General features: G+C 60.3%; 52 protein-coding genes, 1 tRNA gene and 8 pseudogenes (2 of these 61 running past the window's edge). 33 read left to right on the top strand and 28 right to left on the bottom strand.

The annotated features are described in order from the left end of the window. A protein-coding gene (locus tag ACTORR_RS04530; protein WP_054886817.1) for an arginyltransferase crosses the window boundary here: on the bottom strand, window positions 1-451 show its 5' portion. The gene continues 257 nt to the left of window position 1, outside the view; 451 of the gene's 708 nt are visible here — the first part of the coding sequence; it begins with the start codon at window positions 449-451; the stop codon falls past the left edge of the window. Between the two features lie 56 nt (window positions 452-507). Beyond that, entirely contained in the window at window positions 508-1,188 is a 681-nt protein-coding gene (gene aat / locus ACTORR_RS04525) for a leucyl/phenylalanyl-tRNA--protein transferase (RefSeq protein ID WP_054886816.1), read from the bottom strand. Window positions 1,189-1,550: 362 nt separating this feature from the next. Between aat and ACTORR_RS04520 the strand changes: the two genes are divergently transcribed. The 6 genes from ACTORR_RS04520 to cysG all read left to right on the top strand — a co-directional run bounded on the left by ACTORR_RS04520 (window position 1,551) and on the right by cysG (window position 9,183). Further along, window positions 1,551-4,085, top strand: a complete 2,535-nt coding sequence (locus tag ACTORR_RS04520) for a DNA translocase FtsK (RefSeq protein ID WP_313430582.1) — start codon at window positions 1,551-1,553, stop codon at window positions 4,083-4,085. 62 nt (window positions 4,086-4,147) lie between these two features. Beyond that, window positions 4,148-4,771 (top strand): outer membrane lipoprotein chaperone LolA, encoded by a 624-nt coding sequence (gene lolA, locus ACTORR_RS04515; RefSeq protein WP_054886814.1) that lies wholly within the window; start codon window positions 4,148-4,150, stop codon window positions 4,769-4,771. 12 nt (window positions 4,772-4,783) lie between these two features. Then, entirely contained in the window at window positions 4,784-6,109 is a 1,326-nt protein-coding gene (locus ACTORR_RS04510) for a replication-associated recombination protein A (protein ID WP_054886813.1), read from the top strand. Next, a complete protein-coding gene (gene crcB, locus ACTORR_RS04505) occupies window positions 6,106-6,480 on the top strand; it encodes a fluoride efflux transporter CrcB (protein WP_054886812.1) in 375 nt (124 codons plus the stop codon). The genes ACTORR_RS04510 and crcB overlap by 4 nt, the downstream gene beginning before the upstream one ends. Before the next feature lie 30 nt (window positions 6,481-6,510). Continuing rightward, entirely contained in the window at window positions 6,511-7,791 is a 1,281-nt protein-coding gene (gene serS, locus ACTORR_RS04500; RefSeq protein WP_054886811.1) for a serine--tRNA ligase, read from the top strand. Next, entirely contained in the window at window positions 7,792-9,183 is a 1,392-nt protein-coding gene (cysG, locus tag ACTORR_RS04495; RefSeq protein ID WP_099815922.1) for a siroheme synthase CysG, read from the top strand. A 118-nt stretch (window positions 9,184-9,301) separates the two neighbouring features. On the opposite strand, the gene ACTORR_RS04490 is transcribed toward cysG, so the two are convergent. The 8 genes from ACTORR_RS04490 to ACTORR_RS04455 form a co-directional block, all read right to left on the bottom strand. Next, window positions 9,302-10,261, bottom strand: coding sequence for a glutathione S-transferase family protein (locus ACTORR_RS04490; RefSeq protein ID WP_054886809.1), 960 nt, complete (start codon window positions 10,259-10,261; stop codon window positions 9,302-9,304). Window positions 10,262-10,354: 93 nt separating this feature from the next. Beyond that, window positions 10,355-11,359: a glycosyl transferase family protein gene (locus ACTORR_RS04485; protein ID WP_313365373.1), complete on the bottom strand. Its 1,005-nt coding sequence runs from the start codon at window positions 11,357-11,359 to the stop codon at window positions 10,355-10,357. Next, window positions 11,356-11,691, bottom strand: coding sequence for a TusE/DsrC/DsvC family sulfur relay protein (locus ACTORR_RS04480; RefSeq protein ID WP_054886807.1), 336 nt, complete (start codon window positions 11,689-11,691; stop codon window positions 11,356-11,358). Before ACTORR_RS04480 ends, ACTORR_RS04485 begins: the two co-directional genes overlap by 4 nt. Further along, on the bottom strand, window positions 11,688-11,984 hold the full coding sequence (gene tusB / locus ACTORR_RS04475) for a sulfurtransferase complex subunit TusB (protein WP_054886806.1): 297 nt from the start codon (window positions 11,982-11,984) through the stop codon (window positions 11,688-11,690). Before tusB ends, ACTORR_RS04480 begins: the two co-directional genes overlap by 4 nt. Continuing rightward, the gene (gene tusC, locus ACTORR_RS04470) at window positions 11,984-12,343 is read right to left on the bottom strand and encodes a sulfurtransferase complex subunit TusC (RefSeq protein WP_054886805.1); all 360 of its coding nucleotides are present in this window, start codon (window positions 12,341-12,343) and stop codon (window positions 11,984-11,986) included. The genes tusB and tusC overlap by 1 nt, the downstream gene beginning before the upstream one ends. A gap of 1 nt (window position 12,344) precedes the next feature. Then, on the bottom strand, window positions 12,345-12,737 hold the full coding sequence (tusD, locus tag ACTORR_RS04465; protein ID WP_054886804.1) for a sulfurtransferase complex subunit TusD: 393 nt from the start codon (window positions 12,735-12,737) through the stop codon (window positions 12,345-12,347). Window positions 12,738-12,824: 87 nt separating this feature from the next. Continuing rightward, window positions 12,825-14,204 (bottom strand): nucleobase:cation symporter-2 family protein, encoded by a 1,380-nt coding sequence (locus ACTORR_RS04460; protein ID WP_313365375.1) that lies wholly within the window; start codon window positions 14,202-14,204, stop codon window positions 12,825-12,827. Between the two features lie 197 nt (window positions 14,205-14,401). Continuing rightward, entirely contained in the window at window positions 14,402-15,073 is a 672-nt protein-coding gene (locus tag ACTORR_RS04455) for a Bax inhibitor-1/YccA family protein (RefSeq protein ID WP_027919754.1), read from the bottom strand. A 252-nt stretch (window positions 15,074-15,325) separates the two neighbouring features. Between ACTORR_RS04455 and ACTORR_RS04450 the strand changes: the two genes are divergently transcribed. Further along, a tRNA-Ser gene (locus ACTORR_RS04450) sits at window positions 15,326-15,415 on the top strand. Window positions 15,416-15,832: 417 nt separating this feature from the next. Here the strand turns inward: ACTORR_RS04450 and ACTORR_RS04445 are convergent. The 3 genes and pseudogenes from ACTORR_RS04445 to ACTORR_RS04435 all read right to left on the bottom strand — a co-directional run bounded on the left by ACTORR_RS04445 (window position 15,833) and on the right by ACTORR_RS04435 (window position 19,493). After that, a pseudogene (locus ACTORR_RS04445) lies at window positions 15,833-16,689 on the bottom strand (IS5 family transposase). Between the two features lie 479 nt (window positions 16,690-17,168). Next, complete coding sequence (locus ACTORR_RS04440; RefSeq protein ID WP_313364739.1) at window positions 17,169-18,455, bottom strand: CitMHS family transporter; 1,287 nt, start codon at window positions 18,453-18,455, stop codon at window positions 17,169-17,171. Window positions 18,456-18,560: 105 nt separating this feature from the next. Then, a complete protein-coding gene (locus tag ACTORR_RS04435) occupies window positions 18,561-19,493 on the bottom strand; it encodes an SMP-30/gluconolactonase/LRE family protein (protein ID WP_313364740.1) in 933 nt (310 codons plus the stop codon). A 390-nt stretch (window positions 19,494-19,883) separates the two neighbouring features. On the opposite strand from ACTORR_RS04435, the gene ACTORR_RS04430 reads away from it, so the two are divergent. The 8 genes and pseudogenes from ACTORR_RS04430 to ACTORR_RS04395 all read left to right on the top strand — a co-directional run bounded on the left by ACTORR_RS04430 (window position 19,884) and on the right by ACTORR_RS04395 (window position 26,412). Further along, on the top strand, window positions 19,884-20,825 hold the full coding sequence (locus tag ACTORR_RS04430; RefSeq protein ID WP_313364741.1) for a hydroxymethylglutaryl-CoA lyase: 942 nt from the start codon (window positions 19,884-19,886) through the stop codon (window positions 20,823-20,825). Next, window positions 20,822-22,024, top strand: a complete 1,203-nt coding sequence (locus ACTORR_RS04425) for a CaiB/BaiF CoA transferase family protein (RefSeq protein WP_313364742.1) — start codon at window positions 20,822-20,824, stop codon at window positions 22,022-22,024. The genes ACTORR_RS04430 and ACTORR_RS04425 overlap by 4 nt, the downstream gene beginning before the upstream one ends. A 178-nt stretch (window positions 22,025-22,202) precedes the next feature. Next, on the top strand, window positions 22,203-23,522 hold the full coding sequence (locus ACTORR_RS04420) for an MFS transporter (protein WP_313364743.1): 1,320 nt from the start codon (window positions 22,203-22,205) through the stop codon (window positions 23,520-23,522). 136 nt (window positions 23,523-23,658) lie between these two features. Continuing rightward, a pseudogene (locus ACTORR_RS04415) lies at window positions 23,659-23,862 on the top strand (helix-turn-helix domain-containing protein); the annotation flags it as partial. Window positions 23,863-23,916: 54 nt separating this feature from the next. After that, on the top strand, window positions 23,917-24,444 hold the full coding sequence (locus ACTORR_RS04410) for an IclR family transcriptional regulator (protein ID WP_313364753.1): 528 nt from the start codon (window positions 23,917-23,919) through the stop codon (window positions 24,442-24,444). Between the two features lie 142 nt (window positions 24,445-24,586). Beyond that, window positions 24,587-24,792 (top strand): annotated as a pseudogene (locus tag ACTORR_RS04405) (hypothetical protein). Window positions 24,793-24,961: 169 nt separating this feature from the next. Continuing rightward, window positions 24,962-25,171, top strand: a pseudogene (locus ACTORR_RS04400) (hypothetical protein). A gap of 72 nt (window positions 25,172-25,243) precedes the next feature. Continuing rightward, window positions 25,244-26,412 (top strand): IS3 family transposase gene (locus ACTORR_RS04395; RefSeq protein ID WP_441343407.1). Its coding sequence is split into 2 segments (ribosomal slippage): window positions 25,244-25,505 and window positions 25,505-26,412, totalling 1,170 coding nucleotides; the frame shifts between segments, so codons are not numbered across the junction. A 9-nt stretch (window positions 26,413-26,421) separates the two neighbouring features. Here the strand turns inward: ACTORR_RS04395 and ACTORR_RS04390 are convergent. Together ACTORR_RS04390 and ACTORR_RS04385 are read right to left on the bottom strand one after the other, a co-directional pair. Then, window positions 26,422-26,898 (bottom strand): SH3 domain-containing protein, encoded by a 477-nt coding sequence (locus ACTORR_RS04390; protein WP_441344117.1) that lies wholly within the window; start codon window positions 26,896-26,898, stop codon window positions 26,422-26,424. A gap of 321 nt (window positions 26,899-27,219) precedes the next feature. Further along, a complete protein-coding gene (locus ACTORR_RS04385; protein WP_441343560.1) occupies window positions 27,220-27,552 on the bottom strand; it encodes a DUF7693 family protein in 333 nt (110 codons plus the stop codon). A gap of 294 nt (window positions 27,553-27,846) precedes the next feature. Between ACTORR_RS04385 and ACTORR_RS04380 the strand changes: the two genes are divergently transcribed. The 7 genes and pseudogenes from ACTORR_RS04380 (at window position 27,847) to ACTORR_RS04350 (ending at window position 32,839) form a co-directional block, all read left to right on the top strand. Then, window positions 27,847-28,173, top strand: a complete 327-nt coding sequence (locus ACTORR_RS04380) for a hypothetical protein (protein WP_441343559.1) — start codon at window positions 27,847-27,849, stop codon at window positions 28,171-28,173. Window positions 28,174-29,289: 1,116 nt separating this feature from the next. After that, window positions 29,290-29,532 (top strand): thiol-disulfide oxidoreductase DCC family protein, encoded by a 243-nt coding sequence (locus ACTORR_RS04375; RefSeq protein ID WP_441343557.1) that lies wholly within the window; start codon window positions 29,290-29,292, stop codon window positions 29,530-29,532. Window positions 29,533-29,576: 44 nt separating this feature from the next. Further along, the gene (gene tnpB, locus ACTORR_RS04370) at window positions 29,577-29,936 is read left to right on the top strand and encodes an IS66 family insertion sequence element accessory protein TnpB (RefSeq protein ID WP_060767566.1); all 360 of its coding nucleotides are present in this window, start codon (window positions 29,577-29,579) and stop codon (window positions 29,934-29,936) included. 18 nt (window positions 29,937-29,954) lie between these two features. Continuing rightward, window positions 29,955-31,535 (top strand): IS66 family transposase, encoded by a 1,581-nt coding sequence (gene tnpC, locus ACTORR_RS04365; RefSeq protein ID WP_060767565.1) that lies wholly within the window; start codon window positions 29,955-29,957, stop codon window positions 31,533-31,535. Between the two features lie 52 nt (window positions 31,536-31,587). Continuing rightward, a pseudogene (locus ACTORR_RS04360) lies at window positions 31,588-31,800 on the top strand (DUF393 domain-containing protein); the annotation flags it as partial. After that, on the top strand, window positions 31,785-32,345 hold the full coding sequence (folE, locus tag ACTORR_RS04355; protein ID WP_313364746.1) for a GTP cyclohydrolase I FolE: 561 nt from the start codon (window positions 31,785-31,787) through the stop codon (window positions 32,343-32,345). The pseudogene ACTORR_RS04360 and the gene folE, both read left to right, overlap by 16 nt. A 35-nt stretch (window positions 32,346-32,380) precedes the next feature. Continuing rightward, window positions 32,381-32,839, top strand: coding sequence for a DUF3429 domain-containing protein (locus ACTORR_RS04350; RefSeq protein WP_099813355.1), 459 nt, complete (start codon window positions 32,381-32,383; stop codon window positions 32,837-32,839). Between the two features lie 310 nt (window positions 32,840-33,149). Here the strand turns inward: ACTORR_RS04350 and ACTORR_RS04345 are convergent, their stop codons facing one another. Further along, window positions 33,150-33,842 (bottom strand): DUF421 domain-containing protein, encoded by a 693-nt coding sequence (locus ACTORR_RS04345; protein WP_262109774.1) that lies wholly within the window; start codon window positions 33,840-33,842, stop codon window positions 33,150-33,152. Window positions 33,843-34,330: 488 nt separating this feature from the next. Here ACTORR_RS04345 and ACTORR_RS04340 point away from each other — a divergent pair, with 488 nt between their 5' ends. From ACTORR_RS04340 to ACTORR_RS04320, 5 genes are all read left to right on the top strand, one after another. Then, the gene (locus ACTORR_RS04340; protein WP_054885168.1) at window positions 34,331-34,924 is read left to right on the top strand and encodes a hypothetical protein; all 594 of its coding nucleotides are present in this window, start codon (window positions 34,331-34,333) and stop codon (window positions 34,922-34,924) included. After that, window positions 34,924-35,349: a phage holin family protein gene (locus tag ACTORR_RS04335; protein ID WP_099813361.1), complete on the top strand. Its 426-nt coding sequence runs from the start codon at window positions 34,924-34,926 to the stop codon at window positions 35,347-35,349. The genes ACTORR_RS04340 and ACTORR_RS04335 overlap by 1 nt, the downstream gene beginning before the upstream one ends. Next, entirely contained in the window at window positions 35,346-36,152 is an 807-nt protein-coding gene (locus tag ACTORR_RS04330; RefSeq protein ID WP_313364747.1) for a DUF3618 domain-containing protein, read from the top strand. The genes ACTORR_RS04335 and ACTORR_RS04330 overlap by 4 nt, the downstream gene beginning before the upstream one ends. A gap of 95 nt (window positions 36,153-36,247) precedes the next feature. Continuing rightward, window positions 36,248-36,973 (top strand): DUF72 domain-containing protein, encoded by a 726-nt coding sequence (locus tag ACTORR_RS04325; protein ID WP_313364748.1) that lies wholly within the window; start codon window positions 36,248-36,250, stop codon window positions 36,971-36,973. Between the two features lie 78 nt (window positions 36,974-37,051). After that, window positions 37,052-37,561: a hypothetical protein gene (locus tag ACTORR_RS04320; protein WP_262109780.1), complete on the top strand. Its 510-nt coding sequence runs from the start codon at window positions 37,052-37,054 to the stop codon at window positions 37,559-37,561. A 22-nt stretch (window positions 37,562-37,583) separates the two neighbouring features. Here the strand turns inward: ACTORR_RS04320 and ACTORR_RS04315 are convergent, their stop codons facing one another. The 4 genes from ACTORR_RS04315 to ACTORR_RS04300 all read right to left on the bottom strand — a co-directional run bounded on the left by ACTORR_RS04315 (window position 37,584) and on the right by ACTORR_RS04300 (window position 41,487). Continuing rightward, complete coding sequence (locus ACTORR_RS04315; RefSeq protein WP_054885163.1) at window positions 37,584-38,801, bottom strand: amidohydrolase family protein; 1,218 nt, start codon at window positions 38,799-38,801, stop codon at window positions 37,584-37,586. Window positions 38,802-38,928: 127 nt separating this feature from the next. Beyond that, window positions 38,929-39,114, bottom strand: coding sequence for a hypothetical protein (locus tag ACTORR_RS04310; protein ID WP_054885162.1), 186 nt, complete (start codon window positions 39,112-39,114; stop codon window positions 38,929-38,931). 335 nt (window positions 39,115-39,449) lie between these two features. Beyond that, the gene (locus ACTORR_RS04305; RefSeq protein WP_099813367.1) at window positions 39,450-40,223 is read right to left on the bottom strand and encodes an AraC family transcriptional regulator; all 774 of its coding nucleotides are present in this window, start codon (window positions 40,221-40,223) and stop codon (window positions 39,450-39,452) included. Window positions 40,224-40,254: 31 nt separating this feature from the next. Then, window positions 40,255-41,487, bottom strand: a complete 1,233-nt coding sequence (locus tag ACTORR_RS04300; protein WP_099813369.1) for an MFS transporter — start codon at window positions 41,485-41,487, stop codon at window positions 40,255-40,257. A gap of 245 nt (window positions 41,488-41,732) precedes the next feature. On the opposite strand from ACTORR_RS04300, the pseudogene ACTORR_RS04295 reads away from it, so the two are divergent. Together ACTORR_RS04295 and ACTORR_RS04290 are read left to right on the top strand one after the other, a co-directional pair. Beyond that, window positions 41,733-41,894, top strand: a pseudogene (locus ACTORR_RS04295) (winged helix-turn-helix domain-containing protein); the annotation flags it as partial. Next, window positions 41,891-42,708 (top strand): annotated as a pseudogene (locus tag ACTORR_RS04290) (sensor histidine kinase). The pseudogenes ACTORR_RS04295 and ACTORR_RS04290, both read left to right, overlap by 4 nt. Before the next feature lie 94 nt (window positions 42,709-42,802). On the opposite strand, the gene ACTORR_RS04285 reads toward ACTORR_RS04290, so the two are convergent. Both ACTORR_RS04285 and ACTORR_RS04280 read right to left on the bottom strand, forming a co-directional pair. Next, complete coding sequence (locus ACTORR_RS04285; protein ID WP_054885156.1) at window positions 42,803-43,534, bottom strand: zeta toxin family protein; 732 nt, start codon at window positions 43,532-43,534, stop codon at window positions 42,803-42,805. Continuing rightward, on the bottom strand, window positions 43,531-43,800 hold the full coding sequence (locus tag ACTORR_RS04280; protein ID WP_054885155.1) for a hypothetical protein: 270 nt from the start codon (window positions 43,798-43,800) through the stop codon (window positions 43,531-43,533). The genes ACTORR_RS04285 and ACTORR_RS04280 overlap by 4 nt, the downstream gene beginning before the upstream one ends. A gap of 231 nt (window positions 43,801-44,031) precedes the next feature. On the opposite strand from ACTORR_RS04280, the pseudogene ACTORR_RS04275 reads away from it, so the two are divergent. Next, window positions 44,032-44,376: pseudogene (locus tag ACTORR_RS04275) on the top strand (sn-glycerol-3-phosphate transporter); the annotation flags it as partial. Between the two features lie 41 nt (window positions 44,377-44,417). Here the strand turns inward: ACTORR_RS04275 and ACTORR_RS04270 are convergent. The 5 genes from ACTORR_RS04270 to ACTORR_RS04250 all read right to left on the bottom strand — a co-directional run bounded on the left by ACTORR_RS04270 (window position 44,418) and on the right by ACTORR_RS04250 (window position 50,426). After that, window positions 44,418-45,587 carry an MFS transporter gene (locus tag ACTORR_RS04270; protein WP_313364751.1) on the bottom strand — a complete coding sequence of 390 codons (1,170 nt, stop codon included), beginning with the start codon at window positions 45,585-45,587 and terminating at the stop codon, window positions 44,418-44,420. A gap of 63 nt (window positions 45,588-45,650) precedes the next feature. Further along, window positions 45,651-46,454: a 2,5-didehydrogluconate reductase DkgB gene (gene dkgB, locus ACTORR_RS04265; protein WP_099813373.1), complete on the bottom strand. Its 804-nt coding sequence runs from the start codon at window positions 46,452-46,454 to the stop codon at window positions 45,651-45,653. A 141-nt stretch (window positions 46,455-46,595) separates the two neighbouring features. Then, window positions 46,596-48,170: a hypothetical protein gene (locus tag ACTORR_RS04260; RefSeq protein ID WP_441343555.1), complete on the bottom strand. Its 1,575-nt coding sequence runs from the start codon at window positions 48,168-48,170 to the stop codon at window positions 46,596-46,598. Window positions 48,171-48,295: 125 nt separating this feature from the next. Then, entirely contained in the window at window positions 48,296-48,790 is a 495-nt protein-coding gene (locus tag ACTORR_RS04255) for a DUF934 domain-containing protein (protein WP_054885151.1), read from the bottom strand. Next, window positions 48,774-50,426 carry a nitrite/sulfite reductase gene (locus ACTORR_RS04250; protein WP_313365010.1) on the bottom strand — a complete coding sequence of 551 codons (1,653 nt, stop codon included), beginning with the start codon at window positions 50,424-50,426 and terminating at the stop codon, window positions 48,774-48,776. The genes ACTORR_RS04255 and ACTORR_RS04250 overlap by 17 nt, the downstream gene beginning before the upstream one ends. 214 nt (window positions 50,427-50,640) lie before the next feature. Here ACTORR_RS04250 and ACTORR_RS04245 point away from each other — a divergent pair, with 214 nt between their 5' ends. After that, window positions 50,641-51,717, top strand: coding sequence for an ABC transporter substrate-binding protein (locus tag ACTORR_RS04245; protein ID WP_099813375.1), 1,077 nt, complete (start codon window positions 50,641-50,643; stop codon window positions 51,715-51,717). A 278-nt stretch (window positions 51,718-51,995) separates the two neighbouring features. Here ACTORR_RS04245 and ACTORR_RS04240 read toward each other — a convergent pair whose 3' ends face one another. Further along, window positions 51,996-52,214, bottom strand: a complete 219-nt coding sequence (locus ACTORR_RS04240; RefSeq protein WP_054885148.1) for a DUF2970 domain-containing protein — start codon at window positions 52,212-52,214, stop codon at window positions 51,996-51,998. A 179-nt stretch (window positions 52,215-52,393) separates the two neighbouring features. On the opposite strand from ACTORR_RS04240, the gene pssA reads away from it, so the two are divergent. Beyond that, on the top strand, window positions 52,394-53,722 hold the full coding sequence (pssA, locus tag ACTORR_RS04235; protein WP_262109792.1) for a CDP-diacylglycerol--serine O-phosphatidyltransferase: 1,329 nt from the start codon (window positions 52,394-52,396) through the stop codon (window positions 53,720-53,722). A 79-nt stretch (window positions 53,723-53,801) separates the two neighbouring features. Beyond that, a protein-coding gene (locus ACTORR_RS04230) for a bifunctional diguanylate cyclase/phosphodiesterase (RefSeq protein ID WP_313365011.1) crosses the window boundary here: on the top strand, window positions 53,802-54,752 show its start. The gene runs 1,596 nt beyond the window's last position; 951 of the gene's 2,547 nt are visible here — the first part of the coding sequence; the start codon lies at window positions 53,802-53,804; its stop codon lies beyond the right edge, outside the window.

The following is a 54,752-nucleotide window of genomic DNA, read 5'->3' as shown; positions in this document are numbered from 1 at the left end:
CTTCGAGGCGGAACTCGTAGAACCAGCAGAACGGCAGGTCGCGGACCAGGAAGGTGGAAAACTGGTCGCGACTCGGCGGGTACATGTCGCCATCGGCGTGACGGGTCTCGATGTAGCGCCGGTACAGGTCGAAATATTCTTCCTTGAACGCCGGGCGCGCCGCCGTCACGGTCAGGTCGGCATTACGCTTGAGGATGCGCCGCTGCTGGCGGTTGGGGATGAAGCGCGCGGCGGGGATGCGCGCTGGCACGCAGGCATTGCAGTTCTGGCAATGCGGGCGGTACAGGTGGTCACCGCTGCGGCGAAAGCCCATTTCCGACAGATCGGCATACACATGCACGTCCATCGGCTGGCTGGGGTCGAGGAACAGCGTGGTGGCCTGTTCGTCCGGCAGGTAGCTGCAGGAGTGGGGTTGAGTGGCATAGAACTTCAACCGCGCCAACTCTGTCATGATCAACCCCCTCGGTGAGACTTTGCTTTAAGTGTAAGCCAGCTGGCAAAACTCGCCTAGCAAACCCAGGTAGCACTGTTGGGCTGATCGAGGTGGCGCGCCAGGTAGTCGGCGAAGCGGCTGCGGCTGATGGCCCGGGCGCCCAGGCTATGCAGGTGGTTGGTGGGCATCTGGCAGTCGATCAGCACGAAGCCGGCCTGGCGCAGGTGTTCGACCAGCGTCACGAAGCCGACCTTGGAGGCATTGTCGGCGCGGCTGAACATCGACTCGCCGAAGAACAGTTGGCCGATGGCCAGGCCATACAGGCCGCCGACCAGCACGCCGTCTGCGCGCACTTCTACCGAATGGGCAATACCGCGCCGGTGCAGTTCGCAGTAGGCATTGCGCATGGTGTCGGTGATCCAGGTGCCGTCGGCGTAGTCGCGCGGGGCAGCGCAGGCGGCAATCACCGCCGGGAAGTCGGTGTCGAAGCTGACCTGGTAGCGGCCCTGGCGCATCAGTTTGGCCAGCGAGCGCGAGACGTGCAGCTCGTCAGGGAACAGCACCGTGCGCGGGTCAGGTGACCACCAGAGAATCGGCTGGCCGTCCTGATACCAGGGGAAGCAGCCATGCCGGTAGGCCTGCTCCAGGCGCTCGGGGCTCAGGTCGCCGCCAGCGGCAAGCAAACCGTTGGGGTCGTGCAGGGCCTTTTCCAGGGGTGGGAAGGTCAGCGAGTCGCGGGTTAGCCAGGTGAGCATGGTCTATCGTGCGGTGGGGGAGGGGAGAGGGCAGCATGGCTTGCAGGGCTTGCGGGGTCAATGCTGGCAGGCTCAGCAGTTATTGGCTGGCAGCAGAATAGGCAATTTCCTACACATTCATGAAGGCATAGGCACCATCCGCTACATTTGCTGTCACACCTGTGCAAAAACACAGCATAAGCCTTTGTCACAGAAGGCAATGCATGCTCAAATTGCACCTATACGAAAGTCGCCCCCACTCGAGCTCCATACGGCGTGCCGTCATGGCGGCTGGCGGGCAGTAATGTTAAAAGTAGTGGTTCATTGGCCAGACACCGGCCGATCACTACTGGACGCGCAGCACGCGCAGGAATAGACGCGTTTTGAAGAAATCCACCGCAACTCCAGCTCCTTTGCCTGTGCCCCTGTGGCGGCAGCAGCTGCATTACCGCCTCAAGGAAGGTGCGTTGATCGCTGTCGGCGCCCTGTGCCTGTACCTGTGGATGGCACTGCTGACCTACGACACGTCGGACCCGGGCTTCAGCCATACCAGCAACATCGACCAGGTGCAGAATGCCGCCGGGCGTGCCGGCGCGTACTTTGCCGACATCCTGTTCATGGTGCTCGGCTACTTCGCCTATATCTTCCCGTTGCTGCTGGCGATCAAGACCTGGCAGATCTTCCGCGAACGGCACCAGCCGTGGCAATGGAGCGGCTGGCTGTTCTCCTGGCGGCTGATCGGCCTGGTGTTCCTGGTGCTGTCGGGCGCGGCGCTGGCGCATATCCATTTCCACCCGCCGGCGAGCCTGCCGTTTTCCGCGGGCGGTGCGCTGGGCGAAAGCCTCGGCGACCTGGCGCGCAACCTGCTGAACGTGCAGGGCAGCACCCTGATGTTCATTGCCCTGTTCCTGTTCGGCCTGACCGTGTTCACCGACCTGTCATGGTTCAAGGTGATGGACATGACCGGCAAGATCACCCTCGACCTGTTCGAACTGGTTCAGGGCGCGGCCAGCCGCTGGTGGGAGGCACGCAACGAGCGCAAGCGCCTGGAGGCGCAACTGCGTGAAGTGGACGACCCGGTGTTCGATCTGGGGTCGAAGGCCAGCGACAAGCGTGAACCAGCCAAACCGGCGCTGCGCGAGCGCATCTTCAAGCGTGAGGAAACGCCGGCCCAGCCCGTCGAGCCGCGTGAACCGACCCTTTCCCGTGAACCGACACTCGCCCGCGAGCCTGTGGTGCCTCGCGAACCAACCCTCGCCCGCGAACCTGTCGTGCCGCGTGAGCCCGTGGTCTCCCGCGAGCAGCCAGCAGCGGCCCCGACCATTGTGCCCCCGGCCGCGGCAAGGGCGCCGGAGCCGAGCAAGCGGGTCATGAAGGAAAAACAGGCGCCGCTGTTCGTCGACAGCGCCGTAGAGGGGACCCTGCCGTCGATTTCCATCCTCGACCCGGCCGAACAGAAGAAGATCGAGTACTCGCCAGAGTCCCTGGCCGGTGTCGGCCAGTTGCTGGAAATCAAGCTCAAGGAGTTCGGCGTGGAAGTCTCGGTGGACTCCATCCACCCAGGCCCGGTGATTACCCGTTACGAAATCCAGCCGGCCGCTGGCGTGAAAGTCAGCCGCATTGCCAACCTGGCCAAGGACCTGGCGCGTTCCCTGGCGGTGACCAGCGTGCGGGTGGTCGAGGTCATCCCCGGCAAGACCACCGTGGGTATCGAGATCCCCAACGAAAACCGGCAGATGGTGCGCTTCTCGGAAGTGCTCGCGACGCCGCAGTACGACGAGCAGAAATCGCCGGTCACCCTGGCTCTGGGCCACGACATCGGCGGCAAGCCGGTGATCACCGACCTGGCCAAGATGCCGCACCTGCTGGTGGCCGGTACTACCGGTTCCGGTAAGTCGGTGGGTGTCAACGCGATGATCCTGTCGATCCTGTTCAAGTCCAGCCCGGAAGACGCGCGGCTGATCATGATCGACCCGAAAATGCTCGAGCTGTCGATCTACGAGGGCATCCCGCACCTGCTGTGCCCGGTGGTCACCGACATGAAGGACGCCGCCAACGCCCTGCGCTGGAGCGTGGCCGAGATGGAGCGGCGTTACAAGCTGATGGCGGCCATGGGCGTGCGTAACCTGGCCGGCTTCAACCGCAAGATCAAGGACGCCCAGGAAGCTGGCGAGATCATCCATGACCCGCTGTACCGCCGCGAGAGCATGGACGACGAGCCGCCAGCGCTGAAGACCCTGCCGACCATCGTCGTGGTGGTCGACGAATTTGCCGACATGATGATGATCGTCGGCAAGAAGGTCGAAGAGCTGATCGCCCGTATCGCCCAGAAGGCACGGGCTGCCGGTATCCACCTGATCCTCGCCACCCAGCGCCCGTCGGTGGATGTGATCACCGGCCTGATCAAGGCCAACATCCCGACCCGCATGGCGTTCCAGGTGTCGAGCAAGATCGACTCGCGGACCATCATCGACCAGGGCGGCGCCGAACAGTTGCTTGGCCACGGTGACATGCTGTACATGCCGCCGGGCACCAGCCTGCCCATCCGTGTGCACGGTGCGTTCGTCTCCGACGATGAAGTGCACCGCACGGTCGAGGCGTGGAAGCTGCGTGGCGCGCCGGACTACAACGATGACATCCTCAATGGCGTCGAAGAGGCCGGTAGCGGCTTCGATGGCGGCGGCGGCGGCGGTGGGGGCGATGGTGACGATGCCGAAACCGATGCCCTGTATGATGAGGCCGTGCAGTTCGTGCTGGAAAGCCGCCGCGCTTCCATCTCGGCCGTACAGCGCAAGCTCAAGATCGGCTACAACCGCGCCGCGCGGATGATCGAGTCGATGGAGATGGCCGGCGTGGTCACCCCGATGAACAGCAACGGCTCGCGGGAAGTGATTGCCCCGGGTGGCCCGCGCGACTGATGAACACCTTGCCGGGCGCCAACGGTGGCGCCCGGCCTTTTCAATGCTCAATGAGGATTCCCATGCGCGCGATTCGCATGCTGTTGGTTTCTGCCCTGACCCTGGGCTCGGTTACTGCTTATGCCGGTGAGCAAGATGTACAACGCCTGACCCAGTTGCTGGAAAAATCCCAGACCATCGAGGCCAACTTCTCCCAGCTGACCCTCGACGCGGGCGGTACCAGCCTGCAGGAAACGTCCGGCAAGATGACTGTGAAGCGCCCGGGCCTGTTCTACTGGCACACCAATGCGCCGCAGGAGCAGGTAGTGGTGTCCGACGGCAAGAACGTCACCTTGTGGGACCCGGACCTGGAGCAGGCGACCATCAAGAAGCTCGACCAGCGCCTGAACCAGACCCCGGCACTGCTGCTGTCCGGTGACGTGTCGAAGATCAGCCAGAGCTTCGACATCACCTCCAAGGAGCAGGGCGACGTGATGGACTTCACCCTCAAGCCAAAGACCAAGGACACCCTGTTCGACTCGCTGCGCGTGTCGTTCCGCAAAGGCTTGATCAACGACATGCAGCTGATCGACAGCGTCGGCCAGCGCACCAACATCCTGTTCAATGGCGTCAAGGCCAACCAGGCGGTGCCGGACAACCAGTTCAGGTTCGACATCCCCAAAGGCGCCGACGTCATCAAGGAGTAAGCAGAGCTCGCCATGGACCTGTTTCGAAGCGAACCCGTCGCCCAGCCTCTGGCGGCCCGCCTGCGCCCGTCCAACCTGGACGAATACGTCGGCCAGGAGCACCTGCTGGCGCGCGGCAAACCGCTGCGCGAGGCGCTGGAGCAGGGTGCGCTGCACTCGATGATCTTCTGGGGGCCGCCGGGGGTGGGCAAGACCACCCTGGCGCGGCTGCTGGCGCATTTCTGCGATGCGCACTTCGAAACGGTCTCGGCGGTGTTGGCGGGGGTAAAGGAGATCCGCCAGGCCGTCGAAGTGGCCAAGCAGCAGGCCGGCCAGTATGGCCGACGCACCATTCTGTTCGTCGACGAAGTGCACCGTTTCAACAAGTCCCAGCAGGATGCCTTTCTGCCCTACGTCGAAGACGGCACGCTACTGTTCATCGGTGCTACCACCGAGAATCCCTCGTTCGAACTGAACAACGCCCTGCTGTCGCGGGCGCGGGTCTACGTGCTCAAGAGCCTGGACGAAGCGGCGCTGCGCAAGCTGGTCAACCGTGCGCTGACGGAAGAGCGCGGGCTGGGCAAGCGCAACCTGCGCGTCGGTGACGACGCCTTCAAGATGCTCATGGCTGCCGCCGATGGCGATGGCCGGCGCATGCTCAACTTCCTGGAGAACGCTGCCGACCTTGCCGAAGATGGCAGCGAGATCGACGTCGAGATGCTGCAAAGCCTGCTCGGCGACAGCCGGCGGCGTTTCGACAAGGGCGGCGAGGCGTTCTACGACCAGATTTCCGCGCTGCACAAGTCGGTGCGCGGCTCCAACCCCGATGGCGCCCTGTACTGGTTCGCGCGCATGCTCGACGGCGGTTGCGACCCGCTGTACATCGCCCGTCGCGTCGTGCGCATGGCCAGCGAGGACATCGGCAACGCCGACCCGCGGGCCCTGAGCCTGTGCCTGGCCGCCTGGGACGTGCAGGAACGCCTGGGCAGCCCGGAAGGCGAGCTGGCGGTGGCCCAGGCCATCACCTACATCGCCTGCGCGCCGAAGAGCAATGCCGTCTACGTGGGCTTCAAGACCGCGTTGCGCGAGGCGGCCGAACATGGCTCGCTGGAGGTGCCGCTGCACCTGCGCAACGCGCCGACCAAGCTGATGAAACAATTGGGCTATGGCGAAGAATACCGCTACGCCCACGACGAGCCCGATGCCTATGCCGCTGGTGAGGATTACTTCCCCGAGGCGCTTGAGCCACGCCAGTACTACCAGCCCGTGCCGCGAGGCCTGGAGCTGAAGATCGGCGAGAAACTGCGCCACCTGGCCGAGCTTGACCGCAACAGCCCCCGCCAGCGGAGAAAACCATGATTGCCCTGATCGCTGCAGTCAGCGCCGGTGGTATTGCCGGGACCTTGCTACGCTTCGCCACCGCCAATTGGGTCGCGGCCAACTGGCCACGGCACTTCTATCTCGGTACGCTGGCGGTCAACCTGGCGGGTTGCCTGCTGATCGGCCTGCTTTACGGCCTGTTCCTGCACAAACCGCTGGCGCCGGTCGAACTGCGCGCCGGCCTGATCGTCGGCTTCCTCGGTGGCCTGACGACCTTTTCTTCCTTCTCGCTCGATACCGTGCGCCTGATCGAAAGTGGGCAAGTGCCCCTCGCCTTGGGCTATACCAGTATCAGCGTGGTGGGCGGGCTCCTGGCCACCTGGGCCGGCCTGTCCCTGACCCGATTCTGAACCAACACTTATCCATAACGAGAGAACGATATGCTCGATTCCAAACTGTTACGCGGCCAACTTCAGGAAGTGGCGGATCGCCTGGCCTCCCGTGGCTTCAGCCTGGATGTCGCGCGCATCGAATCACTGGAAGAGCGCCGCAAGGCGGTGCAGACCCGCACCGAGCAGCTGCAAGCCGAGCGTAACGCCCGTTCCAAGTCGATCGGCCAGGCCAAGGCCAAGGGCGAGGACATTGCCCCGCTGATGGCGGACGTCGAGCGCATGGCCAATGAACTGGCCGCTGGCAAGGTAGAGCTGGATGCTATCCAGGCCGAACTGGACAGCATCCTGCTGACCATCCCCAACCTGCCGGACGCCAGCGTACCGGTCGGTGCCAGCGAGGACGACAACGTAGAAGTGCGCCGCTGGGGTACGCCGACCGCCTTCGATTTCGAGATCAAGGACCACGTCGCCTTGGGTGAAGTCAGCGGTGGCCTGGACTTCGAAGCCGCGGCCAAGCTGTCTGGCGCGCGCTTTGCCGTGCTGCGCGGGCCGATTGCCCGCCTGCACCGCGCCCTGGCGCAGTTCATGATCAACCTGCACACCGGCGAGCACGGCTACGAGGAACACTACACCCCGTACCTGGTGCAGGCCCCGGCCCTGCAGGGCACTGGCCAGTTGCCGAAGTTCGAGGAAGACCTGTTCAAGATCACCCGCGAAGGCGAAGCTGACTTCTACCTGATCCCGACCGCCGAAGTGTCGCTGACCAACCTCGTTGCCGGCCAGATCCTCGACGCCAAGCAGTTGCCCTTGAAACTGGTTGCCCACACCCCTTGCTTCCGCAGTGAAGCCGGTGCGTCGGGCCGTGACACCCGTGGCATGATCCGCCAACACCAGTTCGACAAGGTCGAGATGGTTCAGGTCGTCGAACCGTCCAAGTCGATGGAAGCCCTGGAAAGCCTGACCGCCAACGCCGAGCGCGTCCTGCAGCTGCTGCAGCTGCCCTACCGCGTGCTGGCCCTGTGCACCGGCGACATGGGCTTTGGCGCTGTGAAGACCTACGACCTGGAAGTGTGGGTGCCGAGCCAGGACAAGTACCGCGAGATCAGCTCGTGCTCCAACTGCGGTGACTTCCAGGCACGCCGCATGCAGGCTCGCTGGCGCAATCCGGAAACCGGCAAGCCAGAGCTGGTGCATACCCTCAACGGTTCTGGACTGGCCGTAGGCCGTACCCTGGTCGCGGTGCTGGAAAACTACCAGCAGGCCGACGGTTCGATCCGCGTACCGGACGTGCTGAAGCCGTACATGGGCGGCGTCGAGGTTATCCGCTAAATGGATTACCTGCCGCTGTTCCACAAGCTGCAGGGCGGCCGGGTGCTGGTCGTCGGCGGCGGTGAGATCGCCTTGCGCAAGGCGCGCCTGCTGGCTGATGCCGGCGCCGCGCTGCGCGTGGTGGCGCCGGACATCGACGGTCAGCTGGCCGCGTTGGCCCGGGAAGGTGGCGGTGAGGTGCTGGTGCGTGGCTATCAGGCGGCCGACCTGGTCGGTTGCCGACTGGTGATCGCGGCCACCGACGACCCTGGGCTCAACGCCCAGGTGTCGGCGGACGCACAGGCGCTGAGCCTGCCGGTCAACGTGGTGGATGCGCCGGCCCTGTGCACGGTGATCTTCCCGGCCATCGTCGACCGTTCCCCGTTGGTGATCGCGGTGTCCAGTGGCGGTGACGCCCCGGTGTTGGCGCGCTTGATTCGCGCCAAGCTGGAGGCCTGGATTCCGTCGGCTTATGGTGAGCTGGCCGGGCTGGCAGCGCGCTTCCGGCACAAGGTCAAATCCCTGTACCCGGATGTCAATCAGCGCCGAGGCTTCTGGGAAACCGTGTTCCAGGGGCCGATTGCCGAACGCCAGCTGGCCGGACAGGGCGCCGAGGCCGAGCGCCTGTTGCAGGCGATGGTCGAAGGTGCCCCGGTGCAGCAGGGCGGTGAGGTGTATCTGGTGGGGGCGGGGCCGGGCGATCCGGACTTGCTGACCTTCCGTGCCTTGCGCCTGATGCAGCAGGCCGACGTGGTGCTGTACGACCGCCTGGTGGCACCCGCGATCATCGAGATGTGCCGGCGTGATGCCGAGCGTATCTACGTTGGCAAGCGCCGCGCCGACCATGCCGTGCCGCAGGACCAGATCAACCGCCTGCTGGTCGACCTCGCCCAGCAGGGCAAGCGTGTGTTGCGCCTCAAGGGCGGCGACCCGTTCATCTTCGGCCGCGGTGGCGAAGAGATCGAAGAGCTGGCCGAGCACGGCATTCCGTTCCAGGTGGTACCGGGGATTACCGCGGCCAGTGGTTGCTCCGCCTATGGCGGCATTCCGCTGACTCACCGTGACTATGCCCAGTCGGTGCGTTTCGTCACCGGGCACCTCAAGGATGGCACCAGCAACCTGCCGTGGGATGACCTGGTGGCGCCGGCCCAGACCCTGGTGTTTTACATGGGGCTGGTGGGGTTGCCGACCATCTGTGCCGAGCTGATTCGCCATGGGCGGGCGGCGAGCACGCCGGCGGCACTGGTGCAGCAGGGCACTACGCGCAATCAGCGGGTGTTCACCGGTACCTTGGCGGATTTGCCGGAGCTGGTGGCTCGGCATGAAGTGCATGCGCCGACCCTGGTGATTGTCGGGGAAGTGGTGCAGTTGCGCGACAAGCTGGCCTGGTTCGAAGGTTCGCAACACAGCTGAAATCGTTGGGGCCGCTCTGCGGCCCTTTCGCGACACAAGGCCGCTCCTACAGGAAACGCGTATCCCCTGTAGGAGCGGCCTTGTGTCGCGAAAGGGCTGCAAAGCAGCCCCAGCGATCTCAACCCTGGTAGATCCCTTTCCCCACCAACCGCTCCCGATCATGGGGCAGGTTGAAGTCCTGCAACGGCCCCTTGGGCACGATGCCGTTCGGGTTGATGGTCTTGTGGCTCATGTAGTAATGCTTCTGGATATGTTCCATATCCACCGTCCCAGCCACGCCCGGCCACTGGTACAGCTCGCGTAGCCAGTTGGACAGGTTGTGGTAGTCGCTCAACCGCCGCAGGTTGCACTTGAAGTGCCCGTGGTACACCGCATCGAAACGCACCAAGGTCGTGAACAGGCGCACATCGGCCTCGGTCAGGTACTCGCCAGCGAGGTAGCGATTGCGGCCCAGCAGCGCTTCCAGATGATCCAGCTCGTTGAATACCTCATCGAACGCCGCCTCGTAGGCATCCTGCGTGGTGGCGAAGCCTGCGCGGTACACGCCGTTGTTCACCGCCGGGTAGATGCGTTCGTTCAACGCCTCGATGGTCGGGCGCAGTGGCTCCGGGTATAGGTCCAAGGTATTGCCGGTCAGCTCGTTGAACGCGCTGTTGAAGATGCGGATGATCTCCGACGACTCGTTGTTGACGATGCGTTTCTCTTGCTTGTCCCACAGCACGGGCACGGTCACGCGGCCGGTGTAGTGCGGGTCGTCCTGGGTGTAGCGCTGGTGCAGATACTGCAGGGCATCGAGGTGGTCGCCAGTGGAGCCTTGCTGCTGGTCGAAGGTCCAGCCATGGTCCTGCATCAACCAACTGACCACCGACACGTCGATCAGCGGCTCAAGGCCTTTGAGGGCGCGGAAGATCAGGGTGCGGTGGGCCCATGGGCAGGCCAGTGAAACGTACAGGTGATAACGGCCGGCTTCTGGCGCGGGCAGTTGATTGCGGCGCTGGGCGTTTTCCCGTTTGAAGGTGCCGTCCTTGCCGTTTTCGTACCACTGGTCATGCCAGCGACCGTCGATCAAAAGGCCCATGGTGAGCTCCTCGGAAACAAAGTTGTTTGTCGTTGGAGCCCAGTCTAGGGCAAATCGTTCGAATAACTAGCGCAAAGACCGCACACTTATAATCTATTTATTCGATTGGTTGCGAGCGGCCCAGTAACCACGTGCGGTGGCGAAAGCCTGTTCGCGCTCCTGGCCCAGACCACGCAGCGCCAGGGCCATGGTCGCCACCACGGCCATTTCGCCGTAGCTGTCCTCGGCTTCGCCACGCCACACCGCCAGTAGCTGCTCGGGCTGCAGGCTCGGTGGTTTTACATGGCGGCGTTCGCTTAGCGCCGGCCATTCCTCGTCCCAGGCTTCGCCTGCACTGGTGCCGTAGAGGTGGCTAATGACATCCGGGTTGACCTCGATCTCGCCGCCATCACCCTTGATCACTACGGCATGGTCGCCGAGCAGGCGGCTGGCTTCACGGTGCACCGCCTGGTAACCAGGGTGGAAGATGCTCTGCAGGCCGCAGCGCGCAGCCAGTGGATTCAGCACCCGCGCCAGGGAATGGATGGGCGAGCGCAGGCCCAGCGTGTTGCGCAGATCGATCATCCGCTGCAGCTGTGGCGCCCAATCATGCAGCGGAGCGAAGGCCAGGCGATGCTGGTCGAGGGCCTGGCTGACCGCTGCCCAGTCGCGGCAAAGCGGGATCTCCAGCAGCGCCAGCAGCTGTTCGGTGTACAGGCGCCCGGCGGTATGTGCGCCGCCGCCGTGCATGAGGATGCGCACACCGTTGGCAGCCAGGCACTTGGCGCTCAGCAGGTACCAGGGCAGATGGCGCTTCTTGCCGGCGTAGGTCGGCCAGTCGATATCCACGGCGATACGCGGCACTTGCAGGTGCGCACGCAGGGCTTCGGTGAAGCCGGCGAGTTCTTCTGCGCTCTCTTCCTTGTGCCGCAGCAACATCAGGAAGGCACCGAGCTGGGTATCTTCGACCTTGCCTTCGAGCAGCAGGGTCATGGCGGCGTGGGCTTCCTCGCGGGTCAGGCCGCGGGCGCCGCGTTTGCCTTTGCCAAGGATGCGCACGAATTCGGCGAACGGGTGTTCGGCCGGTGTTTCCAGGGTCAGCGGGCGGGCGTCGGTCATATGCAATTGGTTGGCTTGGGCAGGCCCGCCAGCTTGGCGGCGAGTTTGGCGGGGGTGCCATTGAACAGGCGGTTTAAGTGCGGGCTGTTGCCTTTTTCCGTGCCCAGCTTGAGCGCGGCGTACTTGATCAGTGGGCGGGTGGCCGGCGACAGCTGGTATTCGTCGTAGAACTGGCGCAGCAGTTCGAGGATTTCCCAGTGGTCGGCGGTCAGGGCGATGCTTTCGCGCTCGGCCAGGGCTTCGGCGACGGGGCGCGACCAGTCTTGCAGGTCGACCAGGAAGCCATCCTTGTCCAGGGCGATGGCGCGATCGCCAACATTCAGCGTACTCATAGCCAGCTGTTGACCTTGTCGTAGTGCAGTGACAGCTCGACGAAGGCCTGGTAATTCACGGCCTCGGCCAGCGCGCTACTGATGCCACGGGCCAGCAGGTCTTCGTCGAGGGCGAACAGGCGCCGTGCCAGGTTGGCAGCTTGCAGTTGGCGCTGGCTGTCACTGCCGTCGCGCAGCGCATAGACCGCATCGCCGCACAGCAGCACGCCATCGTCAGCGCCCAGCAGGCGCAGGCAGCTGTCCAGGCGCTCGTCGCCGAACGGGGAGTGGGATAACACGTGCAGGGTTGGCATCAGAGCGTCACCACTTGGTCGAAACGGGCAATCAGGGCCTGCAGGGCTGCGTTGTCCAGCACCTCCACCGGCAGCTCCAGGCCGTCGGCGGCAAGGCCACGCCGCGCCAGGCTGTGCTGGCAGGCAAACAGCTCTTCGACGCCAAACATCGGCAGCGCCTGCAGGTTGGCGGCGAGGTTCTTCTGCTCCACGGCGGCAGGTTGCTGACCGGGTGCCAACTGGAACACGCCGTCATCGAGGAACAGCATGGCCAGCGGCAGATCGAAGGCGCCGCCGGCCAGGGCGATGTCCAGTGCTTCGCGGGCAGCCGGGCCGTTCCAGGGTGCCTGGCGGCTGATGATCAACATGGATTTGGCCATTTCAGTCGCCTCCGAAACAGACCAGGCGGTCGGCATTTTGAGCGGCTTCGTGCAGCTGGCCGAGGCCAGACAACTCCCACGGCTTGGGCAGGTTGACCGCCGGGCGTTGGTAGCGGTTGGCTTCGGCGTCATCGAGCACGCCGCGGCGCAGCGCGGCGGCGATGCACACCACTGCATCGAGGCGTTTTACTTCGATGAAGGTCCGCCATTGGGCGGCGATGTCCTGTTCATCCTGGGGTGCGACCACGTTGGCCGAGGCACTGTGTACCCCGTCCTGATAGAAGAACAGCCGGGCAATCTCATGCCCGCCAGCCAGCACTGCCTCGGCGAAGCGCAAGGCGCGGCGCGAAGAGGGCGCATGGGCCGGGGAAAAAACCGCGATAGCGAATTTCATGGATAACTCGTGCAAAGGAATGCCGCCATGATAAAGCAAAAAGCCCGCGCAAGTGGGCGCGGGCTTTGTCGGCGGGGCAGGTGCGGATCAGGCGTTTTCCTTGCTTTCCGGCAGGAACCAGTTGAGCACCAGGGCGCAGATGCCCCCTGTGGCCACACCCGACTCCAGCACATTGCGGATGGCAGCAGGCATGTGCGCGAGGAACTCCGGCACCTGCGCCACGCCCAGGCCCAGTGCCAGCGACACGGCGATGATCAGCAGGGCGCGACGGTCCAGGCGAGTACTGGCCAGAATATTGATGCCCGACGCGGCCACCGCGCCGAACATGACCATGGCCGCACCACCCAGCACTGGCTCAGGCACTGCCTGAATCACCCCGGCCACGCTCGGAAACAGCCCCAGCAGCACCAGCATCACGGCAATCCAGATACCGATATGGCGGCTGGCAATGCCGGTCAGCTGAATCACGCCGTTGTTCTGGGCAAAAATCGAGCTGGGGAAGGTGTTGAACAGGCCAGCCAGCAGCGAGTTGGCGCCGTTGACCAGCACCCCGCCCTTGATGCGCGACATCCACAGCGGGCCTTCGACCGGTTGGCGCGAAACCTTGCTGGTGGCGGTGACATCACCGATGGCTTCCAGCGAAGTCACCAGGTAGATCACCAGCATCGGGATGAACAACGCCCAGGAGAAGCCCAGGCCGAAATGCAGCGGCATCGGCACCTGGAACAGCGCGGCTTCGTGCATGCCGGTGAAGTCCAGGCGTCCGAGGTAACCGGCCAGGGCATAGCCGACTGCCAGGGCAATGACGATCGCGCAGCTGCGCATCCATATCACCGGGATGCGGTTGAGGATCACGATCACCGCCAGCACAGCACCCGACAGCATCAGGTTTTCGCCGTTGGCGAAGGTGCCATTGGCCATGGCGCCGAAACCGCCACCCATGCTGATAAGGCCGACCTTGATCAGGGTCAGGCCGATCATCAGCACCACGATGCCGGTCACCAGTGGGGTGATCAGGCGTTTGACGAACGGCAGGATCCGCGACACGCCCATTTCGACGAACGAGCCGGCAATCACTACGCCGAAGATCGCCGCCATCACGCTTTCCACCGGCGTACCTTGCTTGACCATCAGCGCGCCGCCGGCAATCAGTGGCCCAACGAAGTTGAAACTGGTGCCCTGCACGATCAGCAGCCCGGCACCGAACGGGCCGAAGCGCTTGCACTGGACGAAAGTGGCGATACCGGAGATCACCAGCGACATGGAGACGATGAGGTTGGTATCGCGAGCCGAAACACCCAGCGCCTGGCAGATCAGCAGGCCAGGGGTCACGATCGGCACGATGATCGCCAGCAGATGTTGCAGGGCTGCCAGCAGGCCGATCAACAGCCGTGGCTTGTCCTCAAGGCCAAGTACCAGTTCGTTTGCAGGCGCCGCCGCGCCTAGGCTGTGTTCGTGTGAGCTCATCAGTGAAGCTGCCCCGGTAGAAAAAAGGAGCGCATTCTACGGGCAGAAGTGCGATTGCGGTAGGGGAATGCACGATGGCGGCATGATCGCCGACCATTAACTGGATTTATTGACTTTTAAGTCAATGTCCAAGCCCGCAACATTTCCAGCGCGCAAAGAAAAGCCCGCCGAAGCGGGCTTTCCCAAGCAGCAATCAATCAGTCATCACGACCCATGATGCCAAACAGCTGCAGCAAGCTGATGAACAGGTTGTAGATCGACACATACAGGCTGATGGTCGCCATGATGTAGTTCCGCTCACCGCCATGAATGATCGCGCTGGTCTGGAACAGAATGCAGACCGACGAGAACAGCACGAAGCCGGCACTGATTGCAAGTTGCAGGCCGCTGATCTGGAAGAAGAAGCTCGCGACCACGGCACCCAGCAGCACAAAGAAACCAGCGGTAATGAAACCGCTGAGGAAGCTCATGTCCTTGCGGGTGATCAGCACGTACGCCGACAGGCCACCAAACACCAGCGCAGTCATGGCAAACGCCGAGCTGACCACTTCAGCGCCACCGGCCATGCCCAGGTACCGGTTGAGGATCGGGCCGAGAATGAAGCCCATGAAGCCGGTGAGGGCGAAGGTGGAAACCAGGCCCCAGACCGAATCACGCAGTTTGGCAGTGAGGAAGAACAGCCCGTAGAAGCCTATGAGCACGACGAACACATTCGGGTAACCGACGCGCATCTGCTGAGCTACGAAGGCCATGACACCGCTGAAGGCGAGGGTGAGTGCCAGCAGGCTGTAGGTGTTGCGCAGGACCTTGCTGACCTCCTGCTGCTCGGCTTGCTGGCCGTGGTGTACGGCATAATCCTGTTCGCGCATGGCGACACTCCTTATGAATCCATGGTTTTGGACGTTCAGATGCAAGCAGTCTAACAGACGCTCCGCAAGCCGCGACACAGAGAGTTTGACAGCTTGTTTCATTACGGTATTATGGCGGCCGCAAAACGAGCTGGAAGCGTGGCCGAGTGGTTTAAGGCAACGGTCTTGAAACCGTCGATGGGCAACTATCCTAGAGTTCTTATCTCAGGTAGTCCCCAGATGCACACTTCAGGATACCCTCAGAATTGCATCGGGGAATTGGCAGAGTGGTTGAATGCACCGGTCTTGAAAACCGGCGAACGTGAGAGCGTTCCCAGGGTTCGAATCCCTGGTTCCCCGCCAAACACAAGCGAATCAAGGGCCAGAGAGATCTGAGCCCTTTTTTTGTGCCTATTTTTACCCTTCCTCCCTTGGCGCAAGCGTCCCTTGTCCAAGCATGCACGTGAGTCAACTGCTCTCGGATGCACACTAATGCATACCTCTGACCCCGAGAGTCCTATCAGAATCCCAACTGCACACTTGCTATCCGCCCGAACTGATAGAAAAGACGCATAGCAGTGCTTAGGGGGATCCTGCTAAGTGTGAAATTCCAACCCTCAGTGCGACCCTGGATCCCTCGGAACCTATGAAAACCTTGGGCAGCGTCATCCAACAAGCTGCCCAATCCAGCATGTTTTGACTTCGGATTTTTTCTAAGCAGGTCAGTCACGACACGAAGTCGGGTCGAAATCTACTCAATACTCGGGCTCGACATTCGTCCTAGGCTCTGTACGAAAAGAGATGTCGCAAACACCGCATGGAGCAAGCCAGTGAGACCATGGCGGCATAACTTTTCGCGAGCTTGTCGGAGCGGGTCACGATCCGGCGGTTCTCTTTCAGCCAGCCGAACATGCGCTCGATGATGTTGCGCTGTCGGTATTTGGGCCGGTCAAACAGTCTTGGTAAGCCAGGCTTGGGCTTGCGCTTCATCGAGCGCAGCGGGATGACGGGTTGTATTCGATATTGATCGCAGTAGCGGCGTAGCGCTTCTGCGTCGTAGCCCTTGTCGGCAAGCAGCCATTTGCAGCGCTTGCGCGGGCGGCCACGTTGGCTCGATGGGATGCTGACCTCATCCAACAGCGGTTGTGCGTAGCTGATGTCACTGGCTTGACCGCCAGAGAGGAGAAAACGCAGCGGTGCTCCGTTGGCGTCGCATAGCATGTGGATTTTGGTTGTCAGGCCACCGCGACTGCGGCCTAGAGCATGATCGGCAGGCTCGTCAGGCCCCCTTTTTTCCCGGCGCCAGATGAGGCTCGGGTTGCGCGTACTGCGGTTGAGTCGATCATCCAGGTTTGCAGATCGATCAAGCCCTGCTCATTCAATCGCAGGTGCAGACGTTTGAGCATCTGCTCGAAAGTCCCTTGGTTTCGCCAGCCCCGAAACCGTTGATACACCGTTGACCATGGGCCGAAGCGCTCTGGCATATCTCGCCATGCAGCACCTGAGCAGAGCACTCACAGCACGCCATCGAGCATCAGCCGGTCGCTCAGTCGGGGCCGGCCTCGGCCATGGGTTTCGATGAAGAGATCGGAGACCACATCCCAGGCCTCGTCCGTGAGTTCGTAGCGCCTTGCCATCACAGAATTCCTTTCCGTTAATGGCGCGTGACTCTACAAAATCTCAGCGCTAAAGGAGCGACGATTAGGTTTCTCGGGATTTCGTACAGAGCCTAGGAAGCCGTCAGCGAGTGCGGGAGTGGCAAGATTGCCAAGGCTGAGAAAGGTGCAGATCGGGATTACGTTATGTGCCTTCATGATTACTCCTGGCGTTTACTGCGCACACAGGAGATGGGCACGCAGAAACAGCCAAATTGTTTTTGTTGGTTGGAGTGACGCGTTATTTCTGCTGGGTTACCGGGGAGGGACACGTCACCAAGGTTCGCTTACGCCCAGCGTTTGTGGCACTGAGCAGCTCACCCAAAATGGTCAAACGACCGGTTTACGTCCCGAGCTTCTTGTAAAGGGCCGGAGTCGCAATCTGGCTTCATTGGAGAAGCTGATCACTTCAACCACAGGTGAGCTTGCCCACCTGTGCATTGCTTGGTTAAGGAAGGCCCTCAGTTGAAAATGTCGATGGTTCCAATCGCGATAGCCGCAACGAACATCACCAGGCACGTACCGATGCTCCAGCCGATGGACGCTCGTTGGTTGTCTCCGTAGTCCAGGTCAAGCAGTCCACAGAGCAGATAGGTTGAGGCAACCAGTGGGCTGAGCAGATGTACTGGCTGCCCGATCAATCCGGCGATGGCCATTTCTTTAGCGCCGATGCCGTAATGGCTCGCAGTCTCGGCCAGGATGGGAAGGATCCCGAAGTAGAAAGCGTCGTTGGTCAGCACGTAGGTGAAAGGCATGCTGAGGAACGCAGTGATGACCGACATGAAATGACCAGCGGAGTCAGGGATCACATGGATCAGGCTTTCCGAGATCGCTTTGATCATCCCTGTGCCGGACATGATCCCGACGAAGATGCCAGCGGCGAAGATCAGCAGGGTTACCGCCATGACGTTGTCGGCGTATTTTCCGATGACTTCCTTTTGGTCTTTGACGCTCGGGAAGTTCACCAAGACGCCCAGGCCGAAGGCAAGCATGAAGAGGATTGGAAGGGGCATAAGGCTGAGCATCATCATGGTGATCAGCGTGATGGTGAGTACAGCGTTGAAAAGGAAGCGCCAGTCGGTCAGTTTGAACTCGGTGAAGTGGCTCATGACCTCATCGTGATCGAGTTGCACGACACCCAGACGACGGCGCTCCCGGCCACCGAGGTAAAAGGCCGCGAAAATTACCCAGCCCGCTCCAGCGATCATGAGTGGCAGCATCTCGATGAACAGTTCAGTGATGTCGACGTGCATGGCGCTTGCCGCACGCGAGAAGGGCCCCGCCCAAGGGAGGATGTTCATCACCCCGTTGGTCAGCAACAGAACGGTGGCCAGAACCTGAAGGCTCATCCCTGTGCGTCGGTATAGCGGAAGGAGTGCTGCGGTGGTGATGATGTAGGTCGTGGCACCATCACCATCCAGCCCCACGCAAATTCCGAGCACTGCAGTGCCGATGACAATCTTCAGCGGGTCGCCTTTCACGCATTTCAGGATCAGCTTGATCAGCGGATTGAACAAACCTGCGTCGGTCATCATGCAGAAGTAGAGGATCGCGAAGGTCAGCATGATCCCTGTCGGGGCCAGCATCTTCACGCCATCGAACATCATGGGGCCGAGCTGGGTTGCAAATCCTCCCAGGCTTGCGAATGCAACCGGCACCAGAATCAGGGCAACCAGTGGTGAAAGGCGTTTGCTCATGACGAGGTACATGAAGCAGACGATCATTGTGTAGCTCAAGAGAGTGAGCATGTAGCCCTCTTATTATCTGTTTTGTATGAGTAATAGTTTTCGCTGGCCGTTTTTTAGCCGAGCAAAGCCCGTGCGCCATATGCACAGGGCCGCACAACGAAGTCGTTAGGCTGGAGCGTGCGAGAACATTCGCTTTCCTGAGTGGCCGGGATCAGCCCTCAAGATGTGTCCTGTCGACGAGTCGGTGATGAACAGGCCGTGATTACCTTCGCCACCAAAGGCGAGGTTGGTGAGCGTGCGGCCTTCGGTGCATGACTTGAAGCGATAGAGCGGCACAGCGTGGGAATCAAATGCCCACACACATCCATTGCCTGCATCGCATACATATAGATTTCCTGACTCATCCAGAGCCATACCGTCTGCGCCACTCACACCCCCGGCCATAGCGGTGAACACACCCACCTTGGACGTAGTGCCATCGGGTTGAAGCGGGAGTCGCCATACTGCGTTTCCGCGAGTCATCGCTACCAGCAGTGCTTTCTCCTGAAGATCCATCACCAGGCCATTAGGGCTAGGGCCGTTATCCAGCAAACAATCCAGGCGTTGTTGCTCCAGGTCGTAGCGGAAAACTCGACCCGTTGGATCATGCATGCCTGTCTGGCCTTGATCGGTGAAGAAGAGGCGCCCCTGTCGGTCAAAGAACAGATCATTTACACCCTTGAAGCCTTCACTTCGACGATGCGTCAGGAACGGCTCGATGCGTTTGCTGATAGGGTCGAGAACGAGGATCCCGTTCTTGTAGTCGGCAATGAAGATTCGCCCGTCACGATGGATTTTCAAGCCGTTAGGCCAGCCGTCGTATTCAACAACCAGTTCCCAGTCACCCTGTGGGGAAATTCGAAAGATCCTGCCATACGGGATATCTGTGACATAGAGATTGCCGGCCTGGTCGAAGGAAGGCCCTTCCAGGAAGCTCGCGACCTGCTGGCCTGGTTTGTTGGCTCTGACCCAGTCGGAATCCCCGTCACGCCAAAACTCTTTCGGCAGTCTGCTGAAGACTTCTGTTGGGCGTTCCTCGGGAGGGGCATACAGGCTCATGGCAAATCTCCATGTGAAAACAGACACACGACGCTGAGGCTCAAACGGCCGAGTCTGGGCCAATCTCATCAGTGTACGTTGCCTGGGATATCTTGTTGTTTCGAGCGACTGTTCTATCCAGTAGAACGTCATTGCTTTTGATAGAACACTTTCCAAGCTATTTTCTTTGCTGTCAAGTCTCGCTCGAAACTCACGATCGCTCTCAATAGCCAGCGAAAAGCCGACCTTATCCTTTCATCGTCAGCCTCATTGACAGGTGTGAAAATGTGGGTAGATACTAAAACAGAACGTAATTCTGCCTGACAGAACAATCATAAAAACTGCGCTTCGCCTCGCAGCCGCACTGAGTGAATGTTCGGACAGGCTCTCCCCAGTAACAGGAGAACCTCCGTGAAAGAAGCGACAGATATCGACATCCTCGTCAGCGAAGTCGGGCCCAGAGATGGCTTGCAGAGCGTCAAGGCCACCATGCCTACCGAATTGAAGCTGGAGTGGATTTCAGCTTTGGCGGGCGCGGGCTTGAGAGAGATCGAGGTCGGCTCGTTTGTATCTCCGAAGCTGCTGCCGCAGATGGCCGATGCGGCCCAGGTCGTCGCTCATGCCCTGACCCTGCCGAACCTTTTCGTCACTGCCCTGGTGCCGAATCTCAAGGGTGCCGAAGCCGCTTTCAACGCTGGTGTGCACAAGATCACGCTGCCCATTTCCGTTAGCGAGCAGCACTCGATATCAAACATCCGCAAGACACACGCTCAAGTCTTCGATGAGGTTCAGGCGGTGGTTGCCTCGCGTAATGAGCGCTTCCCGAATGTCCTGATCGAGGCCGGCGTTTCGACAGCCTTCGGTTGCACAATTCAAGGCGTCGTAACCGACGACGAGACCATGGCGATCGCCTTGAAAATGGCGGAACTGGGGGTAGACGAAGTCGGCCTTTCAGATACGGTCGGCTACGCCAACCCCGTTCAAGTGCGTCGACTGTTCACTCGTCTGTTCCAAGAGCTCGGCGCGCTCGCAGGCAGCGCCCACTTCCACAACACTCGGGGCCAGGGTCTGGCCAACGTCGTCGCTGCATTGGACGCAGGCGTGAAGACGTTCGATGGTTCTCAAGGCGGCTTGGGCGGCTGTCCATACGCGCCGGGTGCTTCGGGCAACATCGTCACTGAAGATTTGGTGTACCTCCTTGAGTCGATGGGCCTGAAAACCGGCGTCGACATTGATCGCTTGGTTGCGGCACGTGAGGCACTTCGCCGTGGGCTTCCCGGAGAGCCTGTCTACGGCTTCATCCCAGATGCCGGCGTTGGCAAGAATTTCACCTATGCGAAGGAGGCCATATGAGCCTGCACGAAGAACAATCTCTCCCCCTGTCTGGCATTCGCGTAGTTGAGTTTGTCCACATGGTAATGGGCCCAACCTGCGGGCTGCTTCTTGCGGATCTTGGCGCCGAGGTTATCAAGGTGGAGCCCGTGCCGGAGGGCGACAACACCCGTCGACTGATGGGATCGGGTGCCGGCTACTGGATGACCTACAACCGCAACAAGAAGAGCTTTGCGGTGGACATCAAGTCCGAGGAAGGCATGGCCGCTGTGAAGAAATTGCTCGCCACGGCAGATGTCGTGACTGAAAACTTCCGTCCTGGCGCCATGGAGAAATTGGGCCTGGGCTACGAGCAAGTCAAAGCCATCAAGCCGGACGTCATCTACAGCTCGATGAAGGGCTTCCTGCCAGGCCCCTATGAGAAGCGCACGGCGCTGGATGAGGTCGTACAGATGATGACGGGCTTGGCTTACATGACTGGGCCTGTCGGGCGCCCATTGCGCGCAGGAGCCTCTGTCAACGATGTGATGGGCGGTATGTTCAGCACTGTCTCAATTCTTGCCGCCCTGCTGCAGCGCAAAGAGACCGGCCGTGGTCAGTTCGTACAGACCGGTCTGTTTGAAAACTCGGCCTTCCTAGTCGCTCAGCACATGATGCAGAAAGTCGTGACCGGTAAAGCGGCAGCACCAATGCCGAGTCGAATTTCGGCTTGGGCTATCTATGACGTTTTCGAGACTGCCCAGAATGGTGAGCAGGTCTTCATGGGCGTCGTCAGCGACAGTCAGTGGGTCTCATTCTGCGAAACCTTCGACTTCCCTGAATTTGGAAAGGACGCCGAACTGAGTCGGAACAACCAGCGCGTTCAGGCTCGAGACCGAATAATTCCTATGGTGCGGGAGCGCTTGTCTGGCATGGATAAGCAGACCGTGATGGCTCTCTGTGAGAAAGCCGGCTTGCCGTTTTCCCCCATTCAGCGACCGGAAGACATGTTTGAGGATGAGCACCTTAATCAGTCTGGCGGTATGGCAGAGCTGACGTTGCCAGATGGCGAGCAGGTGAAGGTGCCGATGCTGCCTTTTGAGATGAATGGCCAACGCTTTGGCGCTCGTCTCAATGTCCCGACCCTAGGCAGCCATTCGAGAGAGCTGCTTGCACAGCTGGGTTACGGTGACGACGAGATCACTCAGCTCGAAGCTAGCGGCACGGTCAAAACTGCCTAATCACAACTGATGCAAGCCTCCTGCCAGGGCTCGCTAGCGACACCCTTTTCACATCGAGCTCGAAATGACTCTCGGGCGAAATCAGCAGCGCTACTGGTACTGGATGTACTAGAAGCCTGTGCTCACCGATGGCCCATCCAGCCACGGTATTCATAACAACAAAACCGAGGATACAGTCATGGCTAATGTCACGACCCCGGATACCCACTTGTCCATGCCGCAGCCTGAAGTCACATCTCTGGTGCAGCAAAGAGCAATGAAGAAGGCCGCTTGGCGGCTTATCCCATTGCTGGCACTGGCCTATTTCTTCAACTACCTGGATCGCACAAGTGTCGGTTACGCAGCCCTGCAGATGACCGACCAGCTCGGGCTGACTGCTGCTCAGTTTGGCCTGGGTGCAGGGATAATGTTCGTGGGCTATTGCCTTTGCGAAGTCCCCAGTAATCTGGCCATGTACCGGTTCGGCGCACGGCTCTGGATGGCTCGAATCATGATCACCTGGGGACTTGCCGCAGCAGCCACGGCATTCGTTATCGGCCCCTATAGTTTCTACGTTGTTCGTTTCCTCTTGGGTGTTGCCGAGGCCGGCTTCTTCCCTGGAGTAATCTTCTTCCTCACCCTCTGGTTCCCTGCCCAATACCGTACTCGGGTACTGGCTTGGTTCACAGTTGCAACGCCGATCTCCTTCCTTGTAGGTGGCCCACTTTCTATTTACCTGCTTCAAATGCACGGTGCTTGGGGGCTCGCGGGATGGCAGTGGATGTTCATCATTGAGGGTTTGCCAGCTTGTGTCCTGGGGCTCATCACGTTGAAGGTGCTTGCCAATCGGCCTAACGAGGCCAAGTGGCTGTCCCTAGAAGAGAAGGACGCTCTCACCGGCATGCTGGAGAAGGAAAAGGCGAACACCAAAAAAAGCCACGGCTTCGCTGCAGCACTGAAGGATCCGCGAGTGTGGATCTTGAGCTCCATCACCTTCAGCTTCACCATCGGCACCTACGGTATCGGTATCTGGCTGCCGCAAATGCTAAAGGCGCAGGGCGTAGAAATAAGCTTGATCGGATGGGTCGCTGCAGTACCGTACTTCTTCTCAACCATCGGCCTGTTATTCTGGGCCAAGCATGTTGACCGGAGCGGACGCGGGATCTTGAACCTGATCACAGCGTTGGTACTGGCCGGTCTTGCTTTGATCTTTGCGGTGAATATGAACGCCCTGATTCCAGCGCTGGCAGGCATCACACTGGCCCTGGTGGGAACAATCTCGGCGAAAACGATCTTCTACACGCTGCCAGCGAAGTTCCTGAGTGGCCAAGCTGCTGCTGGGGGTATTGCTCTGATCAACTCCATAGGTGCATTTGGCGGGTTCGTCGGGCCATACCTGATGGGTTTCCTGAAGGACTACACCCAGTCTTTCACGGCGGGCCTGATGGTCATGGGATGCATCCTATTCTTCGCCGCCGTGATGGCATTGTCCCTGCGACTGTTTATGCATGATGCCTGAAGTCTGATGTTGGTAAAGCAGAACGTTGTTCTGGACAATGGACTAGCTGCTAACCGTACTCACAGGTAAGGTATCAGCCATCTGAACGGCCCCCTCAAGGGGCCGCTTTTTCACGATTGTGCCGAGAAGAAGTCTGATGTCACCAAAAAATGAGCCAACGGTAGCCGAAGCTTCCAAGAACAATGCTGACGGAGGGGTGGCAGCGGTTGATCGAGCCTTTGCGATCCTTAGAGCTTTCGAGCCTGATCAAAGCACTCTCCCGCTAGCTGAGATCGCTCGTCGCACTGGTTTGTACAAAAGCACTATCCTTCGACTCATGAGCTCTTTGGAAAGGGCTGGATTTATCAGGCGCCTGGCTGACGGGCAGTATGCTGTGGGCCATGAGCCTCTGCGATTGGCTCAGATTTACCAATCCTCTTTCCGTCTACGCGATACGATCTATCCGGTGCTTGAGGCACTGACTGAAGAGAGTGGCGAGACCTCTTCGTTCTACGTGATCGAGAACGATATCCGAGTGGTACTTTTCAGGGTAGAACCCAAGCGAGCAGTGCGCTTCAGCATCCATGAGGGTGACCGATTCCCGCTGCATGCCGGAGCCTCCGGAAAGATCCTCAGGGCATTTGGCCCGCCAGCTGATCGCGCTTTAGCTGAGGTGCGGGAACAGTTCTGGGCAGCTTCGTTCGGAGAACGTGACCCAGATACATCATCGATCTCTGCTCCTGTGTTTGGTGTCGGCCATGAGTTCAAAGGTGCTCTCACGCTGTCAGGCCCCTCCGAGCGTTTCAACAAGGATCAGCTCCAGGCGGCTCGACTGTTGCTGTTGAAGCGTGCTGCCCAGGCGACAAGTCTGCTCGGGGGAAGCAACAATGAGTTACTCGCCGCTTTACAAAAGGCGGAGGAAAATAGGATTGCAACTTTTTAAATTGGGTCGGTTGCTGCCATTTACTAATGACAGTTGTGGATCGGAGGCAGCCATTCGCGAAAGGCAGTTAATGGCCATTTGCAACTATTCGATGTGTCTACGAAACCAAGAGCGAGTCAGTTAACAACGCAGAGGCAAGCAGATGAAGCGAACACTGCTGGGAATGGCGGAGGCGAGCCTCTACTGAACCAAGCGCTGGAGGCTATCAGGGCTTACAACGAGGCAATGGCCCAAGGCCGATCCGACGCCGATCTCGAGCGCCTTCGCATCGAGGCGGATCATCTGTACCAGACCGTGATTGACTATCAACTGCACAAAGCCGGTACACTAGGCGAATCAGTACACTAATTCGAAATGTGCCGTCTGCAGGCCGCTTACGTAGCAAAGCTGGCTGATTGCGAGGCTGTCTTCAATTAGATCTCACCTCCTTGGTAGTGCCCAAACTACTACCGCGGAAGCTAACGTAATCCAGGCAGGCTATGGTTCAGCTATTCGCATAGACCCTGAGGATTTCAATATGGCGAAGGATCTCAAGAGCGTTCTGCCACCCGATAATCCCATGTACCCGGATGCTGTAAACGCTATGAAACGGTATCACTAGGCACAAGCCGACGGCATCACCGGGGCGGAGCTCAAGCGTTTACGGCTGCTGGCTGAACATCAGTTTCAAGCCGTTACTGACTATCAACTTCGCGCCCTCGGCGGCCCAGCCAAGCCCAATCATTAGCGATAGTTTGTAGTGGTCTACTAACCCCGGACACCTTTTTAGGCGAGAATGCTCGCCATACAGAGGTGTTCGATGAGCAGACAACGACGTACTTTCACCCCGACTTTCAAGCGTGAGGCTGCCAGCCTGGTGCTCGACCAGGGCTACAGTTGTCCCGAGGCCGCCAGATCTCTCGATGTAGGTGAGAGCTTATTGCGCCGCTGGGTTACCCAGTTGCAGCTGGAGCGCGGGGGCGTTACGCCCACTGCCAAGGCGCTCACGCCGGAGCAGCAGACCATTCAGGAGCTTCAGGCCCGTATCAACCGGCTGGAGCTTGAGAAGAAAATATTAAAGGAGGCCACTGCGCTCTTGATGGCCGAGGAACACGGGCGCAGACGTTGAAGTCGATTCGGCAGTTGGCAAAGCACTACCCTGTTCAACTGTTGTGTTCAGTCTTCGAGCTACCCCGGTCTTGTTATTACGCCCACTTGGCCCGGCGGCGTCATATCGATGTCCGCCGAGTGAACCTACGCAGTCGTGTCAACGAGCTGTTCAACCAAAGTCGTGGCTCAGCGGGCAGTCGCAGTCTGGTTGCCATGCTGCGGGATGAAGGCGTTAACGTCGGGCGTTTCAGAGTCAGAAGATTGATGAAGGAACAAGGACTGATCAGCAAACAGCCCGGCTCTCATGCGTACAAGAAGGCCACGGTCGAGCGCCCCGACATTCCCAATGTGCTTGATCGCAAGTTCACCGTGGCTGCGCCAAACAAGGTCTGGTGTGGCGACATCACGTATATCTGGGCAGAGGGTCGATGGAGCTATCTGGCGGTGGTCTTGGACTTGTGCAGCCGCAGAGTGGTGGGTTGGGCGATGTCCGCCAAGCCTGATGCGGAACTGGTCGTCAAAGCGCTCGACAGGGCTTACGAGATGCGTGGCAGACCACAAGGCGTGCTGTTTCACAGCGACCAGGGCAGCCAATATGGCAGCCGTAGCTTCCGCCAGCGGCTCTGGCGCTATCGGATGACCCAGAGCATGAGCCGAAGGGGAAATTGTTACGACAATTCGCCCATGGAGCGGCTGTTTCGTAGCCTGAAAACGGAGTGGGTGCCGACAGTGGGTTACATGACGACAGCGTTGGCCGAGCAGGACATCGGCCGTTACCTCATGCAGCGGTACAACTGGATAAGGCCGCATCAGCACAACGGCTTCGTACCGCCGGCGGTGGCGGAAGAAAAACTCAATTCTGTGTCCGGGAATTGTTGACCACTACAGTTAAACGCCATAGCGTTTGTTTCCCCCAGATGTGATGCAGTAGCGGCCGCCTCGTGGGCCTATGCAAACACGACCAGTGGAGCAGGGACACGATGATCCATATTCAGGTGTTGAGCTTCGAACTGGCCGCGGAGCAGGGCGCTCCCTTTTGGGCTGCGAGGTGACAAAGCAGTTCGAGCCGCTGCAGAGGTTTTTGTAGGAGATCCATCGTTGTGGTTGGCCGTCGAGGCTGATTCGCGCCCATTCCGCTTTCTGCTCATAGACCTGAACCTTCTCACCGCGCTTGAGGCTAGAGATCACTTTCCCTCCCGGTTGAGCGCGCAGAGTCAGCTTGTCCGCGTTGACGAAATGCTCGGGTGCCGAGGCTTGTGTAGGTTGTGGTACTGGTGATGAGGTTGAGGCCAAAGTGCTAACCGGCGCCTGGATAACTGGTGGCTCAGTTTTAGGCGAATCATTCTTGCCAATGGCCCAGATCATCACGAAGAGAACTAGAAGCGGCAGAAACCATGATTGCCCTTTCTTGCGCATATCCTTTGCACCCTCGAAATGATTCTGTCCTTTTTAGCAGTGGCTAGCTGGGGCCTAGCGAGCAATCCTCCATCAGCCATCACCGATGCTATTCAGCTTAGCCGAGTGAGGCGGCTGTGAGCGGCAGCAGCCTTACCGGCATCAAGCTGTCTTCGGAAGATCACTGAATGAGAGACACCAAGCGGAGCGGGCAAGGCTGATGGAAGGTCGCCCCGCAGCTGAGACTTCAGCATACGACGATGGCTCGATTCACGAATGCCGGGCCTTGCTCTACAGTGCGTTCAACATCCGCTTCAGAGTTTGATGTTCCCACGTTGATAACAGAGCAACAGGATCCGCCCGACTACCTGGATCGAACTCCCAGCGCTGACCATCGGGACTCTCACAGCTCGCGCAGTAGTCCGGCTCATCTCTGTCGTTGTAAATCGTGATCAGCCAGCCCTCTACATCGACCTGGCAATGACTGGCGTACAGCTGCTCTGTGAACAGGCGGTCTACCTTCGTCATTGTCCGACGCCCGAGCACAACCTCTCGCAACACCTGGCTGACGTCCCGGGCCGTTAACGCGCCTGATGGTATGTCGTGCCGGTTATGTTCGGTCATACGCTGCCTGAGCCTCTCAGTGATCAGCCATCGATAATACCCTGTGTCAAAGGTGCTCTGGAAAGCACGCGGGGTCGGGAGGGTGGGGGTTGCAGTGATAGCAAGAGGCTGGAGTACGGATGTGCTCCATGGCGCTAGTGGAGGCTGACTTTGCTCCATCTCGTGCATTCAACCGGCAGGTTGCGCTGCCTACACGAAGGACGGTTCAGGCCAAAACGCGATCCGTCTTCTTCCGGCATGCACCCTTTGAGTCATCTCTGGTGTCCTTCATGTATCGCCCACGAGATCTTCGCTATGCATCCAACGACACCAGACGGACGTTATTTTGTTGTCAAAGGTCAGCTCTGGCGCTGCACGAATCCTTCATTGAGTGAATGCGAGCGGCAACGCCTTGTGCATGCCCTGATGGATGCTCGACGAGATGTCAAAAAGGCCAAGCGCGCTGACGATTCGAGCATGCTCAAATCTGCGCGTGCGCGAGTGAATGCTGCCAAGGTAGAACTGGGCGAGCGGGGGCCCGTTTGGTGGGATGACGGCAGCCCGGACTACAATCGCTGTCGGGTAGACCTTTCGCCATACGTTGATTGGTACAACGCTTTGGATGTCACAAAGGGTGAGTAATGTACGTCGAAAAAACCTTCACACCTCAACAGCTATTTGAAATGGTGTGGGAGCGACCTGTTCTCATCATCGCAAAGGAAATAGGTGTCTCGGATGTGGGCTTGTCGAAGGCCTGCCGCAAAGCGGGGATCACTTATCGGCGATCTTGGGCGGAGGTGGCCCAAACAGAGGCCGCCGGGATTACTGTTACCCGTGCAGCTGCACGTACACGTAAACAAACAGAAGGATCAGAATCAGGCGTCCGATGATCACAGGTAGAACTCCAAGAACGAGCGATATTGCTCATCTTGTAAGTGCTTGCGTAAAGGGCACCACCCGTGAAAGTTTCCTTACTGATCGAAACCTGGGGACGGATTCTTGAACCGGGTGCTGTCTGACAAGGCGCTGGCGGGCAGCGCCGAGTGATATGCTTCGCCGCTTACCAAACAAGGAGAGTGGTAATGGAGTTGCGAGATCGGGGAAGACTCTCGCAGGCAGCGCCGGAGGGTCATGGGCAGTCCTTCGCGCCGCAGTTCTTGGCAGTCAATCGGCCGTCCCGGCTGATGAAGCGTCCGCAGCCGTGGCAATTGAGCGGCCGCTCCCAGGGCTTGGGCTGCTTTGTTGGCTGAGTGGGCAGAGCCGGCGGTGGGGTCTTAGCCCGAGCCGCCGGCAAATAGAGTTGCTACTCGACGATGCAGATCCACCGATGGTTTTGCCGGTATGGCGCTCTGGTAAATGCAACGTCTGTTACGAGTTTCATGCCGCGCTCTTGGAGAGCTTTGGTCAATTGAGCGAGTGTCTCTGCCTGGATAGTCATTGCTGTTACCTCGTCAGATTTACTGCGTTCATAATTCCTGACCGAGCAGGCAATTAGCTGATTCAATTTTTTTGACTGTTCTGAAGATGCATCGGGGTGTGATCTGGCAGGAGCCAATCCCTGCACCGACCGGTGTTCGTTCCACCCGATCTCGACTGACACCTGCTGACTCCAGTCGCCTACCGCTATCTGCACGGCGTCTGATCCCGCCAGCCTCAGGCTGATGGGCGCTTTGCGAGGTGATCTTTCATCACGGCCATTGCTAATTTCTTGGGTTCCGCTAACTTATACAAAACCTGTACAAATACGAGGTCTTGTACATGTATTGCCAGTGGCCTTTGACGCTGTACTTCGACGGCGCGTGCCCATTGTGCTCCAGGGAGGTGGCCTTCCTGCGCAGGCGCTCTACCGCAGCAAAGCTCATCCTGATCGATATCGATGGCGATGGCTTCGATCCCAGACCCTTGGGCCTGACGATTGAACAATTGAGGTCGTGCTTGCACGCAAGGTTCGCGAACGATCGTATCCGCTCCATGAAGCCCACATTCCAAGCGACTACCTGAAGCCCGATGCTGCGCTCCCGATTTCTTTCTGGAGCCAGTCCGCCATGATGCGTCCCGACAGCAAAGTCGAAAAGGTGTACCTCTATCCCAAGCCTGTGGATTTTCGAAAATCCATCGACGGCCTCACCGCCCTGGTCGAGCTGGACATCAAAGTCGCCGTGTTCGACCCCGTACTTTTCGTCTTCCTCAATAAAGCCCGTAACCGCATCAAGGTGTTGTACTGGGAGCGCAACGGCTTCTGCCTTTGGCTCAAGCGCCTCGAAGCCGAACGTTTCAAAACTTCCCCCGACGCCACCGACGAAGCCATCGTCCTGACCGTCCAGGAACTTAACTGGTTACTCGACGGCTTAGACCTCTGGCGCAACCGTCCGCATCAGGTTCTGACGCCCCGTTTCGTCGCCTGACCCGGTATAATCCGGGCCATGATTTCAGTGCCCGACAACCTCCCGGATGACCCTGTTCTGCTTAAGCAAATGCTGCTTGAGAGTTACGCTGCTCGTGCGTGTGAGCAATCGGCTGCCCGTGTGCGCGAGCAGGAGGTCAAGGAGGCTTATACGACACACATCGACGACCTGAAAGAGCAGATCAAGTTATGGCGTGACCGTTTCTTTGGCCGTAAGTCCGAGCAAACTGTCGATCCCAACACGCCGCAACTGGCGATGTTCAACGAACCCGAAAGCGACCCGCTACTGGCGGTGGTTGACGATGCCGACGAAGAAGTCGTTGCGCCTGCCAAACGTCGCGGCAAACGCAAACCACTGTCGGCCGATCTGCCTCGGGTCGAAGTCATCCACGACCTGCCCGAGCACGAACTGACCTGCGCCTGTGGTTGCCGCAAGCATGTCATTGGCGAGGAAACCAGCGAGCAGCTCGACATCGTGCCGATGCAGATCCGCGTACTCAAACACGTGCGCAAGATTTACGGGTGCCGGGGCTGCGAAACCGCGCCGGTTACCGCTGACAAGCCAGCCCAATTGATCGAAAAGAGCATGGCCAGCCCCAGCGTGCTGGCCATGCTGCTGACGACCAAGTACGTCGATGGCTTGCCGCTGCACCGTTTTGAAAGCGTACTGTCCCGACACGGCATCCACATTCCACGACAAACTCTGGCGCGTTGGGTGATCCAGTGCAGCGAACACTTCCAGCCACTGTTAAACCTGATGCGTGACCGGCTGCTGGAAAGTCCGGTGATTCACTGCGACGAAACGCGCGTACAGGTCTTGAAAGAGCCAGACCGCGACCCGACCAGCCAATCTTGGATGTGGGTGCAGGCCAGCGGCCCGCCTGATCGACAAGTTGTGCTATTTGACTACACCACCAGCCGTGCGCAGGAAGTACCGTTACGCCTGCTGGAAGGGTATCGCGGCTATGTGATGACCGATGATTACGCCGGTTACAACGCGTTGGCGTTGCAGCCCGATATCGAGCGGCTGGCGTGCATGGTTCATGCTCGACGCAAGTTCGTCGATGCGCAGAAAGTGCAGCCCAAGGGTAAGACGGGCCGCGCCGATGTAGCGCTGGCGATGATCAACAAGCTGTACGGCATCGAGCGCGACCTCAAGGAAGTCAGCGACGAACAGCGGTTCATCGGTCGCCAAGAAAGAAGCCTACCGATCCTCGGCCAATTGAAAAGCTGGCTGGACAAGACGTACTCCCAGGTCACACCGCAAAGTGTGCTGGGCAAGGCCGTGCACTATCTGGCCAACAACTGGAGTCGGTTGGAACGCTATGTCGAGGCCGGCCATTTGCCGATCGACAACAACCTTGCGGAGCGTGCGATCAAGCCATTTGTCATCGGGCGCAAGGCTTGGCTGTTCAGCGACACCGTGAACGGCGCCAGTGCCAGCGCAAAGATCTACAGCTTGGTTGAGACCGCCAAGGTCAACGGCCAGGAGCCCTATACGTGGCTGCGCCACGTACTTGAGCGCCTGCCGTATGCATCCTCGGTGGCCGACTACGAAGCTCTTCTGCCGTGGAACTGCTCGCCAGAGATGCCACGGTAACCTGCTGCCCCATCATGTGATAGGTGGGGTTCATGGATCGCACTCGAACGATCAGTGGGTCACAGGCTTGGACGCAACCTTGTGGAGTTGGCGTGCTGCCGGTGTAGGAATCTGGGCAGCTCCACTGGCTTGGCGTCCGCTACGTCCTTTTCTTTCGGTTTTTTACAGATTGTTCTGTCTTTTGAGGCCTGGTTTGGCCTGGCTCCCTCATCCCGAGGGTGGGCAACGTTGCAAAGGTGAGGAATCCAAATGTCGCGTTCGCTAGCCGAGTCTTATCGTGAAATCCTTGTCGGCGTGGGTGAAGACCCGCAGCGAGAAGGCCTCTTGGATACGCCCCAACGTGCTGCTAAAGCGATGCAATACCTATGCAATGGCTACTCCCAGAGCCTGGATGAGATAGTCAATGGTGCTTTGTTCGAAAGCCAGAACGATGAGATGGTCGTGGTTCGCGATATTGAACTGTACTCATTATGTGAGCATCACATGTTGCCGTTTATTGGAAAGGCGCATGTTGCTTACCTGCCAACAGGGCGTGTATTAGGTCTTTCCAAAGTGGCACGCTTAGTTGATATGTTCGCCCGCCGTTTGCAGATTCAAGAGAATTTAACCAGACAGATTGCATGTGCCGTACAGGAAGTGACTGACGCTGCAGGGGTTGGGGTAGTTATCGAGGCTAAGCACATGTGCATGATGATGCGAGGTGTAGAAAAGCAGAACTCGGTGATGATTTCGTCGGTAATGCTTGGTGAGTTCCGAGAGTCCCCGACTACCCGGTACGAATTCCTGAAGCTCATTGGGCGAAACACCTGAAAACTGATCCTGAGCCTTAGAGGAGTGACGTACCAATGAGTACTGTTTTCGATTCGTTATCTCCACGTCGCTTTACAGTCTTGGGTTACAGTGGATTGCTGCCATTTGTTGGTTTGACACTGCTGATTTGTTTGGCGGCTGAGTATCGAGAGTTTCTATCTGTTGCATTGGTTGGCTATGGGGCTGTGATACTGAGTTTTGTGGGGGCTCTGCATTGGGGGTTCGCTATGACGCTACAGGGCTTGCCTGCGGCTGAGCGACAGGAGAGGCTCGTGTGGAGTGTGGTTCCAGCCCTTATCGGTTGGATTGGCATGTTGTTACCTGCGCCATGGGGCTGCTTCCTTTTATGCTTTGGCTTTATTGGACACTTTTGGCAAGATCGTAAATTGATGAATTTTTTGCCTGAGTGGTATTTACCTATGCGAATGAACTTAACAATTGTGGCGAGCTTGTGTTTGATCATTGGCGCGCTTGTAGTGTCTTTTGAAAACTGAAACTACTGTTCCGGTGTCGGTGCCTAAGTAGCAATTGAAGCGTCACCACCCAGGCCATACCGACCCTATCGTTCGCAAATGTTGGCTCGGGGCGCTGGCTCTCCAGGCTCTATACGAAACTCCGAGAAACCCAATCGCCGCCACAAGATCATTTTGTAGAGTCCCCCCGCCATCAACGAAAAGGAATTCTGTGATGGCAAAGCGTTACGGACTCTCGGACGAAGTCCGCGATTGCTGTGCCAGGCTGGCTATGCACCAGGGATCACCGCAATCCCCAATGCGTTGATTGGATCGGGTGCCAGATGGCTCATTAGCGGTTGCGTAGGGTATCTAGAGCAGGAGACCAGATGGGATGGCCACATCGGGTGCAAGAGACCGAGTCCTGCGTCTCGTGGTAAGTCGGGAATCCGCAGTTCACGCAGCAGTAGAGGCCTGCAGTCGGGGGTGATGCAAACTCTGACCGGTGTTCTTCAGGGAGCACCGATAGGCCAGGACGAGTGTCTTCAGCAGCGTAAAAATAAAGGCTGAGATCCCCATCGGTTTCCAACAGGCCAAGACGTACCTGGCCCAAGTGTTCCACACCTTGTTGACGAAGCTCCATGAACAGTTCATTGGAGGATATGTTCAGGTTCCGCAGAGAATGGATTTCGTACATCCCGTCTTTTACCACCGTGATGGGTAAGCCATCGATCCACGCCTCACAGGTTTTGCTTCGCCGCATGAGGTAGAGGGTGCCGCGATAGAGCAGCAATAGCGTGAGGAAAACGAGCGCGACCGGAAGCAGGGGCACATCTTCGTAAAAGGTCACATCGCCTGCTGCAGAACCAAGGGTAAGAATGACGACGAGTTCGAATCGGGAGAGCTGTCTGATTCCACGTCGGCCACTGAACTTCAAGAAAAAGAATACGGCCAGGAATGCTGCAGAAACCCGCAAGGCAACCTCGAGAAGGAAGGTTAGCGGGAGCTCGCCTATCAGCATCCGTTGCAGATCGAATGTGACCATTCTCTATTCCATTTTCACTGTTGTTCAAGCAGCGGGCAGGCCGCTCCTCTAGCGCTTGCTGATCGTTATAGAGAGTCTCGAAACCAACGAAGAATCCAATTCCGGTCGCGATCGGCCACGAAGCATTCGCGCTTGAGCACCTCTACAGGCGGCGGTTTGATCGCAGAACAGATAGCCCAGGCAATCATGGTCCACGAGTTGTTCGGGATGCAGCGGAGTCCCTTTGCGTGACCTCAGAGGTCTTCGCCGAGATCCAGACTTTGGTAGATGGCCAAGCGGACTGCGGGGGGGCGTTTCACGCTAGCGGATACGCCGTCAAAGCATGCGCGGCGGTTATCAGCAGCCCGGTTGATGTCACGATTACCTTTGGGTCCTTAAGCAAATGTCACAGGTCATGCGCGCTGAACTCCCTTCGATTGCAACGCGTCCCTCGCAAGAATGCCTCTCAAAACCGGCATTCACTTCCAATCAGCTTCGAGGGTACAACGATGGAAAAGACCGACCAAAGCTCGACATCCCCACCCGGCAACCTCCAGGACCACGTGCATGCCATCCATCAAGAGGCCGGAGCGTTGCTGGGTGAAGCCAGGCACCAGGGCAGCGAACAGTTTGAGCATTATCGCGATACTGCAGCCGACCAGCTCGATTCGCTGAAGGAGGGTGCGCGATCAGCGGCGTCGGCGCTGGAAGGCAACGACAGCCTGGGTCTCTCGCACTATCTCAGCCAGGCGGCTGAATATGTGGGCGAGTTCGCCGAACAGGTACGTCACGAAAGCGCCGAGAGCCTGCTGCAACGCAGCGCACAGCTTGCCCGCAGCAACCCGGCACTGTTTCTGGCCGGTAGCGTTGCAGTCGGCTTTGCCGTGTCACGTTTCCTCCGAGCCACTGCCACCCAGGAACCAGACCGTCCTGCGGCTGCGGCTTTCAGCCCGCCGCATCCTGCGCAGCCAGAAACACCTGACAGAGGCAGCGACATATCCACCAGCACTCTTTACACCCCGAACGATCCCGTTGGGACAGGTGCCGGTACGCCAGTCAGTGGCAGCCCGTTCGAGCGCGACCCGCTCAAAGGAGGTGAATGATGAACAACGATCCTTTGCATAACACAGGCTTGCACTCCTCGGAAAACGATTCGGTCGGCGTGGGTGGGCTGCTGCGCCAATTGATGCGGGAAGTGCCCGAGCTGTTCACCAAGGAACTGGCGCTGGCCAAGGCTGAATTGCAGCACAACCTGGCCACCTTGAAGGCGGGTACGGCGGCGGTGGCAGCCGGGGCGATCGTGGTGCTGGCGGGCTTTGTCATCCTTCTGATGGCGGCGGTCTACGCGTTGGCGCTGGTGGTCGCGCCGTGGTTGGCAGCGTTGATCGTCGGCGCAGTCACGGTAGTGATTGGCTTCATCATGCTGCAGTCTGGCAAGAAGCAATTCGAGCCCGGCCATTTGGCACCTGACCGCACCTTGCATGCCATGCAACAGGACAAGGACACGCTGAAGAGGAAATTGCCATGACCACTCCTTTCGAGACTGATGCGCAAAAAGACCCGCAGCTGCTGGAGCAGGAAATCAACGCCAAGCGCGAGCATATCAGCGACCTGGTAGATGCACTCGAACAGCGCCTGAGCCCAGGCCAGATGCTTGACCGGGTGTTGGCCTATTCCAAAGGCCATGGTGGCGAGTTTTTCCAGAACCTCGGCACCACGCTCAAAAATAATCCGGTACCCGCTACCTTGACGGTGCTGGGCCTGGCATGGCTGGGCCTGAATCAGAACCGCCCGTTCAACCCTGGGCCGGCGCATGACGGTCCCGGATTGGGCGAGAAACTCGGCGATGCCGTAGACACGGTGAAAGATGCCTTCGCCCATGCCGGAGCAGCGATGCACGACGCAAGCCAGAAAGCACGCATGAAGGCCCATGACGTGCGCGATCGGGCCAGTGAGCTGGGCAGCGGTGCGCGCGATTCCGTGGGTGCGTCAGCTGATACCGTGCGCAGTACCGCACACAGGGTCGCGGACCAGACCACGGCATTGAAGGGGCAATTCGATCATCTGCTGCAAGAACAGCCGCTGGTGCTGGCAGCCTTGGGCATCGCCCTGGGTGCGGCATTGGGGGCGGCGCTACCGAGCACGCACAAAGAAGATCAACTGATGGGCGCCAGCAGTGACCGGTTGACCGATACCCTCAAGGCCAAGGGCAGCGAGGTGAAGACGTCGGTCGAGCAGTCTATCCATCAGGCGGGTGATGCCGGGTCATCACAGGTGGGCCGCAAAGCTGAAGGCTCTGACCTTTCTGCCGGGCTGGGTTTCACCCCATGATTGGCAAGCCCATGTCTCGCCAGCCCTTTCAGTATGCAAAGGGCTGGTGTTCATCCCGATCGATTATCAGTAACGGGTAAGCAGGGAGGATCAGCATGATCCATCTGGGATGTGCGGGCTGGAGCCTGCCAAGTCGCTATGCCGAGCACTTTCCACAGTCGGGGTCCCACCTGCAACGCTACGCTGGCCAGTTGAACGCTGTGGAGATCAACAGTTCGTTCTACCGACCCCATCGGCCAGAAACCTACGCTCGCTGGGCTTCGTCTGTGCCTGAGGATTTTCGCTTCGCAGTGAAGGTACCCAAAAGGATCACCCACGAGCTGCGCTTGCAGGGCTGCGAGAGCCCGCTTGCCGAATTCCTGGCCCAATGTGGGCAACTAGGTAGCCGCCTGGGATGCCTGTTGATACAGCTACCCCCGTCGCTGATCTATGATTACGCCGTTGCGCGGCGTTTTTTCGAAAGGGTGCGTGAATGCTATGAAGGCCCGCTGGCTCTGGAGCCGAGGCACAGCAGTTGGCATGACGCACAGGCGTTGTTGATGGATCAGCAGGTAGCTCAGGTTGCGGCCAACCCAGCGCGATTCGGCACCGACGCATCGCCGGCTGGATGGCCAGGCCTGAACTATTGGCGCTTGCACGGCGAACCGCGGATCTATCACAGCGAGTATTCGGGTGAGTACCTGAATGGTTTGGCTGAACATTTGCGCCTCAGTTGCGCAGCCGGACACCGCACATGGTGTATTTTCGACAACACTGCCTCGGGTGCAGCGACCGCCAATGCGCTGCAGTTGCAGCGCTGTTTGTCGATGCAGGCAGGTTGAGCCTGTTCAAAGGAAACCCGCGGCCAGTCAAGAAAGGGTGAGGCTGCGGATCGGATACTGAAAAGCCCCAGGAATGTAATGAGAAAGTACCTCACCGTAGCAATCGCACTGCTGGCTCCGCTGGTGCTCTGCGCCTGTTCCACACCCGGCACAGCAAAGCCGCCAAGTGAAACGGCAAACACAGCGCCCAGGTACCTGAAAAGCGACCTGTATGGCGTCTGGTACTCCAACGCCGATGATGGCACGTCCCAGGCGCTGGCGTTGTTGCTACTCAGGGCAGACGGTTCGGCCACCGACTTTCTGATCCTCAGCGAAAAGAACTCAATGCAGAAGATCGTGCAGCAGTCGTCCTGGTCGTATGATGCTGAACACAACAGGTTCGAGCAGACCGTCAGCGAAGTTTCCATCCAGAAAGGCAAGGCGCCCGCAGAAGTCACTCATCCCCACGAAGTCATCCGGGCATCGGTCGAGCTGGTCAAGCTGGACAACAAGGTGATGGGCATCAAATTCAAACGGGACGATGGCGAGGTCACCGGTTACCTCAAGGGCAGCGCCGCCATGCTCGAAAAGCTCAAGCACATTCAGTAAGCGCGCTTTGCCATGGCTCTCGCTAGCGACGCAGTTCGGTGGCGAACTGCGCAGCCTTCAGCTGTAGCTGCGCAGGCCCACCCCAGAAGGCGCCGTGGCGCACGATTACCCGTTCATGAATGGCTGCCGCCACCGCCGCTGCTGCATTCGGAGCCTTGAACAGGATGAAGCTGGCTTCATTGCCGACCTTCAACCCGTAATCCTGCTTGCCCATCACCCCGGCGCTGGCCACGGTCGCCATTTCCAATGCTACGCGCAGCTCCTCGTCGGTATTGAAACCAGAGCGGTAACTGACCAGCATCGCCCGCTGCAGCATGTCGCCGTTGCCATAGGGCCACCAGGCGTCCTGGATATTGTCGTTGCCAGTGAACACCCGCACGCCACCGGCACGCAGGCGCAGCACAGGCGGGAAGGCGTGGTCGCCGGGTGCATTGGTCATGATCGAAACGCCGGCAAGGGCCAGCACTTCGGCAGTGCGGTCAACCACGGCGTCGCTGACATCACCCAGGCCGTAGGCATGGCTGACCGCCACCAGGCCTTGCATGCCCAGTGCCTGGGTACGGGCGGCGATACGCTCGAGCTGGGCGATGCAGCTGTCGCCGGGTTCGTGCAGGTGAATGTCCACCTTCACGCCATGGCGGTCGGCAATACCGAAAACGATATCAAGCTGGGCGTCGGCATCGCCGTCCAGGGTGGTCGGGTCGATGCCGCCAACCACCTGCACACCTTCACGCACGGCGGCCTCCATCACCTGCGCGGTGCCAGGGCAGGTCACTACACCGGCCTGCGGGAAAGCCACCAGTTCGATGTCGACCAGGTCTTTCCACTTGTCGCGGGCTTCAAGGATGGCGCGCAAGTTGGCCAGGCCAGTGGTGGCATCGACGTCGACATGGCAGCGCATGGCCAGGGTGCCGAACGAGGCGGCCTGGCGGATCAGCGCGTCGGCGCGCTCGACGATCGGTGGGGCGCTGGCAAGTTCGCGTTTTTCCACGGCCAGGCGCTCGCGCAGGCTGGCGACCGGCTGGTGCGGGCGCCAGCGGTCACCGACAAAGCTCTTGTCCAGATGGATGTGGCCGTCGACGAAGCCGGGCAGCACCAGCAGGCCTTCCAGGTCGATGGTCTCAATGGCGGCGGTGCGGGCGCGGTGCGCGCCGAGGTGGCTGATGCGGCCGCCGCGCACGGCGATGTTCAGGGGTAGCCCATCGGCGTCGATGGCATTGATGAACTCACGGTCGTTCATGAAAGGGGCCTTTGCTTCCCAGACTTGACTAGCGTCATACGGTAGGGATGATCCGGCCCCCTCACAAATTAATTATCAGGATCGACCACAGTGTATTTCTTGATACAGGCAAGGGCCGTTTGCTTACCTACTGCAACGTTGGTGGTTTGGCCTCTGCGGGCAATGCAGCCACCACCGCTTCGATGCGCGAAATTTCCTGCGCCAGTCGTTCAGCCTCCTGATGCTTGCCTTCGGTCCTCAAGCGATCCCGTTCACGACGCAGATTGAGCAGATTTTTCTGTAAGGCCAGGCCAGATTTGTCGTATTGATCCATGTTGCTCTCGCGGCATTGGCGTCCGTGCCGTTGTAGGAAAAGTGGACCGTATCAGTGACAAAATCTTGCAGAAACTGGGGTTTCATACAGGAAAGGGGCGATGCGGCGATTCTGCCTACAGCGCTCGGAAGAAACGTCCTACAAATCCGCCTGCTAGCTGTTTCAATTCATGTGCATTGAATGTCAGCCAAATGCCCGTATTTGCTGAGCTTCGCGGCAGGCCGTCGTCGCCATGAGCGTGGCCAGCGCAGCCAAGGCGTTTTCACCCTGGCTGCAACTTTATGTAGCAATTGCCAGGCGGCACCATCGCCCGGGCGCCTGGCAGTTGGCGGTGGTCACTTGAAGAACTGACTGGGCGTGATACCGAACTGGCGCTTGAACATGCTGGCGAATGCACTGGGGCTGTCATAGCCCAGCGTGGCTGCGATATCGACGATGCGTTCGCCCAGAGCGATGCGCTCCAGCGCCTGCATCAGGCGCGCCTGTTGGCGCCACTGGCCGAATGTCATGCCGGTTTCCTTGCGGAACAGGCGCTGGATGGTCTTCTCGTCAACGCCCAGGTGCACACCCCAGTCGGCGAGGGTCGACGTGTCGTGGGGGCGTGCCTGCAAGGCTGAGCAGAGCGTGCGCAGGCGTTTGTCGCTGGGCTGCAACAGTTTCAGCGGCAAGGTCGGCAGCACGCAGATCTCGTCGAGGATCAGGCGCATGATCCGCGCCTCGCGTGAGTCCTCGACAAAAGGGCCAGCGAAGTCGACCGACGCCTTGATCAGCTCGCTGAGCAGCGGCGAGATACTGATGGCCTTGCTTTGCTGCGGCAGTTCGAGCGCCGTATCAGGACGCACGAACACGCTGCGCATCTTCACGTCACCGACGCAGCGGATGGCGTGCACCTGGCCGCTGGGCATCCAGATGCCGCGGCTGGGTGGCACAGTCCAGCGCTCGGCCTCGGACTCGACCAGCATCAGCCCCTTGATGGCGTAGATCAGTTGGTGCTTGGCGTGCGAGTGAGGGGCGATGTACCAGTCTGGCGGGTAGTCGGTTGCCCGGCTGCCCACCTCCCAGGTCCATTCATCGACCTCCATCAGCAGTTCGTGCTGGGGTTTGACCATGATCGTGTCCAGTCCAACAGGCGCGGCCATCTTAGCAGCAGCGGGCAGGCCGTGCTTTCGAGCGGGTGGCCGGCAGCAGCGCGGTGGCCAAGCCCAGCAGCGGCAGGAACGAAATCACCTGGTAGACCCACTCGATGCCATGCAGATCGGCCAGTTCGCCGAGGCCTGCAGCGCCGATGCCACTGATGCCGAACATCAGGCCGAACATCACCCCCGAGACCATGCCGACGCGGCCAGGCACTGCCTCCTGGGCGTACACCACCAGCGCGGCGAAGGCCGACGACATCACCAGGCCGATGGCCACCGCCAGCACCGCAGTCCAGGCCAGGTTGGCGTAGGGCAGGGCGAGGGCGAACGGGGCTACACCGAGGAACGAAATCCAGATCACCGCCTTGCGCCCGATACGGTCACCCACCGGCCCGCCGGCAAAGGTGCCCAGGGCCACGGCAGCAAGGAACACGAACAGATACAGCTGGCTTTGCTGCACGCTCAGGCCGAAGTGTTCGATCAGGTAGAAGGTGAAGTAGTTGGTGAACGACGCGATGTAGACGAATTTGGCGAACATCAGTACGGCGATCACGCCCACTGCGCGCCACATGGCGGCTGTGGGCAGTCCTGGCGCCTGTTGCCCGGCCAGGCCCTTGAGCTGGGTCTGGCCGTGGCGGATGGTCCAGCCAGTGACGCGCAGTAACACGAAGATCGCCAGGGCGGCCGCCAGCATGAACCAGGCGATGGCAGGCTGACCGTGGGGGATGACGATGGCGGCGGTCAGCAGCGGGCCGATGGCGGAACCGGTGTTGCCGCCGACCTGGAAGGTTGACTGTGCGGTGCCGAAGCGCCCGCCGGAGGCCATGCGCGCCACCCGTGAGGCTTCGGGATGGAAGGTCGCCGAGCCGATACCCACCACCGCAGCGGCGAACAGCAACATCGGGTAGCTGTTGGCGAAGGCGAGCAGGGCGATACCCACCAGGGTGAACAGCATGCCGGTGGGCAGCAGGTAAGGCATGGGGCGCTTGTCGGTGTACATGCCGACCCACGGCTGCAGCAGCGAGGCGGTGACCTGGTAGATCAGGGCGATCCAGCCGATCTGGGCGAAGCTCAGCGAGAAGTCGCTCTTGAGCATCGGGTAGATCGACGGCAGCACGGCCTGGATCAGGTCGTTGAGCAGGTGGGCGAAGGCGGCGGCACCGACGATGCGGACCAGAAAACCCTGGGGTTGGTCGGCGGTGGTGGGTGGGGCCAAGGTGGCGGCAGGAGTCGTCATGGGCGAGGCTCTTTTTCGAATGATGGCAAGGCATTGCCCGACGAAGGTTATCCAGCCGGGAAATGCCTGTCTCACGCCGAACAGGCACCCACTGTCGCGATTCGGACATTCAGTAGGCGGGTGTCGCGTTATGACGTGCCTGCCCTGGCCATCCACTTCAACAGCGTGGCGATCGGTATGCGGCGATGCACTTCGTGGCGCTGGGTATCGCCACCGTCGGCATAACGTTCCCGATAACGGCTGAGGATCAGGCCCGGGGTGAGTCGTATGAAGCCTATGACCGCAGCATCGACGTGCAAGTCAGCCGGTTGCGGCGCAAGCTGGAGAGCGACGCGGGTGCCGAACCGTTGATCCGCACGTTGCGCAATGTCGGCTACCTGTTCACTGCCAGCGTGGTCAGGCGATGACGCTGTTGAGCAGGCTGCGCAGGGCCTTGCCGCGGCCACGCATCACCATCGCCCGCTGGATTGCCCTGACCACCCTGACGGCGATGTTCATCCTGCTGTTGCTCAAGGGGCTGTTCAGCCTGCTGCTGAGCGTGTGGGCGCAACCGCCGCTGCTGGAGAGCGGCGTGATCGAGAAGGTCGCCGCGGTCACTCGCATCCTCGATACAGCGCCCGTCGCACAGCGCCCCGGCATCGCCAGCGCAGCAGGCGATGGTTCTTACTCCGTGCAATGGCTGCGCAGCCGTGACCAGGCCGGTATACCGGAACTGGTCGATGCCGAGTTTCGCCAGGGCGCGCCAACCCTGCGGGCCTTGTTGAAACGGCCTGATGCTCGGATCCAGGCCTTTGAAGCGTCCGAACTGTGGGAGTTCGAACCCGCGCGCGGCTACGCCCTGATGATCGAGCTGAGTGACAAACTCGACGCGCCGCGGCGCTGCGTCTACGTTGGCAGGCCGGTGGGTATCAAGCGGGTGCTGGTGAACCTGGTGGACAACGCGGTCAAATACGGTCTGGCGCCTGAGCTGCGGCTGGCGGTAACCGCCGAGCAACTGGAAATCACCGTGCTGGATCGCGGGCCTGGCATCGCGCCCGAGTTACAGGAGCGCGTGTTCGCGCCGTTTTCCGCATCGAAGGTTCGCGCAATCGTGACACCGGTGGTGCCGGCCTCGGCTTGCCGGCGGTACGCGCGATCGTGCTGGAGCAAGGCGGCAGCGTGACATTGGCCAACCGCCCGGGCGGCGGGCTGGAGGTCAAGGTCAGCTTGCCAGTGTGCTGATCAGAGGCTCAGGTGGCTCAGGCCGGTATTCGTAGGCATAGCGCACGGCGGTGTGGTAGTGGTCAGTGGCAGGTTTCCCCGTCTTTGCCAGTTTTCAGGGCTCGACTTCGTCGATGTACGCATCGAAGAACCAGTCAGGAATCTGTTCAGCTCGGTACTCAAGCTCGGTGCCTTCAGTAATCTCCGCCAGCCACACAGCACACTCACCTGAGTTGTCGAATACGTAGGCGCGATTGCTGACTGCGATAGCGTCCGGCAGCAAGTCCAATGCCCGTGCGTAGCGCTCTCTGACTAGATCCGGTCTGACTGGATGCCCACCTTCCTGCACTCGAATGTGTACCCGGTCGATATTGATTTCAGGGTTTTCAGTCGAGACGAAGTAAAGGTAAGTACGGTAGCCCCGCGCTTGGGCACTGCGCATGAACTCGACCTTGCTGGGGTGCGACATGACAGTTTCGAAACTGAAGCTGACACCCTCATCGAGCAAGCGGTGCCGAATGAAGTCAGACAGAACGGAGGCGAAATAGGAATTCACCTTGATCTGCCTGTAGTCGACGCACGAGCCGTGCAGGCCCAGCATTCTGGCTTCATCAGTCAGTTGCTTCTGCCGTATCAGGTAATGATCGGTGTGAAATAGAACCAGCTCAGCCAGGCTGGCTTCGATTTCAAAGACTGCCAGGTCGATAAAGCCAGTGGCCTTGGCTTCTCTCTCCAATTCATCGGCATTGACGAAAATTCGCGTGAGGGCTGCCGGCAGGTCAGCCTTGATAGTACTTTTGCCAGATCCATTGGGGCCGGCGAATACCCGCAGCCTGCGGGCCTTCACTGGGTCGGATTCTCGCTGACCTTCCTTACGCTGATCTTCTCGCCAATATTGACTCTGCGCCGGGGTTTGGCCTTGGCCACGACTGTTCTGGAGCCGTCAGCAGCAACCCGCACGAGATGGCCATCATCGGTGCGCAGTACGCCGTGCCGGCTCACTTGCAGCGCCCGCAGATAAGCGGAATGCGTCGCTTCAGTGGCGCAGTCGGGAATCAACTGCTCCAGTGCGTCGAGCTCAGTTTCAGTGGCATGCTTGGCTTTTGCAGCCATGGGTAGATACCTCCAGACAACCTGAAACAGATTGTGTGCATAGGGGACATCATAGCGCTGGCACGGTAAAAAGGCATCAAAGGATGGCATCTTGGCGGTCCTGATAAGAGGTCGTGCCTGAGTGTGGCACGAAGGCGCTTAGCTGTTTTCGCCATGATGTGTAGTCCAATTCTGATTCATCGCACAATTCGGCCGCTGGCCGCTTCAGCGCAATTGCAATCCTGGACCCACGGACCGGAGCACAACAACCACCAGGAATTGATCGGCATCGAGCGTATCTACACTGACGGCCTGTTATGGGGCGCGGCGACCTTCAAGAACTCGTTCTCCCAGCGCTCTTACTACGCCTACCTGGGCAAGGTCTGGGAGCACGAGCGCTATCCCGTGTATGCCAAGCTGAGCGCCGGCCTGATCGAGGGCTACAAGGGCGAATATGACGACAAGATCCCGTTGAACCACTTCGGCGTTGCGCCGGTGATCATTCCGTCGTTCGGCGTGCATTGGGGGCCGGTGGGGGCCGAGTTCGTGGTGCTGGGAGGGGCTGCGGGGATGATCAACGTAGGATTGAGATTCTGACAGGTAGCGCCGCTCCCTCAGGTTCGGCGCTATCCGTGAGTTCAGGCGGTGCCCAGGGTTTTATCCGCAGCCTTGCTGCGCCCACCGAGCCATACCAGCAGCAACCCGGCAGCCGCCAGCACACCACCGGCCATCGGCACTGCGGCATAGCCGAGGTTCAGGCTGATTACCGCGCCGCCCAAGGCTGCGCCAAGCGCGTTACCCAGATTGAACGCACCGACGTTGATCGACGACGCCAGCCCAGGTGCCTCGATGGCGGCGATCATCACCCGCATCTGCAGTGGCGGCACCACGGCGAAGGTGAACATGCCCCACACCAGCAAAGCGATGGCGGCACCGATATGGCTGCCCAGCACCAGCGGCATCAACAGCATGATCACCGCCAGCACGCCGAGGAAGATCCGCGCCGAGCCGTCCAGCGACCAGTCGGCCAGGCGCCCACCCAGGCTGTTGCCCAAGGTGAAGCCAACGCCGATCAGCACCAGGCCAAGGGTGATGAAACTGTCCGAGGCGCCGGTCAGCGCCGCCAGCACTGGCGCCACGTAGGTATACAAGGTGAACATGGCGCCAGCGCCCAGCACCGTGGTGGCCATCGCCAGCAGCACGCTGGGGCGCGCGATCACCGCCAGTTCCTTGCGCACATGTGGCACGCTGCCGCGCTCACCCTTGGGCAGGGCATACCACAGGGCCGCCATGGCCAGCAGGCCGAGCCCCGCAGTGCCAGCGAAGGCCATGCGCCAGCCGACCTGCTGGCCTATCCAGGTGGCCGCCGGCACGCCGCCGATGTTGGCGATGGTCAGGCCCATGAACATGGTCGCCACGGCGCTGGCCCGCTTTTCCTTGGGCACGACACTGGCGGCCACCACGGCGCCCAGGCCGAAGAAAGCGCCGTGGTTGAGGCTGGTGACCAGGCGTGAGGCGAGCAGGGTGTAATAGTCTGGCGACAGCGCCGAGAGCAGGTTGCCTGCGGTGAAAATCGCCATCAATGCCATCAGTGCCGCGCGTTTGCCGAAGCGGCTGAACAGCAAGGTCATGATCGGCGCACCGACCATGACGCCGATGGCATAGGCGGTAATCAGCATGCCAGCGCTGGGGATGCTGACGTCTACGCCTTGGGCGATCACCGGTAGCAGGCCCATCGGCGTGAATTCGGTGGTGCCGATGCCAAAGGCACCGATGGCCAGGGCGAACAGGACACGTCCGGCTTTCATGATGCAGCCTCCTGCGCGGTGTGATGAACGCGCTGCAATCGGTATTCGGCGACAGTCATGGCATCAGTCCCAGATCGGTGCCAGGCCTTCAGGGCTGACTTCACGGCCATTGCGCTCGAGCGTGGCGATGCGCGCCATGTCTTGGTCATCCAGGTGCAGGTCGCGGGCGAGCAGGTTGCTGGCCAGGTTTTCACGCTTGGTTGAAGACGGGATGACCGCGTAACCGAGCTGCAGGGCCCAGGCCAGCGCAACCTGGGCGACGGTGGCCTTGTGCTTGTTGGCGATCTCGGCCAGTACCGGGTCTTTCAGCACCTTGCCGTAGGCCAGGGTCATGTACGAAGTGACGGTGATGCCTTGTTCCTTGAGGAACGCGGTCAGCTTGCTGTTCTGCAGGTACGGGCTGAGCTCGATCTGGTTGGTGGCGATTTCGCCTTTGCCGACCACGGCGATGGCCTGGCGGGTCAGCTCGATGTTGAAGTTGGAGACGCCGATCTGACGGGTCAGGCCCAATGTCTTGGCTTCAGCCAAGGCTTCCATGTATTCGGCCAACTCAACGCCGTTGCCTGGGGCCGGCCAGTGGATCAGCAACAGGTCGACATAGTCGGTGCGCAGTTTCTGCAGGCTGTCGCGCAGGCTGGGGATCAGCTTGTCGGCGGCGTAGTTCTCGACCCAGATCTTGGTGGTGATGAACAACTCGCTGCGTGGCACGCCGCTTTCGGCGATGGCCTGCCCGACGTCAGCTTCGTTCTTGTAGATTTGCGCCGTGTCGATGACCCGGTAGCCCAGTTCCAGGGCCGACTTGACCGAATCGATGACGGCTTGGCCGGTTAGGCGGAATGTGCCGAGGCCGAAGGATGGGATGCTCATGAATCTGCTCCAGGTGAGAGAACGGTAAGGAGCAGTGTGCGGGATTCCGCGTGTTTGATTAAGGCAGGGCAGGGCCAAGGTCATTTGACTTGAAGTCACAAATGACCCCTGAGCTCATGCAGTTCAGGCAAGGTGGCGCAATCAATGCTTGATCTGCGCCGGATTGGATTGCAGCAACCACAGTTGGCTCAGTCCCAGCAGTTGTTGTTCCAAGGCCGACTGCGCGCCGATGCGCTGTGCTTCACTGTCCTTTCGCAGCAGCGCGTCGAGGACGCCCAGCAGGTCCCGATCCTTGCTGTTGGAGAAGTGCTTGTCGACATCCGAGATCTCGATGCCATTCTGGTAGGAACGGACCCGCTCCGTCTGGCTAGCCTGTTGCGACACGCGAGCTTCAGTCAGAACGCCGTTTCTGAAGCCGAGGCGGGTCGTGCTGTTCGACTGGTCGTCGACCTCGTGATAGCGGTAGTTCTGCGATTCGCTGTCACGGGTCAGCTGCAGGGCCACCAGTGGGTTGAACCCTTGATGCCAAGCGGCCTTCAGACTGGCCTGTTGCTGTTGCTCCACGGACAGGTGGGGGCCGCCGTTGATCTGGGTTGCCTGTGAAACCTGGTAGCTGAAGTAGTCTGCCTCTTCCGGCTTCACCGGATTGGGCTGCAGCGTGGGCTGACTGACAGACGCGTTGAAGTCGGCCAGGCCGTTGAGCAGCAGGCGACTGTTGCGGTTCAGGGCGGCTGCCGCACCGGCTGTGCGAGGTCTGTCGTCATCGACGCTGTTGAGCTGGCTGAAGGCATCCTTGAACAGGCTCATCAGGTGTTCGTCGCCATGGCCGCGTTGCTGCGCGGCGTCAAATTGCGTCAGGTAGTTGGCCACCGCAGCCTGACGCATGGCCTGATTACCCAGCAAAGCGCCGCCCTGGGTGTCGAAGTTCATCTTCACTTCGCCACCGGGCCCCAGCAGTTTCAGGCTACGGGTCTGGTCGTCCAGGCGCAGTTCGAAGGTTTGTCGTTCACCGCTGCTGGTGACCAGTTGCGCGTCCAGTTGCAGGCCAGTGAACAGGTTTGGGTCGAGCTTGACCAGTGCGCCCAGCTGGAGGCTCGGCGGCTCCTGGGTCAGGCCGTTGATGGCCGACTGGAAGCTGTTGGCGAGCGCTGCCAGGCCATCGAGCTCCTTGGCGCTGAGCGTACCGCCTTGTACCTGCGCATCCACGGCCAGGCCTTGCTCGCTGCTGTACAGGCCCAAGGTCACAGTGGCGCCGGAAGCGGTGGTGAGGTTGAAAGTGATGCTATTGCTGGCGTATTCGCGCAGGCGCGACTGCTGCAGGCCGAGGATCAGCTCGTTGGGCGCGGATGTATCGCTGACCAGTAAGCCGGATTGGGCGATGGTCTCACCGCCATTGGCGGCCAGTTGCGCCAGCAGCGCCGCCCCCAGGCCCTGGAAGCGTGTGCTGGTTGCACCCGATTGCACGGCGCTGGCCATGTATTGGCTGAGCTTGTCGACAGCCGGCGTTTCCCAGATGTAGCGGTTCGAGGTGTTGCCCAAGTTGCCTTTGGCGGAGTAGATGTCGCTGTCCGTGCCGACCGTTGGCTGGCCGAGGATCACCTGCGTACTGGCGCGCGTCACCGTGCCGGGGGCTTGGCTGGCTGCGTTGATCTGGGCTGTCGCTGCAGGCGCGATCTGGACGGGAAAGGTGCGAACGGCAGCTATCGGGTTCATCATCGGCGTTCCATGCGGATTCTGTGGGTATCCATGCTATCGGCGTGCCATCAGGAAACCTGAATGTGTATTGCGCACAAACGAAACGGCCCGCCAAAAGGCGGGCCGTAGGGCATTGCAGGTGCCGATCAGCGGCGCCGGAACAGCGGCAGCGGCTCGTCGGTGGCGCCCTGGTAGGTAACCGAGAAGTCCTTCAGACTTTGCAGGGCATCTTCCGGGTCCTTGTCGGCACGCAGGGCGAAGGCGTCGAAGCCGCAGCGGGCCATGAAGAACAGCTGGTCGCGCAGCACGTCGCCGATGGCGCGCAGCTCGCCCTTGAAGCCATAGCGGTCACGCAGCAGGCGCGCGTTGGAATAGCTGCGCCCGTCGGTGAAGGCCGGGAAGTTCAGGGCGATGACCTGGAAGTGCTGCACGTCCTCGCCGATTTCTTCCGCTTCCTGGTCGCTGTCCAGCCACACGCCCAGGCCGCCATCGCGGGCCTTGAGCACGTGGGCGTGGTCGCGCCACATCTGCAGCGGGACGATGTAGTCGTCGCAGTTGGTCAGCTCGTCGAACGCGGTGTCCTTGGGCAGCAGGTGCCAGGTTTCGTCGACGATCTGGTTGTTCTTAATGATTCGCTGCATAGACGCGTTCCTTGAAGGGGTCGATGCCGATACGCTGGTAGGTGTCGATGAAACGCTCTTCCTCGGTACGTTGTTCGACGTACACGGCGATCAGCTTCTCGATCACATCGGCCATGTCATCCTGGGCGAAGGACGGGCCGAGGATCTTGCCCAGGCTGGCGTCGCGCGCGGCGTTGCCGCCCAGCGATACCTGGTAGAACTCCTCGCCCTTCTTGTCCACCCCGAGGATGCCGATGTGGCCGACGTGGTGGTGGCCGCAGGCGTTCATGCAGCCAGAGATGTTCAGGTCGATCTCGCCGATGTCGAACAGGTAGTCCAGGTCGTCGAAACGGCGCTGGATCGATTCGGCGATCGGGATCGACTTGGCGTTGGCCAGCGAGCAGTAGTCGCCGCCCGGGCAGCAGATGATGTCGGTCAGCAGGCCGATGTTCGGCGTGGCGAAGCCGTTTTCGCGCAGTTCCATCCACAGCGCGTGCAACTGGCGCTGCTCGACGTCGGCGAGGATGATGTTCTGCTCGTGGGAGGTACGCAGGAAGCCGAAGCTGTAGCGCTCGGCAAGGTCGGCCACGGCGTCCAGCTGCTTGTCTGTCAGGTCGCCCGGGGCAACACCGGTCGGCTTCAGCGACAGGGTCACGGCCACGTAGCCAGGGCGCTTGTGGGCGCGGGTATTACGCGAACGCCAGCGGGCGAAGCCCGGGAACTCGGCATCCTGGGCGCTGTAGTCGACGTTGTCGAGGGCCAGGTAATCCGGATCGACGAAGTGGCGCGAGACGCGCTGGACTTCTTCCTCGGTCAGGGTGGTGCTGCCGCCACGCAGGTAGGCCATTTCGGCCTCGACCTTCTCGGCGAACACTTCAGGGGTCAGAGCCTTGACCAGGATCTTGATCCGCGCCTTGTACTTGTTGTCACGACGACCGTAACGGTTGTACACGCGCAGGATGGCGTCGAGGTAGCTGATCAGGTCCTGCCACGGCAGGAACTCGTTGATGAACGAACCGACCACCGGGGTACGGCCCAGGCCACCACCGACCAGCACGCGGAAGCCCAGCTCGCCAGCGGCGTTGCGCACCGGCTCCAGGCCGATGTCGTGCACTTCGATGGCGGCGCGGTCTTCTTGCGAGCCGTTGATGGCGATCTTGAACTTGCGCGGCAGGTAGGCGAATTCCGGGTGGAAGGTGGTCCACTGGCGGACGATTTCGCACCAGGGGCGCGGGTCGACGATTTCATCCGCAGCCACACCGGCGAACTGGTCGGTGGTGGTGTTGCGCAGGCAGTTGCCGCTGGTCTGGATCGCGTGCATCTGCACGGTGGCCAGTTCGGCGAGAATATCCGGGATGTCTTCCAGCGCTGGCCAGTTGAACTGCACGTTCTGGCGGGTGGAAATGTGGGCGTAGCCCTTGTCGTAGTCGCGGGCGATCTTGGCCAGGGTGCGAACCTGTTTGGCGTTCAGCTGGCCGTACGGCACGGCGACGCGCAGCATCGGCGCGAAACGTTGGATGTAGAGGCCGTTCTGCAGGCGCAGAGGGCGGAATTCTTCTTCGCTCAGCTCACCGGCCAGGTAGCGGCGGGTCTGATCACGGAACTGCTTGACGCGGTCCTCGATGATCCGCTGATCGTACTCGTCGTATACGTACATAAAAGTCCTGTCTCAGGCTGCATGCAGCTATTCGCGCGCACGGCCGCGCACTCCGGTTCGGAGCCGGGGAACGATAGCAGGTTGGGTTTATGCGCTAAAGTGATGTTTTTGCATATGAAAAGAACCAAACGAACTAAGTGAGACTGACTGGCATTTATTCCCCTATCAGGCGACGGGTTTATACTCAGTGGTTTGTTTCAAAGGGTGTATCCGCATGCTCAAGGCGCTTTGCCAAAGCTTGTGCCTGAGCCTGCCTTTGGCAGCTTCCGCTCAGGCCGCTTCGGTGGTCTTCCTGAACCCTGGCCACTCCAACGAGACGTTCTGGGTCAATTACTCGCGTTTCATGCAGGCCGCCGCCGATGAGCTGGGCATGACCCTGCGGGTCGAGTACAGCGAGCGCGATGCCGGGCGGGCGATGAGCCAGGCCCGGGCGACGCTCGATGGCCCGCAGCGGCCGGATTACCTGGTGCTGGTCAACGAACAGTACCTGGCGCCAGAGATCATCCGCTTGTCCCGTGGGACCGGGGTCAAGCTGTTCCTGGTCAACAACGGCCTCACCGCCAACCAGGCCCGGAGCATCCAGGCCCAGCCCGACAGATATGGGCAGGTGCTCGGTACCTTGACCGCCAACGATCAGCAGGCAGGCTTTCGCATGCTGCACGAGATGGTCGCATTGTTGCCCCGAGACAATGAGCCGATCGACCTGGTGGCCTTTGCCGGTGTCAAGACCACCCCGGCTTCGCAGTTGCGTGAAGAAGGCATGCGCCAGGCGTTGGCAGACTTTCCTCAGGTGCGCCTGCGCCAGGTGGTGTATGGCGGCTGGAACCGCGAGCGCGCCTACGAGCAAGCCAAACAGTTGGTGCAGCGCTATCCCCGGACCCGGCTGGTGTGGGCAGCCAACGACCAGATGGCTTTCGGTGCCATGCAGGCGTTCGAGGAAGCCGGGCGCAAGCCTGGGCGCGACGTGGTGTTCGCCGCTGTCAACAGCTCGCCGCAAGCCTTGCGCGCCCGGATCGATGGGCGCCTTGGCGTGCTGATGGGCGGGCATACCACCCTGGGGGGCTGGGCCATGGTATTGCTGCACGACGATGCCCAAGGCCTGCAAGTCAACCGCGACGGTAAGCAAGAGCATGTGCTGCCCGTGCTGCAGTCGATCGACCAGGCCAAGGCACGGCGTTGGCTGAAGCTGCTGGAGCGCGACGACTACGGTGTCGATTTCCAGCATTACAGCGCCCAAGGGCAGCCGCCGAGCTACCAGTACCCGTTTCTCACGTCACCCGTCGACTATTGAAAGACCTTGCTTGAGTGAAGGGCATAGCTCGTCTTAACTGCTGGTGGTGAAGTGCATTCCCATAACCACTACAAGAGGCAATGCAATGGGAAACTCTACCAAGGTCCGCAAAGCTGACAGCAGTGTCGATGCCTGGGCGATCCTTTGCCTGATCGTCCTGGTGGTGGTCACCGCGGTGTATTGGGTCAGCCACCAGTGACCTGAACTCAAGACCGTGATCCAGGCAGAACGCCTGCGGGAGGGAATCTCGCAGGCGTTTGCGTTTTATTTCAGCGTGCTCAGCGCGCAGTGAGGTGCAGCGCCAGTTGCACCAGGCCGATCAGTACGGCAATGAACACCAGGGTGAACAGCGTGCCCAGCACGATGAAGTGGCTGGCCTTGCCGTGGGTGAAGTCGCGGGCGCGGTTCTTGCCGCTTTGCACACCAAAGGCGGCGGCGAGAATGCTGTGCAGCATCTGCCAGAAGGTCGGGGGCTTGCCCTGGCTGGAATCGTCCATGGTGGCTCCTGAAGAATCAGCGGCAATCAGCAACAGTGTAGGCAACGCGCATGAGCTTGGCTGGATACATTGCCACGGTCGGTTCCTCACGATAAGGTTTTCGGCTTGACGCGGTGGCGCGATGAACAATAGACGTGTCCGCCAGCACGGACCTGATTGCAGACCAAAGGTGACTCGATTTGAACCCTGACTCCATGCTGGCGGCGTTGCCAGGCTTCGCCATCGCCCCCGAAGCGATCCAGGTGTTGCCGGATGCCGCGGCCTACCGCACCTGCCTGCTGGAACGCATCGCCACGGCGACCCGGCGAATCGTGATCGTTGCCTTGTACCTGCAAGAGGACGAGGCCGGCCAGGAGGTGCTCGATGCCCTGTACCAGGCCAAGGCCGAGCGGCCGGGCCTGGAGATCGTCATCGTGGTCGACTGGTTCCGTGCCCGTCGTGGCCTGCTGGGGGCCGGGCGCCAGCCGGGCAATGCCGCCTGGTATCAGGCCCAGCGCCAGTTGCGTGGGCTGGATGTGGTGATTCATGGTGTGCCGGTGCAGACCCGCGAGCTGTTCGGTGTACTGCACCTGAAAGGCAGCGTGATCGACGATTGCGTGATCTACACCGGCGCCAGCCTCAATAACGTCTATCTCCACCGGTTCGACCGCTACCGGCTCGACCGTTACCACCTGTTCCAGTCGCCGGCCCTGGCCGATGCCATGGTCGGCTTGGTTCGACGCTTGTTGCACCACACCGCGACGCCGCGTCTGGACCTGCCTGCTGCCCCTGCAACCCGCAGCCTGCGCGGCGATATCCGGCGTCTGCGTGCGCGCCTGCGGCGTATGGCCTATGACGCACCGCCCGCCATTGCGGGGCAGGGGCTGCGTGTCATCCCGCTGCTGGGCGTCGGCCGTGGCAACCCGCTCAACCGCACGCTATGCGCGCTGCTGGCGGTGGCACGTGCGCAGATCATCATCAGCACACCGTATTTCAACCCGCCTCGGGTGGTAATGCGCGAGATCGACCATGCACTGGGCAGGGGCGTGCGCATCGAGCTGATCGTCGGCCACCGCACCGCCAACGACTTCTATATCGCCCCGGGCGAGCCGTTCAGTGCCAGTGGTGCCTTGCCGTACCTGTACGAGGACAACCTGCGGGCCTTTGCCCGGCGCCGTCAGGCCGCGATTGCCAGCGGCCAGTTGCTGATACGGATATGGAACGATCCGGGCCACACCTTCCATGCCAAGGGGGTGTGGGTCGACCAGCGCTATTCGCTGCTGACCGGCAACAACCTCAACCCACGCGGGTTCAACCTGGACCTGGAGAACGGGCTGCTGATCGATGACCCGCACGGGCAGTGGCTGGTGCCACGGGCGGTGGAGCTGGAGGGCATTCGCCGGCATGCGCCGCAGATCGGCACGGTGGATGAGCTGGGCGAGAAAGCCGAGCATCCCAAGGAAGTGCGCAAGTTCCTGCGGCGCCTGCGCTACAGCCGGCTGGAGCCGTTGATCAAAAGGGTCCTGTAGGCCGCCAGTCGTCAGCTGGATCGATCCTTGCCAATCGGTCGGGGTCCACTTTGACGAACCCTGGTAAAAGGCTCTGCGAATGGAATCACTTGTTGGCAATGGCTCGCCGCGCAGTCTCGTGGTCCGACAGCTGGTCCTGGCCTTCTCGGCACTGTTGTTGGTGGCGTTGGTGCTGGGCATGGTCTCGCTGTACCGGATCGCCCAGTCACTCGATGAGCGCGAACGTAGCCAAAGCAGTTTTCACACGCAGTCTTCCCTTGAGCAACTCCAGAAAAACGAGCGTGCCTACCTGCTCAGCTACGCTTTCTGGCAGGCCGCCTACGATCACCTGGCAGGGCCGGTGGACAGCCACTGGGCGTATGACGAGGATAATGTCGGCCAGACCCTTTATAGCGACAATGGCTACGAGGGCGTGTTTGTTTTGGACGATGACGGTACCCACTATGCGGTGATCAAAGGCGAACTCAGCACCCGCACGTTTGACGATTTCAGCGCCAGCGGCAGCAGGGTCATGCAATTGGCGCGTGCCGCGGTCAAGCAGGATCAGGCCGCGTCCGGGTTTGTCATGTTCGCCGGACGACCTGCATTGTTTTCTGCTGCCGTCATTCGCTCCCCCTCGACACCGCACCATGTGGCGGCGCCGAATGCGGTGCTGGTGTTCGTGCGTGCACTGGACGCGGTCATGCTCGCAGAGCTGGCCAAGGCGGTCGGTTTGAGTGGTTTCGCCACCACCGCGAGCAAAGTCCCGCAAGCGGGCCTGGGTTACTTGCCGCTGGAAGGCACCGGGCAGGCCCTGACCTGGGAAATCGAGCGCCCCGGCACCATTTTGTTGCGCACGGTGGTCGCACCCTTGAGCCTGGTATTGCTGGTGTTTGGCCTGTTGACGGCATTGCTCACCCGCTATGCCATCCGCGCCAGCGCCCGTATCGACCGCAGCCACCGCCAGCTGGCGGCCTCCAAGAACGCCCTGGAAACCAGCGAGGCGCGTTTCAAGGCCGTCGCCGAGGCGGCCTCGGACTGGATCTGGGAA

Source organism: Pseudomonas sp. SAR267 (genome assembly GCF_052077595.1).
Taxonomy (GTDB): domain Bacteria; phylum Pseudomonadota; class Gammaproteobacteria; order Pseudomonadales; family Pseudomonadaceae; genus Aquipseudomonas; species Aquipseudomonas vlassakiae.
This window is presented reverse-complemented; position numbering and strand designations above follow the sequence as displayed.

Excerpts from the sequence above, each read along its gene's own strand:
- ACTORR_RS04460 (WP_313365375.1), bottom strand. The coding sequence starts at position 14,204 with ATGAGCTCACACGAACACAGCCTAGGCGCGGCGGCGCCTGCAAACGAA.
- ACTORR_RS04260 (WP_441343555.1), bottom strand. The coding sequence starts at position 48,170 with ATGATGAACCCGATAGCTGCCGTTCGCACCTTTCCCGTCCAGATCGCG.
- serS (WP_054886811.1), top strand. The coding sequence starts at position 6,511 with ATGCTCGATTCCAAACTGTTACGCGGCCAACTTCAGGAAGTGGCGGAT.
- ACTORR_RS04440 (WP_313364739.1), bottom strand. The coding sequence starts at position 18,455 with ATGCTCACTCTCTTGAGCTACACAATGATCGTCTGCTTCATGTACCTC.
- ACTORR_RS04485 (WP_313365373.1), bottom strand. The coding sequence starts at position 11,359 with ATGACCGACGCCCGCCCGCTGACCCTGGAAACACCGGCCGAACACCCG.
- crcB (WP_054886812.1), top strand. The coding sequence starts at position 6,106 with ATGATTGCCCTGATCGCTGCAGTCAGCGCCGGTGGTATTGCCGGGACC.
- lolA (WP_054886814.1), top strand. The coding sequence starts at position 4,148 with ATGCGCGCGATTCGCATGCTGTTGGTTTCTGCCCTGACCCTGGGCTCG.
- ACTORR_RS04375 (WP_441343557.1), top strand. The coding sequence starts at position 29,290 with ATGTATTGCCAGTGGCCTTTGACGCTGTACTTCGACGGCGCGTGCCCA.
- ACTORR_RS04490 (WP_054886809.1), bottom strand. The coding sequence starts at position 10,261 with ATGGGCCTTTTGATCGACGGTCGCTGGCATGACCAGTGGTACGAAAAC.
- dkgB (WP_099813373.1), bottom strand. The coding sequence starts at position 46,454 with ATGAGCATCCCATCCTTCGGCCTCGGCACATTCCGCCTAACCGGCCAA.
- ACTORR_RS04325 (WP_313364748.1), top strand. The coding sequence starts at position 36,248 with ATGATCCATCTGGGATGTGCGGGCTGGAGCCTGCCAAGTCGCTATGCC.
- ACTORR_RS04300 (WP_099813369.1), bottom strand. The coding sequence starts at position 41,487 with ATGACGACTCCTGCCGCCACCTTGGCCCCACCCACCACCGCCGACCAA.
- ACTORR_RS04480 (WP_054886807.1), bottom strand. The coding sequence starts at position 11,691 with ATGAGTACGCTGAATGTTGGCGATCGCGCCATCGCCCTGGACAAGGAT.
- folE (WP_313364746.1), top strand. The coding sequence starts at position 31,785 with ATGTCGCGTTCGCTAGCCGAGTCTTATCGTGAAATCCTTGTCGGCGTG.
- ACTORR_RS04255 (WP_054885151.1), bottom strand. The coding sequence starts at position 48,790 with ATGCAGCGAATCATTAAGAACAACCAGATCGTCGACGAAACCTGGCAC.
- ACTORR_RS04340 (WP_054885168.1), top strand. The coding sequence starts at position 34,331 with ATGGAAAAGACCGACCAAAGCTCGACATCCCCACCCGGCAACCTCCAG.
- tnpB (WP_060767566.1), top strand. The coding sequence starts at position 29,577 with ATGATGCGTCCCGACAGCAAAGTCGAAAAGGTGTACCTCTATCCCAAG.
- ACTORR_RS04250 (WP_313365010.1), bottom strand. The coding sequence starts at position 50,426 with ATGTACGTATACGACGAGTACGATCAGCGGATCATCGAGGACCGCGTC.
- ACTORR_RS04305 (WP_099813367.1), bottom strand. The coding sequence starts at position 40,223 with ATGGTCAAACCCCAGCACGAACTGCTGATGGAGGTCGATGAATGGACC.
- tusD (WP_054886804.1), bottom strand. The coding sequence starts at position 12,737 with ATGAAATTCGCTATCGCGGTTTTTTCCCCGGCCCATGCGCCCTCTTCG.
- ACTORR_RS04245 (WP_099813375.1), top strand. The coding sequence starts at position 50,641 with ATGCTCAAGGCGCTTTGCCAAAGCTTGTGCCTGAGCCTGCCTTTGGCA.
- ACTORR_RS04425 (WP_313364742.1), top strand. The coding sequence starts at position 20,822 with ATGAGCCTGCACGAAGAACAATCTCTCCCCCTGTCTGGCATTCGCGTA.
- tnpC (WP_060767565.1), top strand. The coding sequence starts at position 29,955 with ATGATTTCAGTGCCCGACAACCTCCCGGATGACCCTGTTCTGCTTAAG.
- ACTORR_RS04510 (WP_054886813.1), top strand. The coding sequence starts at position 4,784 with ATGGACCTGTTTCGAAGCGAACCCGTCGCCCAGCCTCTGGCGGCCCGC.
- ACTORR_RS04420 (WP_313364743.1), top strand. The coding sequence starts at position 22,203 with ATGGCTAATGTCACGACCCCGGATACCCACTTGTCCATGCCGCAGCCT.
- ACTORR_RS04345 (WP_262109774.1), bottom strand. The coding sequence starts at position 33,842 with ATGGTCACATTCGATCTGCAACGGATGCTGATAGGCGAGCTCCCGCTA.
- ACTORR_RS04385 (WP_441343560.1), bottom strand. The coding sequence starts at position 27,552 with ATGACCGAACATAACCGGCACGACATACCATCAGGCGCGTTAACGGCC.
- ACTORR_RS04315 (WP_054885163.1), bottom strand. The coding sequence starts at position 38,801 with ATGAACGACCGTGAGTTCATCAATGCCATCGACGCCGATGGGCTACCC.
- ACTORR_RS04320 (WP_262109780.1), top strand. The coding sequence starts at position 37,052 with ATGAGAAAGTACCTCACCGTAGCAATCGCACTGCTGGCTCCGCTGGTG.
- ACTORR_RS04350 (WP_099813355.1), top strand. The coding sequence starts at position 32,381 with ATGAGTACTGTTTTCGATTCGTTATCTCCACGTCGCTTTACAGTCTTG.
- ACTORR_RS04270 (WP_313364751.1), bottom strand. The coding sequence starts at position 45,587 with ATGAAAGCCGGACGTGTCCTGTTCGCCCTGGCCATCGGTGCCTTTGGC.
- cysG (WP_099815922.1), top strand. The coding sequence starts at position 7,792 with ATGGATTACCTGCCGCTGTTCCACAAGCTGCAGGGCGGCCGGGTGCTG.
- ACTORR_RS04330 (WP_313364747.1), top strand. The coding sequence starts at position 35,346 with ATGACCACTCCTTTCGAGACTGATGCGCAAAAAGACCCGCAGCTGCTG.
- tusB (WP_054886806.1), bottom strand. The coding sequence starts at position 11,984 with ATGCCAACCCTGCACGTGTTATCCCACTCCCCGTTCGGCGACGAGCGC.
- ACTORR_RS04390 (WP_441344117.1), bottom strand. The coding sequence starts at position 26,898 with ATGATCTGGGCCATTGGCAAGAATGATTCGCCTAAAACTGAGCCACCA.
- ACTORR_RS04240 (WP_054885148.1), bottom strand. The coding sequence starts at position 52,214 with ATGGACGATTCCAGCCAGGGCAAGCCCCCGACCTTCTGGCAGATGCTG.
- ACTORR_RS04280 (WP_054885155.1), bottom strand. The coding sequence starts at position 43,800 with ATGGCTGCAAAAGCCAAGCATGCCACTGAAACTGAGCTCGACGCACTG.
- tusC (WP_054886805.1), bottom strand. The coding sequence starts at position 12,343 with ATGGCCAAATCCATGTTGATCATCAGCCGCCAGGCACCCTGGAACGGC.
- ACTORR_RS04335 (WP_099813361.1), top strand. The coding sequence starts at position 34,924 with ATGAACAACGATCCTTTGCATAACACAGGCTTGCACTCCTCGGAAAAC.
- aat (WP_054886816.1), bottom strand. The coding sequence starts at position 1,188 with ATGCTCACCTGGCTAACCCGCGACTCGCTGACCTTCCCACCCCTGGAA.
- ACTORR_RS04310 (WP_054885162.1), bottom strand. The coding sequence starts at position 39,114 with ATGGATCAATACGACAAATCTGGCCTGGCCTTACAGAAAAATCTGCTC.
- ACTORR_RS04380 (WP_441343559.1), top strand. The coding sequence starts at position 27,847 with ATGCATCCAACGACACCAGACGGACGTTATTTTGTTGTCAAAGGTCAG.
- ACTORR_RS04435 (WP_313364740.1), bottom strand. The coding sequence starts at position 19,493 with ATGAGCCTGTATGCCCCTCCCGAGGAACGCCCAACAGAAGTCTTCAGC.
- ACTORR_RS04455 (WP_027919754.1), bottom strand. The coding sequence starts at position 15,073 with ATGCGCGAACAGGATTATGCCGTACACCACGGCCAGCAAGCCGAGCAG.